Annotated in this window: 48 protein-coding genes and 2 tRNA genes (1 of these 50 cut by a window edge); 21 read left to right on the plus strand and 29 right to left on the minus strand. The window is 70.4% G+C overall.

Translation table 11 applies throughout. The features are described from left to right. Nucleotides 1-409 precede the first annotated feature (409 nt). The gene (locus AS029_RS10355; protein ID WP_217630073.1) at nt 410-577 is read left to right on the plus strand and encodes a hypothetical protein; all 168 of its coding nucleotides are present in this window, start codon (nt 410-412) and stop codon (nt 575-577) included. 153 nt (nt 578-730) lie between these two features. Here the strand turns inward: AS029_RS10355 and AS029_RS10360 are convergent, their stop codons facing one another. Together AS029_RS10360 and AS029_RS10365 are read right to left on the minus strand one after the other, a co-directional pair. Continuing rightward, nucleotides 731-2,026, minus strand: coding sequence for a M1 family metallopeptidase (locus AS029_RS10360; RefSeq protein WP_058232532.1), 1,296 nt, complete (start codon nt 2,024-2,026; stop codon nt 731-733). Continuing rightward, entirely contained in the window at nt 2,023-5,961 is a 3,939-nt protein-coding gene (locus AS029_RS10365) for a Pls/PosA family non-ribosomal peptide synthetase (protein ID WP_082642262.1), read from the minus strand. Before AS029_RS10365 ends, AS029_RS10360 begins: the two co-directional genes overlap by 4 nt. Before the next feature lie 159 nt (nt 5,962-6,120). On the opposite strand from AS029_RS10365, the gene AS029_RS10370 reads away from it, so the two are divergent. The 4 genes from AS029_RS10370 (at nt 6,121) to pstB (ending at nt 10,304) form a co-directional block, all read left to right on the plus strand. Further along, entirely contained in the window at nt 6,121-7,248 is a 1,128-nt protein-coding gene (locus tag AS029_RS10370) for a PstS family phosphate ABC transporter substrate-binding protein (protein ID WP_058232534.1), read from the plus strand. A 159-nt stretch (nt 7,249-7,407) separates the two neighbouring features. Beyond that, nucleotides 7,408-8,427 (plus strand): phosphate ABC transporter permease subunit PstC, encoded by a 1,020-nt coding sequence (gene pstC, locus AS029_RS10375; RefSeq protein WP_058232535.1) that lies wholly within the window; start codon nt 7,408-7,410, stop codon nt 8,425-8,427. Continuing rightward, on the plus strand, nt 8,424-9,506 hold the full coding sequence (pstA, locus tag AS029_RS10380) for a phosphate ABC transporter permease PstA (protein WP_058232536.1): 1,083 nt from the start codon (nt 8,424-8,426) through the stop codon (nt 9,504-9,506). The genes pstC and pstA overlap by 4 nt, the downstream gene beginning before the upstream one ends. 18 nt (nt 9,507-9,524) lie before the next feature. Next, entirely contained in the window at nt 9,525-10,304 is a 780-nt protein-coding gene (gene pstB / locus AS029_RS10385) for a phosphate ABC transporter ATP-binding protein PstB (protein WP_058232537.1), read from the plus strand. A 255-nt stretch (nt 10,305-10,559) separates the two neighbouring features. Here pstB and AS029_RS10390 read toward each other — a convergent pair whose 3' ends face one another. The 4 genes from AS029_RS10390 to sigK all read right to left on the minus strand — a co-directional run bounded on the left by AS029_RS10390 (nt 10,560) and on the right by sigK (nt 13,875). Then, nucleotides 10,560-11,444, minus strand: coding sequence for an aminodeoxychorismate lyase (locus AS029_RS10390; protein ID WP_058232538.1), 885 nt, complete (start codon nt 11,442-11,444; stop codon nt 10,560-10,562). A gap of 319 nt (nt 11,445-11,763) precedes the next feature. Continuing rightward, entirely contained in the window at nt 11,764-12,402 is a 639-nt protein-coding gene (locus AS029_RS10395; RefSeq protein ID WP_058232539.1) for a hypothetical protein, read from the minus strand. A gap of 52 nt (nt 12,403-12,454) precedes the next feature. After that, a complete protein-coding gene (locus AS029_RS10400) occupies nt 12,455-13,276 on the minus strand; it encodes an anti-sigma factor (RefSeq protein ID WP_058232540.1) in 822 nt (273 codons plus the stop codon). Further along, nucleotides 13,273-13,875, minus strand: coding sequence for an ECF RNA polymerase sigma factor SigK (gene sigK / locus AS029_RS10405; protein ID WP_175456654.1), 603 nt, complete (start codon nt 13,873-13,875; stop codon nt 13,273-13,275). The genes AS029_RS10400 and sigK overlap by 4 nt, the downstream gene beginning before the upstream one ends. Before the next feature lie 317 nt (nt 13,876-14,192). Between sigK and AS029_RS10410 the strand changes: the two genes are divergently transcribed. After that, nucleotides 14,193-14,867, plus strand: a complete 675-nt coding sequence (locus tag AS029_RS10410; RefSeq protein WP_058232541.1) for a fasciclin domain-containing protein — start codon at nt 14,193-14,195, stop codon at nt 14,865-14,867. A gap of 109 nt (nt 14,868-14,976) precedes the next feature. Here the strand turns inward: AS029_RS10410 and AS029_RS10415 are convergent, their stop codons facing one another. Beyond that, on the minus strand, nt 14,977-16,032 hold the full coding sequence (locus AS029_RS10415) for an iron-siderophore ABC transporter substrate-binding protein (RefSeq protein ID WP_228375928.1): 1,056 nt from the start codon (nt 16,030-16,032) through the stop codon (nt 14,977-14,979). A gap of 23 nt (nt 16,033-16,055) precedes the next feature. Here AS029_RS10415 and AS029_RS10420 point away from each other — a divergent pair, with 23 nt between their 5' ends. From AS029_RS10420 to AS029_RS10430, 3 genes are all read left to right on the plus strand, one after another. After that, complete coding sequence (locus AS029_RS10420) at nt 16,056-17,102, plus strand: FecCD family ABC transporter permease (protein ID WP_074615919.1); 1,047 nt, start codon at nt 16,056-16,058, stop codon at nt 17,100-17,102. Next, nucleotides 17,099-18,109: a FecCD family ABC transporter permease gene (locus AS029_RS10425; RefSeq protein WP_058232542.1), complete on the plus strand. Its 1,011-nt coding sequence runs from the start codon at nt 17,099-17,101 to the stop codon at nt 18,107-18,109. Before AS029_RS10420 ends, AS029_RS10425 begins: the two co-directional genes overlap by 4 nt. 39 nt (nt 18,110-18,148) lie before the next feature. Then, nucleotides 18,149-18,221: transfer RNA gene (locus AS029_RS10430), tRNA-Lys, on the plus strand. A 37-nt stretch (nt 18,222-18,258) separates the two neighbouring features. On the opposite strand, the gene AS029_RS10435 is transcribed toward AS029_RS10430, so the two are convergent. Continuing rightward, nucleotides 18,259-19,788, minus strand: coding sequence for a family 16 glycosylhydrolase (locus AS029_RS10435; protein ID WP_058232543.1), 1,530 nt, complete (start codon nt 19,786-19,788; stop codon nt 18,259-18,261). A 241-nt stretch (nt 19,789-20,029) separates the two neighbouring features. Between AS029_RS10435 and AS029_RS10440 the strand changes: the two genes are divergently transcribed. From AS029_RS10440 to AS029_RS10445, 3 genes are all read left to right on the plus strand, one after another. Then, the gene (locus AS029_RS10440; protein ID WP_228375929.1) at nt 20,030-21,325 is read left to right on the plus strand and encodes a glycosyltransferase family 2 protein; all 1,296 of its coding nucleotides are present in this window, start codon (nt 20,030-20,032) and stop codon (nt 21,323-21,325) included. A gap of 11 nt (nt 21,326-21,336) precedes the next feature. Beyond that, nucleotides 21,337-21,498 (plus strand): hypothetical protein, encoded by a 162-nt coding sequence (locus tag AS029_RS17620; protein ID WP_167345258.1) that lies wholly within the window; start codon nt 21,337-21,339, stop codon nt 21,496-21,498. A gap of 267 nt (nt 21,499-21,765) precedes the next feature. Next, the gene (locus AS029_RS10445) at nt 21,766-23,112 is read left to right on the plus strand and encodes a tyrosine-protein kinase domain-containing protein (RefSeq protein WP_074615920.1); all 1,347 of its coding nucleotides are present in this window, start codon (nt 21,766-21,768) and stop codon (nt 23,110-23,112) included. Here the strand turns inward: AS029_RS10445 and AS029_RS10450 are convergent. The 5 genes from AS029_RS10450 to AS029_RS17315 all read right to left on the minus strand — a co-directional run bounded on the left by AS029_RS10450 (nt 23,041) and on the right by AS029_RS17315 (nt 29,327). Next, nucleotides 23,041-24,528, minus strand: coding sequence for an O-antigen ligase family protein (locus tag AS029_RS10450; RefSeq protein ID WP_058232545.1), 1,488 nt, complete (start codon nt 24,526-24,528; stop codon nt 23,041-23,043). The genes AS029_RS10445 and AS029_RS10450 overlap by 72 nt on opposite strands. Beyond that, nucleotides 24,525-25,799 carry a lipopolysaccharide biosynthesis protein gene (locus tag AS029_RS10455; RefSeq protein ID WP_058232546.1) on the minus strand — a complete coding sequence of 425 codons (1,275 nt, stop codon included), beginning with the start codon at nt 25,797-25,799 and terminating at the stop codon, nt 24,525-24,527. The genes AS029_RS10450 and AS029_RS10455 overlap by 4 nt, the downstream gene beginning before the upstream one ends. After that, on the minus strand, nt 25,796-27,079 hold the full coding sequence (locus tag AS029_RS10460) for a hypothetical protein (protein WP_058232547.1): 1,284 nt from the start codon (nt 27,077-27,079) through the stop codon (nt 25,796-25,798). The genes AS029_RS10455 and AS029_RS10460 overlap by 4 nt, the downstream gene beginning before the upstream one ends. Beyond that, nucleotides 27,076-28,212, minus strand: a complete 1,137-nt coding sequence (locus AS029_RS10465) for a glycosyltransferase (RefSeq protein WP_058232548.1) — start codon at nt 28,210-28,212, stop codon at nt 27,076-27,078. Before AS029_RS10465 ends, AS029_RS10460 begins: the two co-directional genes overlap by 4 nt. A 419-nt stretch (nt 28,213-28,631) precedes the next feature. Continuing rightward, a complete protein-coding gene (locus AS029_RS17315) occupies nt 28,632-29,327 on the minus strand; it encodes a Pr6Pr family membrane protein (protein ID WP_058232549.1) in 696 nt (231 codons plus the stop codon). A 101-nt stretch (nt 29,328-29,428) separates the two neighbouring features. Here AS029_RS17315 and AS029_RS10475 point away from each other — a divergent pair, with 101 nt between their 5' ends. Both AS029_RS10475 and AS029_RS10480 read left to right on the plus strand, forming a co-directional pair. After that, nucleotides 29,429-30,526, plus strand: a complete 1,098-nt coding sequence (locus AS029_RS10475) for a glycosyltransferase family 4 protein (RefSeq protein ID WP_167345259.1) — start codon at nt 29,429-29,431, stop codon at nt 30,524-30,526. Beyond that, a complete protein-coding gene (locus tag AS029_RS10480; protein ID WP_074615930.1) occupies nt 30,523-31,512 on the plus strand; it encodes a glycosyltransferase family 2 protein in 990 nt (329 codons plus the stop codon). The genes AS029_RS10475 and AS029_RS10480 overlap by 4 nt, the downstream gene beginning before the upstream one ends. 21 nt (nt 31,513-31,533) lie before the next feature. On the opposite strand, the gene AS029_RS10485 is transcribed toward AS029_RS10480, so the two are convergent. After that, nucleotides 31,534-36,111, minus strand: coding sequence for a FlgD immunoglobulin-like domain containing protein (locus tag AS029_RS10485; protein ID WP_058232552.1), 4,578 nt, complete (start codon nt 36,109-36,111; stop codon nt 31,534-31,536). Nucleotides 36,112-36,578: 467 nt separating this feature from the next. Between AS029_RS10485 and AS029_RS10490 the strand changes: the two genes are divergently transcribed. Next, nucleotides 36,579-38,312 carry a DUF4012 domain-containing protein gene (locus tag AS029_RS10490; protein ID WP_058232553.1) on the plus strand — a complete coding sequence of 578 codons (1,734 nt, stop codon included), beginning with the start codon at nt 36,579-36,581 and terminating at the stop codon, nt 38,310-38,312. A gap of 9 nt (nt 38,313-38,321) precedes the next feature. Here AS029_RS10490 and AS029_RS10495 read toward each other — a convergent pair whose 3' ends face one another. Beyond that, entirely contained in the window at nt 38,322-39,263 is a 942-nt protein-coding gene (locus AS029_RS10495; protein WP_058232554.1) for a LysR family transcriptional regulator, read from the minus strand. Nucleotides 39,264-39,385: 122 nt separating this feature from the next. Between AS029_RS10495 and AS029_RS10500 the strand changes: the two genes are divergently transcribed. The 4 genes from AS029_RS10500 (at nt 39,386) to AS029_RS10515 (ending at nt 42,860) form a co-directional block, all read left to right on the plus strand. Further along, nucleotides 39,386-40,378, plus strand: a complete 993-nt coding sequence (locus tag AS029_RS10500; RefSeq protein WP_058232555.1) for a putative oxygenase MesX — start codon at nt 39,386-39,388, stop codon at nt 40,376-40,378. A 20-nt stretch (nt 40,379-40,398) separates the two neighbouring features. Then, entirely contained in the window at nt 40,399-41,427 is a 1,029-nt protein-coding gene (locus AS029_RS10505; protein WP_058232768.1) for a methionine synthase, read from the plus strand. Nucleotides 41,428-41,518: 91 nt separating this feature from the next. Next, nucleotides 41,519-42,559: an aldo/keto reductase gene (locus AS029_RS10510; RefSeq protein WP_058232556.1), complete on the plus strand. Its 1,041-nt coding sequence runs from the start codon at nt 41,519-41,521 to the stop codon at nt 42,557-42,559. A 103-nt stretch (nt 42,560-42,662) separates the two neighbouring features. Next, nucleotides 42,663-42,860: a hypothetical protein gene (locus tag AS029_RS10515; protein ID WP_058232557.1), complete on the plus strand. Its 198-nt coding sequence runs from the start codon at nt 42,663-42,665 to the stop codon at nt 42,858-42,860. Nucleotides 42,861-43,021: 161 nt separating this feature from the next. Here the strand turns inward: AS029_RS10515 and AS029_RS10520 are convergent, their stop codons facing one another. Further along, the gene (locus tag AS029_RS10520) at nt 43,022-43,498 is read right to left on the minus strand and encodes an Lrp/AsnC family transcriptional regulator (protein WP_058232558.1); all 477 of its coding nucleotides are present in this window, start codon (nt 43,496-43,498) and stop codon (nt 43,022-43,024) included. Nucleotides 43,499-43,578: 80 nt separating this feature from the next. On the opposite strand from AS029_RS10520, the gene AS029_RS10525 reads away from it, so the two are divergent. Together AS029_RS10525 and AS029_RS10530 are read left to right on the plus strand one after the other, a co-directional pair. Next, a complete protein-coding gene (locus tag AS029_RS10525) occupies nt 43,579-44,529 on the plus strand; it encodes a DMT family transporter (protein WP_058232559.1) in 951 nt (316 codons plus the stop codon). Between the two features lie 45 nt (nt 44,530-44,574). Then, complete coding sequence (locus AS029_RS10530) at nt 44,575-46,164, plus strand: molybdopterin-dependent oxidoreductase (protein WP_058232560.1); 1,590 nt, start codon at nt 44,575-44,577, stop codon at nt 46,162-46,164. Between the two features lie 237 nt (nt 46,165-46,401). Here AS029_RS10530 and AS029_RS10535 read toward each other — a convergent pair whose 3' ends face one another. From AS029_RS10535 to AS029_RS10595, 13 genes are all read right to left on the minus strand, one after another. Next, the gene (locus AS029_RS10535) at nt 46,402-46,980 is read right to left on the minus strand and encodes an isochorismatase family protein (RefSeq protein WP_058232561.1); all 579 of its coding nucleotides are present in this window, start codon (nt 46,978-46,980) and stop codon (nt 46,402-46,404) included. Nucleotides 46,981-47,141: 161 nt separating this feature from the next. Further along, nucleotides 47,142-47,537: a hypothetical protein gene (locus AS029_RS10540; protein WP_058232769.1), complete on the minus strand. Its 396-nt coding sequence runs from the start codon at nt 47,535-47,537 to the stop codon at nt 47,142-47,144. Nucleotides 47,538-47,691: 154 nt separating this feature from the next. Next, nucleotides 47,692-47,764, minus strand: a tRNA-Thr gene (locus AS029_RS10545). Nucleotides 47,765-47,841: 77 nt separating this feature from the next. After that, nucleotides 47,842-48,513, minus strand: a complete 672-nt coding sequence (gene deoC, locus AS029_RS10550; protein ID WP_058232562.1) for a deoxyribose-phosphate aldolase — start codon at nt 48,511-48,513, stop codon at nt 47,842-47,844. A 45-nt stretch (nt 48,514-48,558) separates the two neighbouring features. Next, entirely contained in the window at nt 48,559-50,100 is a 1,542-nt protein-coding gene (locus tag AS029_RS10555) for an alpha/beta hydrolase (RefSeq protein ID WP_228375930.1), read from the minus strand. Next, nucleotides 50,097-51,275, minus strand: coding sequence for a DNA polymerase III subunit delta' (locus AS029_RS10560; RefSeq protein ID WP_058232563.1), 1,179 nt, complete (start codon nt 51,273-51,275; stop codon nt 50,097-50,099). Before AS029_RS10560 ends, AS029_RS10555 begins: the two co-directional genes overlap by 4 nt. Nucleotides 51,276-51,398: 123 nt before the next feature. After that, nucleotides 51,399-52,073, minus strand: a complete 675-nt coding sequence (tmk, locus tag AS029_RS10565) for a dTMP kinase (protein ID WP_082642268.1) — start codon at nt 52,071-52,073, stop codon at nt 51,399-51,401. Beyond that, nucleotides 52,070-54,961 carry a type I DNA topoisomerase gene (gene topA, locus AS029_RS10570; RefSeq protein ID WP_058232564.1) on the minus strand — a complete coding sequence of 964 codons (2,892 nt, stop codon included), beginning with the start codon at nt 54,959-54,961 and terminating at the stop codon, nt 52,070-52,072. The genes tmk and topA overlap by 4 nt, the downstream gene beginning before the upstream one ends. Nucleotides 54,962-55,020: 59 nt before the next feature. Then, nucleotides 55,021-55,350: an Rv3654c family TadE-like protein gene (locus AS029_RS10575; protein WP_058232565.1), complete on the minus strand. Its 330-nt coding sequence runs from the start codon at nt 55,348-55,350 to the stop codon at nt 55,021-55,023. After that, nucleotides 55,350-55,679: a hypothetical protein gene (locus AS029_RS10580; protein WP_058232566.1), complete on the minus strand. Its 330-nt coding sequence runs from the start codon at nt 55,677-55,679 to the stop codon at nt 55,350-55,352. Before AS029_RS10580 ends, AS029_RS10575 begins: the two co-directional genes overlap by 1 nt. Next, entirely contained in the window at nt 55,676-55,912 is a 237-nt protein-coding gene (locus AS029_RS10585) for a DUF4244 domain-containing protein (protein WP_058232567.1), read from the minus strand. Before AS029_RS10585 ends, AS029_RS10580 begins: the two co-directional genes overlap by 4 nt. A gap of 437 nt (nt 55,913-56,349) precedes the next feature. After that, complete coding sequence (locus AS029_RS10590; protein WP_228375931.1) at nt 56,350-57,249, minus strand: type II secretion system F family protein; 900 nt, start codon at nt 57,247-57,249, stop codon at nt 56,350-56,352. Further along, nucleotides 57,246-57,671 carry the 3' portion of a TadA family conjugal transfer-associated ATPase gene (locus tag AS029_RS10595; RefSeq protein WP_058232568.1) on the minus strand. It continues 558 nt past the right edge of the window, so 426 of the gene's 984 nt are visible here — the last part of the coding sequence; its start codon lies off the right edge, out of view; its stop codon occupies nt 57,246-57,248. Before AS029_RS10595 ends, AS029_RS10590 begins: the two co-directional genes overlap by 4 nt.

Genomic DNA, 57,671 nt, shown 5'->3' on the forward strand with positions numbered 1-57,671 from the left:
GAACAAGGCACACCACCCTTCTGACGCCGCAATGCGGCAATCCCACCGTCGAAGCACGTCCGCACGACGGAAGACGGCGTCGACGATGAAACGAGCGCGATGCATGGCTCGGATCGCGACGTATGGCGCGCTTGCACACCAACCCCGACACCTATGGCGGACGGGATCAGGCGCGCACTCGCGATCATCAGTCCAACGCACCCGCGCTCGCACGCGACCGCCCAATCCGACGCACTCGCGCACGCACACGACCCCTCATCCGACGCACTCTCGTACGCAGGGAACCGGGATCGCCCGCGCGCGATCACGCTGTGGGCACTCGAAGCGCCAGAAGCCGCTCCGGCGTCGTCACCCCACTCAAACGACCGCGAATGATCGACTCAACAGAATGGTTCTTGAACGATGCGGAGTGGCCGACGTCGAGGCGCTGACGGCGTTCTTGCACGACGTCGATCTCACCGTGAGCGGTCTGGATGCGCCGAGCGTTCGACTGTGGATCGAGCGCGACGAGAGCGGTGTGATCGCGGGAAGCACCGGGTACGAGATCAGCCCTGATGGTCGGCACGGCCCGCGGTGAGAGCGCGCGGCCGCGACGCGTCATCCCGGGCCCGGCACCGCTCAGACGAGACGGAATGAACCCCCGCAGCCAGACGCCGGCGGTGGACCGAACACGGAAACGCTGCTGCCGATCGGGGCCCCGGGCTGATCTGAACCTCCTGGACTCCTCGTGTCAGGGCCGCGGAGGCAGCGCCTCGACGTCGATCCACCGCGAGAGCACCGCCGCGGCATCCGGACCCCCGGCGCGCTCGACCGCGGCGCGGAAGTCGTCGGTCGTGACCAGGCCGTGCCGGTTCTGCGACGTCCAGGCGCGAATGAGATCGAAGAACGCCGGGTCGCCGAGGGCGCGGCGCAGCGCGTGCACGGCGAGCGCGCCGCGCTTGTACACGCGGTCGTCGAACATGTCGTCGGGCCCGGGGTCGGCGAGCAGGAGATCCTGAGGCTTGGCGGCGAGACGCGCGTAGTGATCGGCGACGCAGCTCTCGACCGGAACACCGCCCGAGGCGTCGGACCACAGCCATTCGGCGTAGCAGGCGAAACCCTCGTTCAGCCAGATGTCCCGCCACCGGGCGATGCCCACGCTGTTCCCGAACCACTGGTGCGCCAGCTCGTGCGCGACGAGCCGCTGCGCGGCGGGCACGAGATGGTTCATGCCGAACACGGCGAGCCCCTGAGCCTCCAGCGGGATCTCGAGTTCGTCGGCGGTCACGACGAGCGTGCACGTGTCCTGCGGGTACGGCCCGAACAGCTCCTGGAACACCCGCAACATGTCGGGCACCGCCGCGAACGCACGGTCGACGGCGGCACCGAGCGCCGGAGGCGCGGTGACGACGATGGGAGGCATGCCGCCGCTTCCGCCGCTCAGGCCGCGCGTGCGGTAGCGCCCCACGTGGACGGCCGCGAGATAGGTCGCCGTGGGCACATCCGACGTGAAGGTGGTGGTGACACGACCGGCCCGCCGCGTCGTGGCGCCCGCGACACCGGTCGCCGCGACTGTGTACCCGTCGTCGACCGTGATCTCCATACGCATCCGGGCGCGATCGTCGGGCCTGTCGTTGCAGGGGAACCAGGTGGGCGCGCCGATCGGCTGACCGGCCACGAGGGCGCCGTCGGTCAGCTCCTCCCATCCCACCGCGCCCCACCGCGAACGCCGCGGGGCCGGGGCGCCCGCGTAGACCACCTCGACCTCGAAGACGGTGCCCGCGGCCAACGGCCGCGGCGACGTCACGCGCAGCACGCGCGGACCTGCCGAGAAACGCGCCGATGCGCCATCGACGCGCACTCGAGAAGCGCGCAGCCCCACGAGATCCAACGCGAACGACGTCAGCGGTTCGCGCGCCACCGCCACGATGGTCGCCGTCCCCTCGAGACGGTTCGTGCGCACGCGATACCCGAGCGCGAGGTCGTACGACTGCACGCCGTACGAGGCGTCGCCGCTCTGCGGGGCGTAGGGATCGGTCACGCTCACGTCGTCGACTGGTAGGCGCGAACCTTCACCGCACGCCAGGGACCGATGGGGTTGCCGCTCCACCGGGAGCCGACCGGCACAGTCTCACCGCGCATGACCAGCGACGCCGGGCCCACGGTGGCGTGCGCCCCGAGCGTCGACGCGGGCAGCACCACGCTGTGCGGGCCGAGGGTGGCCCCGGGCTCGAGCTCGACGGTATCCATGCTCATGATTCGATCATGGAACAGGTGCGTCTGGACGACGCACCCGCGGTTCACGGTCGACGCGTCGCCGAGGGTCACCAGGTCGGGCTCGGGCAGCCAGTAGCTGTCGCACCACACACCCCGCCCGATCTTCGCGCCGAGTGTCCGCAGCCACACGGCGAGCGCGGGCGTGCCGGCTGCGGCGCGGGCGAACCAGGGCGCGGCGACCATCTCGGTGAAGGTGTCCGACACCTCGGTGCGCCACACGAAACTCGACCACAGCGGCTGCTCCCCCGCGCGGATCACACCGACGATTCCCCACTTCGCCGCGGTCGACACCCCGGCGGCGACCGCCCCGGCGGCGAGCAGGACGACACCCGACAGCAGCAGCGTCCAGATCGGCCCGGTGGCCTCCCAGAGCGCCGCAAGTGTGAACAGCACCCCCAGGCCGATACCGCAGGTGACGACGACGGGCACGAAACGGCACAGTTCCCACAGCGTCCGAGCGAGACGGAGCGCCGGCCCGGGGTTGTACGTGCGCGACTCGTCGCCCTCGGCCGACAGACGCCGGAGCCGCACGGCCGGCGATCCCAGCCACGAGGAGCCGGCCTTGGCCTTCGGCGGCGCCGCCGACAGCACGGCGACGAGACCGTCGCGCGGAACACGGTGCCCGGGAGCGGCCATGCCGGAGTTGCCGAGGAACGCCCGCTTGCCGATGCGCACCGGCCCGAGTCGCAGCCACCCGGCGCGCAGTTCGTACGAGGCCACCATCGTGTCGTCCGCGAGGAACGCGCCGTCCTCGATCCGCGTCATCGACGGGATGAGCAGGACCGTGGATGCCTCGACATCACGGCCGACGCGCGCGCCCAGCATCCGCAGCCAGACGGGGGTGAACAGCGACGAGTACAGCGGGAAGAGGATCGTGCGAGCGGCATCCAGCAGCCTCTCGATCGTCCAGGCCTGCCAGGCGACGCGACTGCGCACGGGGTGGGTCCCCTCGGCGAGGCCCAGCGACAGCAGGCGCACGAGCAGGACGACGGATGCCGCGAACACGACCCCTGTGACGGCGACGGCGGGAACGAGCCACGCGAACGCCGCCAGGGCGGCCTGCCCGAGCGCGTCGGCGCCGCGCATCCCCTGCGCGATCACGAGGCCGCCGACCGTGAATGCGGCGAGCGGCAGCACCGCGAGCACCACCGCGGACGCGGCGTACGCCCACAGCCAGCGCGTCGGCGCCGGGGGCCGCTCACTCGGCCAGCCCTTGGCCGTCCCTCCCACGCGCACGGCGGGCGAACCCGCCCACGACTGGTCCGCCTTCACCCGTCCGAACACCGCCGAGCCGGGCGCGATCTCGGCACGCCGACCGATGCGGGTGCCCGGAGCGAGCGTGGAGCGGGCGCCCACCGTGGCATCCGCTCCGATGCGCACCTCGCCGATGCGCACGAGGTCGCCGTCGATCCAGTACCCGGTCAGGTCGACCTCCGGCTCGATCGATGCGCCGTCTCCGACCACGAGCATGCCGGTGACCGGCGGAAGCGCGTGCAGATCCACGTTGCGACCGATCCGGGCGCCGAGCGCACGGGCGTAGTACGACACCCACGGCGCTCCGGCAAGGCCCACGGCATCCACCTGATCGGCGATCTGCTCGGCCAGCCACAGCCGGATGTGCACCCAACCCCCGCGCGCATAGTCCCCCGGCCGCACCCCCGCGAGCAGCAGCCGAGCGGATGCCACGGCGATCGCCATGCGCCCGAACGGCGTGGCGAAGACGAGCAGGCCCACCGCGAGCACGGGCCACGGCACGCTCGGCAGCACCTCGAAGCCCGGCACGAGCTGCAGGATCGCCGAGGCCGTCAGCAGGTACAGCAACCAGCGCACGCCCGCCAGGATGAACAGCGGGGCGCCGAGCAGGGTCTGCGCCCACTGGGTCGTGCGGGGTGTCGGCGCCGCGCGATGGAACTCGAGAGGCGTCTCATCGGCCAGCTGCGGGCCGAGGGCCTTAGCCATCGCACCCAGGCGGGGGACGTCGTAGATGTCGGCGACCGAGAACTCGGGCACGCGCGCGCGGATGCGCGAGACGAGCTGCGCGGCGGCGAGCGACCCGCCCCCGAGGTCGAAGAAGTCGGCCCGGCGCTCGGTGACGGGCAGACCCAGCACCGCCTGCCACTGTTCGGCGAGCCAGCTCTCATCGGCCGAGAAATCGGTCGCGGCGGGAGCGTCGACGCCCGGAAGCGGCCAGGGGAGGGCCGCGCGGTCGACCTTGCCCGAGGTGCGCACCGGAAGGGAGTCGACGACGCCGAGAAGGGGGATGGTCGCGGCGGGCAGACGCTCCGCCAGAGCCGAACGAGCCGCACCCCGGTCGAGGTCGATCCCCTCCTCCATCACGAGATAGCCCACGAGCACCGGAACACCGGCCTCGGTCGTGCGTACGGCCACCGTCGCGGCGCTGACTCCGGCGAGATCCTGCAGCGCCGACTCGACCTCGCCGAGCTCGATACGGCGTCCCCCGACCTTGACCTGGTCGTCGGCCCGCCCCTGGAACACCAGCCCCTCGGGTTCGAAGCGCACGAGATCGCCGGACCGGTACGCGCGCTCCCACCCGAGGGTGGGCATGGGCGCGTACTTCTCGGCATCCTTCGCCGGGTCGAGATAGCGGGCGAGCCCGACGCCGCCGATGATCAGCTCGCCGACCTGCCCCTCCGCCACGGGGAGGCCCTCGGCATCCACGACCGCCAACGCCCACCCGTCGAGGGGGAGGCCGATGCGCACGGGCAGCGAGCCGTCGAGCGGGGCGGCGCAGGCCACCACCGTCGCCTCGGTGGGGCCGTAGGTGTTCCACACCTCGCGGCCCTCGGCGACGAGCCGGGCGGCGAGCTCGGGCGGGCACGCCTCGCCGCCGAAGATGAGCAGGCGCACGTTCTCGATCGAGTCGGCGGGCCACATCGCCGCGAGCGTCGGCACGGTCGAGACCACCGTGATGCCCTGGCGCAGCAGCCACGGCGCGAGATCCTCGCCTGAGCGCACGAGGGACCGCGGTGCCGGCACGAGGCAGGCGCCGTGACCCCACGCGAGCCACATCTCCTCGCATGATGCGTCGAAGGCCACCGACAGCCCCGCGAGAACCCGGTCGCCGGGGCCGAGCGGTTCCTGCTGCAGGAAGATCCGCGCTTCCGCCTCGACGAACGCGGCGGCCGAGCGGTGCGACACGGCGACGCCCTTCGGTACGCCGGTGGAGCCGGACGTGAAGATGATCCACGCGTCGTCGTCGACGGTCGGCGGAGCGACGATCGGCACGGCATTCGTGCTCGGGTGCGGGGCGGCGCCGTCGTAGAGGCGCACGAGGTCGGCATCCTGTGCGACGAACTCGCCGTCTCCCGCGACGATGCCGCGGACGCCCGCCTCGCCGAACACCAGACGAGCGCGGTCGTCGGGGTCGTCGGCATCCACCGGGACGTAGGCCGCGCCCGCCGCCATCACCGCGAGGATCGAGACGTACAGCTCCTTCGAGCCCGAGGGCATGCGCACCCCGACTCGGTCGCCACGGCGGACGCCCGCCTCGTGCAGGGTCCCAGCGGTCTTCCACACCCGCGCCAGCAGCTCGCGGTAGCTGAGCGCGCCCGACCCGTCATCGATCGCGGAGGCCTCGGGATGCCGTGCGGCGACGTCGGTGAGGATGTCGATGAGCGTGCGCGCGGGCGGAGCCGCGGTCGTTCGATCGAGCGGAGCCTGAGGGGCGGTGGCAGGGGTCGTCACGGGGGTGAACAGTACATCGCCCGGGGAAACGCCCCGGAAAGGCCGCCCCGGTTCACCTGCCGTTCACCGGCGGGGCGCAGTCTCTTAAGAGTCACTGTTTACCGTTCACGGCGAACCCTGCACCGGGTTCCTGTTCCCGACATGCGAAGGATTCACACCGTGAAGATCTCCCGGATCGCCCAGCTGGGCACCGTGGCCGCCGTGGCCTCCCTGACTCTCGCCGGCTGCGCCGGTCCCTCCAGCTCCGCTCCCGCCGGCGGAACGTCGGAGTCCCCCTCCTCCGCCGACGTGGCGTTCACGATCGACCCCAACCTCTCCGGCACGATCACCGCCGGTGGCTCCAGCGCCCAGTCCAACGCGCAGGCCGCGTGGACCAGCGCCTACAACGCCCAGGCCAAGGGCGTCACGGTCAACTACGACAAGTCGCAGGGCTCCGGCGGTGGCGTCACCAACTTCCTGAGCGGCGCCTACGACTTCGCCGGCTCCGACGCCCCCCTCAACGCCGACCAGACCGCGCAGTCCGCGGCCCTGTGCACCGAGGGCGGCGTCAACATCCCCGTCTACCTCGACGGCGTCGCCATCATCTTCAACATCCCCGGCATCACCGACCTGAAGCTCTCGGGCGAGACCATCGCGAAGATCTTCGCGCTGCAGATCACCGACTGGTCCGACCCGGCCATCACCGCCGACAACGGCACCGCGCTGCCCGCCGGCACCATCACCACCGTCGCGCGTTCCGACGGCTCGGGCACCACGCAGAACCTCACCAACTACCTCGCGGCGACCCAGTCGTCGGTGTGGACCGCCCCCGCGGGCAAGGACTGGCCGATCGAGGGCAACGTCTCGAAGCAGAAGGGCGGCTCGGGCGTCGTCGAGGCTGTCAAGGCCGGCTCCGGCACCATCGGCTACGCCGACCACTCCGCCATCGGCGACCTCAACGCCGCCGCCATCGTCACCGACGGCACCGCGGTCCCCTACAGCGCCGAGGCCGTCACCGCGACGTTCGAGGCCGCCGCGGTCGACGCCAGCAACGGCGTCGAGGGCGACCTGTCGAAGAAGTTCGACTACTCGAAGCTGACCGCCGAGTCGTACCCGATCCCGCTCGTGTCGTACGCGGTCACCTGCTCGACGTTCAAGGACGCGACGCAGGCCGAGCTCGTCAAGTCGTACCTCGGCTTCGTCACCAGCACCCTCGGCCAGCAGGTCGCCGCCAAGAACGCCGGCTCCGCCCCGCTGCCCGACTCGGTGCTCGAGGCGGCCGCCGAGACCCTCTCGGCCATCAAGTAAACATCTCGTCGGACTCGGCCCGGCTCGCACGTCACGTGCGGGTCGGGCCGGGCTGATCGGAACGGTCGATCGCGCATCGAACGCTCCGCTGAGCCGAATCCTCACCAGAACACCCGATCGAGGAGCACCCCATGACCCGTGCCGAGCGTGAGGTCCCCCGTGACTGACACCGTCGCCGAGCAAGAGACCTCCCCGGTCTCACCGACCCCGCCCCGCGCCAGCATCGTGGGCAAGCGCCGCGTCGGCGACACCGTCTTCCTGGGCCTGTCGACCACCGCCGCCGTCTCGATCATGATCATCCTCGCGGGCGTCGCGATCTTCCTGATCCTGCGCGGACTGCCGGCCATCACGGCCAACTGGAGCGAGGGCGACCTCGCCGGGTACCAGAACCGCAACTGGTCCAGCTTCTGGGAGTACGTGGGACCGCTGCTGTTCGGCAGCATCTGGGCCGCGTTCATCGCCATGATCATCGGCACGCCGGTGGCCATCGGCATCGCCCTGTTCATCTCGCATTACGCACCCCGCCGCATCGCGGGCGCGCTCGGCTACATCGTCGACCTGCTGGCCGCGGTCCCCTCGATCGTGTTCGGCCTCTGGGGCATCATCGTGATGCGCCCGCTGCTGCTGCCGGTGAGCCAGTTCCTCAACGAATACCTCGGCTGGATCCCGCTGTTCAACGGTCCCGTCTCGACCACCGGTTCGACGATGTTCACCGCCGGCGTCGTGCTCGCGGTGATGATCCTCCCGATCGTGACTTCCATCACGCGCGAGATCTTCCTGCAGACCCCTCGTCTACACGAAGAGGCGGCGCTGGCCCTCGGTGCCACGCGCTGGGAGATGATCCGCCTCGCGGTGTTCCCCTACGCCCGCAGCGGCATGGTCTCGGCGACGCTGCTCGGCCTGGGCCGCGCCCTCGGTGAGACGATGGCCATCGCGCTCATCCTCTCCCCCAGCCTCATCTACTCGGTGCTGCTGCTGACCGACGGCTTCAACTCGCAGACCATCGCGGCCAACATCGCGCTGAACTTCCCCATCGCGACCGACCTGCAGCGCTCGGCGCTGATCGGAACCGGCCTGATGCTGTTCGTCGTGTCGCTCGCGGTCAACATGTTCGCCCGCTACATCATCGGCGCGACGGGCCCCGGCGCCAAGGGTCGCAAGAAGGGCAAGCGCTCATGACCGCCACCGCACCCTCCGCACCCCTCGCCCTCACCAGCGGCCAGCTCCCCCGCTTCATCGAGCCCGCCCTGCTCGCGGGTGTGGCGGTCGTCGTGGCCGGCGTGCAGGTGCTCATGGGCGGCTTCAACCTCGCCACGTGGCTGATCCTCTCGGCGGTGCTGTACCTGATCGCCATCGGCGTCGGCTCCGCGATCGTCGAGAACCGCCGCAAGGCCGTCGACCGCGTCGTGCGCGGGCTCGTCACGGCCGCCTTCCTGCTCGCCGTCGCCCCGCTCATCTCGACGCTCTACACCGTCGTGTCCAAGGGCCTCGCGGTGGTCAACTGGCAGTTCGTCACCCAGGTCGGCGGAACCGCGTTCGACCCGAACACGCTCGAGGTCGTCGCCACGGCGGGCGCCTGGCAGGCGATCGCCGGAACGCTGATCATCACGGGCATCGCGGCACTCATCTCGGTGCCCATCGGCATCCTCGCCGCGGTCTACCTCGTCGAGTACGCGCTGCCGACCAACCCGCTGCGCCGCGCGATCACCTTCCTGGTCGATGTGATGACGGGTATCCCCTCGATCGTCGCCGGTCTGTTCGCGTTCTCGCTGTTCAGCCTGATCGTCGGTCCGAAGGCGTTCAGCGGGTTCTCGGCATCCATCGCCCTGTGCGTGCTGATGATCCCCATCGTCATCCGCTCCACCGAGGAGATGCTGCGCCTGGTCCCCGCCGACCTGCGCGAGGCGTCGCTCGCCCTGGGCGTGCCGCGCTCCGCGACGATCATCAAGGTCGTGCTGCGCACCGCCGCGTCGGGCATCATCACCGGTGTCGTGCTGGCCGTTGCCCGCGTCGTGGGTGAGACCGCGCCGATCTTCATCGCGGCGAGCTTCACCGACAACTTCAACGCCAACCCGTTCGAGGGCCCCATGCAGACCCTCCCCGTCATGGCCTACACCGCGTACAGCTTCCCCGGACAGGACATCGACGCGTCGCAGGCGAACGCCTGGGGTGCGGCGTTCCTGCTGGTCGTCCTCGTCGTCATCTTCAACCTGATCGCCCGTATCGTGGCGGCGGTGTTCGCGCCCAAGGCGCGCTGAGCCCAGAAAGGCACCTTCGTGTCCAAGAGCATCGAGGTCCAGGACCTCAACGTCTACTACAGCGATTTCCTCGCGGTCGAGGGCGTCTCGATCGACATCGAGCCCCGCTCCGTCACCGCCTTCATCGGCCCCTCGGGCTGCGGCAAGTCCACGTTCCTGCGCACGCTCAACCGCATGCACGAGGTCATCCCCGGCGGTCACGTGAAGGGTCGCGTGCTCATCGACGGCGACGACCTCTACGGCCCGGGCGTCGACCCGGTGCTCGTGCGCCGCCACGTGGGTATGGTCTTCCAGCGCCCCAACCCGTTCCCGACGATGTCGATCCGCGAGAATGTGCTGGCCGGCGCGAAGCTGAACGACAAGCGCATGTCGAAGAGCGACGCCGACGGTCTGGTCGAGAAGTCCCTCAAGGGCGCGAACCTCTGGAACGAGGTCAAGGACCGCCTCGACAAGCCGGGCGGCGGCCTCTCGGGCGGTCAGCAGCAGCGCCTGTGCATCGCGCGCGCCATCGCGGTGTCGCCCGATGTGCTGCTGATGGACGAGCCCTGCTCGGCCCTCGACCCCATCTCGACCTTCGCGATCGAGGAGCTCATCTCCGAGCTCAAGAACGACTACACGATCGTCATCGTCACGCACAACATGCAGCAGGCATCGCGCGTGAGCGACAAGACCGCGTTCTTCAACATCGCCGGCACGGGCAAGCCCGGCAGGCTCATCGAGTACAACGACACCTCGACGATCTTCACCGCGCCGACCGTGCAGGCCACCGAGGACTACGTGTCGGGCCGCTTCGGATAAGCCACGAACACGCGAGAGCCCCGCTTCGGCGGGGCTTTCGTCGTTTCCGGAATGCCACGATCCCGGTGCCGGCGCAACGCGCGGCGCCGGGACGCGTCTTCCGGATGCCGCGATCCCCGGCCCTGGCGCACCGCTCGGCGCGGAGTTGTCGGTTCCGGGTGCGGCGGCCCGGCGCCCGCGCACCGCTGAGCCCGAAGAGACATCGGTTCCGGATGCCGCGCCCCGGCGCCGACGCACCGCTCGGCGCCGCCGACGTCAGTCGCGAGGGCTCAGCAGGTAGGCGTTCAGCTCATCGGTGAGCGCCCGGTCCACCGGGATCGCGTGTCCATCGACGGCGGAGACGGGCGCCGCGAGCCGCACGCTCGACAGCAGCCACACGGCATCCGCTCCGGCGAGGTCGTCGACCGCCACGGTGTCGTACGCGGTGGCGAACCCCCGCTGCTCGAGGTGGGCGAACAGACTCAGCTGCGTCGTTCCATGCAGGATGCCGGCGCTCGGCGCGGGCGTGACGAAGCGGTCGCCCACGCGCAGGACGACGGATGCCGTGGGCGCCTCGAGCACGAAGCCGTCGCTGGTGACGAAGACGGCGTCATCGGCGCCGCGACGCTTCGCCTCTCGGATGGCAGCCATGTTCGTCGCGTACGACAGGGTCTTCGCACCGAGGAGCAGCCACGGCGCCCGCCCCGGCACGTCGAGGGCGTAGCCGCGGTCGAGCGTCACGATGCGCACGCCCTCGGTGCGGGCTCGGGCGTTGTCAGGAGCGTCGGCGAGGGTGATCCACGCGGTCGGCGACCCCTCGCCCTCGACACCGCGGCTGAGGAGGAGCTTCATGACGTTCTCGCCCTCCCCCGCCTCGGCGGCGACCCGCTCGACGGCCGCGCGCCACTGCGCGAGGTGAGGTGCCGGCAGTTCGCACAGCTCGGCGGAATGAGCGAGACGGCGCAGGTGCGGACCGACCTCTTGCGGGTGGCCGTCGACGACGCCGAGCGACTCGAAGATGCCGTCGCCGCGCTGCGCGCTCAGCTCGCCGAAGGGGAGCGCGGGGGCGAGCGGATCAATGATGCGCAGGGTGTCGTCGAACGACTCCCTCGGATCATCGGATGCCACGGGGTCGATGCGGAGAGCGAAGCGCCAGGCCATGCAGCGAGCCTACGCGCCGGCACCGACACGCCCGGGGCTTGTCAACGGGGCCGCGGAAGGGAATGTCTCGACCCCGCGCTTGTTACACTCTTCTAGCCGGGCCGCAGTAACCCCGGGCTCCATCTTCTGCCGCTATGAGCGGCCATGCGCCGAGAGGCGTTCTGCGGTCCGGCACTTCGCTTTTCTGCTCCCGCAATGCGGCCGTCGCGTCTTCGACGAACCTGCCGCGGACGCGCGGGCCTTGCGCGTGCCGACCGCGCGCCGCCGCGGACGCCAGGTTCCTGAGCCTGTCGAAGGGACCGGCATACCCGCACCGGCCTCAGCTCAACGCATCGCGACGCCACAGCGCGGCGCACGCCGCCAGATCGTCGGCATAGGTCGCCAGGCGCAGGGCCCGCGTCGTCAACGCCGTCGCACGCTCCGACTCGGTGTTCTCGTAGTCGTCGGCCAGATGCGTCGATCCGGCGGCCTGCACCCGGCAGAACGCGGCAGCGCGGTCCAGCGCGACGGCGAAATCGCCCTCGAACAGCCCGCGCAGGATGGTGTCGATGAGTTGCACGAGCTCCCCCGGCCCCGCCGGTGCCGGCGCGCCCGCCACCACGGCATCCACCGTCGTCATCTCCACGCGTCCACGCTCGTACAGCAGCGCCGCCGTGGCGGAGTCGTCATGGATCATCAACTGGAGCAGGTAGAGCCGCCAGAGGGCACCGGGGAGCGACCGCGCCGGCGAACGCGACCAGAGCTCGGCGATGTCGTCGATGCCGTGGTCGTCGGTGAACGCGACCAGCCGCTCGACGACGTCGACCGAGGGGTCGGCCCGAACGCGCGACAGCAGCGCGTGGGCGGTGCTGTGGGCGACGCGCGACACCTCCGCCGGGTCGTCGGCCGCGAAGAGGCGGTCGAAGAGTTCGGCGGGGCGGCGCACCGGCTTGTGGAACTCGCGGGGGGAATCGCTCATCGTTCCAGGCTAGGGCGTGACCGGTCGGCCGCGGGCCGAGCCGCGTCGCCGCTCAGGCCGTGGCGACGGCGACGACGGGCTCGCTGCTGGGCGTGCCGTCGGGCGACCCTCCGGCGGGCTCGATGGTGACGGCGATGATGTCGCCGACGTGCATCTCGCCCTGCAGGACCGCGGTGGCGTTGCCGTCGGCATCGGGCTCGAACGTACCCGCGGCGATGGGAGTCTCACCCCGCACAAACCACAGCTCGTAGGTGGTGCCGTCGGCCAGTGCCGGCATGCCGTCGGTGACGAGCACGCTCTGCCCCGTCGAGGGCGACCAGTGCGCCGTCGCCACCGTTCCATCGGCCATCGTCGCCGTCGCGGACTGCGCGTCCGGCGCCTTCTCGATCTGCTCCAGCGCGACGACGGCCGCGGGAGGGGTGAACAGCTGACTCACGGTCACGGCGCCGAAGCCGAGCACGAGCACGGCCGCGAAGGACGCGGCGAGCGCGAACCATCGACGCGCCCCCCACCCGGATGCCGGTGACGGACGGGCCGGCTCAGCGGCGCGCGTCGGCGCGACGGGCGCGGTTCCCGCGGCGGCGTAGTCCTCGTCGTCACGGCCCTGATCGGCAGCGGCGGACGAGGCGTTGGATGCCGCCGGTTCCTGCGGCAGGTCGGAGATCCGAGCGAAGAGCGCGGCGCGTACCGATGGCGGCGGCTCGACCGGTTCGATGGCGGAGCTGATGGCGGTGGCGGTGTCGGCCGCTTCGCGCACGTGGTGGTCCCAGTGCGGGTTGCCCGCGAGAGCCTCCTGGTACGCGCGTTCATCTGCCTCGGTGAGCGCATGCAGCGCGTGCCCGACGGCGAGGTCGGCGAAATCCCTCTCGTTCACTTGTCCACCCCCATCTCCATTCGCAAGCGCGACAGGCCGTCGCGCATCCTGGTCTTGACCGTACCGAGCGGTGCCCCGACGAGGGTAGCGATCTCACTCTGGCTGTATCCACCGAAGTAGGCCAGCGTGAGCGCTTCCTTCTGAGCGTCGGGAAGCGCCGCCAGTGCATCGACGACGCGCCGCCCCTCCATCTTCAGTTCGACTTTCTCAGCGACGTGGTCGTACGCGACGTCCATATCGCGGAAGCCCGCGCGCACGTCGCGATCGACGCTCGACTGCGACGACCGCACGCGGTCCACCGCTCGCCGGTGCGCGATCGTGAGAACCCACGACCTCCCCTGACCTCTGTTCGGAGTGAAACGCGCAGCGGATTGCCAGATCTCCAAGAAAACCTCTTGCAGCACCTCCTCGCTCTGCGAGCGATCAACGAGGACGCGCAGGATGAGCCCGAATGCCCGAGCGGACAGCGCGTCGTACACCTCGGCGAAGGCTGCGCGGTCGCCGTCGGCCACCCGCTGGAGCAGGATGCCGATGTGATCGACTTTCTCGAGCCCTTCTTCGGGCAGGTCGAAGCCGTCGATCACCATGACACCCATCATTGCTCACCTCTCGCGCGCCCCCGCGCGTGTACGCGCGCGAGAGGAATCGTTTCGTGATGAACCGTTACGTTGCGGGGCGTCCTCACCCCGGGCCCTCCACCCTCGCAAGAAATATTCCGAAGAATATTTATCTGCCTCTGACCTGGGTTTCATCGATCTGCGAGGATCGAAAGCGAGGGGAATCGGCAACATTTCGCAATCCGTTCCCCGCGGGGTCCCGAAGACCCTGTGTAAGCCGCTCCACGGCGAACCGCCCCTCGCACCGGGGTGTCCCTGACGGGTCGCAGCCGCGATCCGAACGATTTCGGAGGAATGTCATGCTCACCAACAAGAAGCCTGTCGTCGCCGGTCTCGCCCTCGTTCTGGGCTCGGCCTTCGCACTCACCGCATGTTCGGGTGGCACGACCTCCGGTGGCTCGACCACCGAAGAGAGCACCGCCCCCTCGATGGAGGCATCGCCGTCGATGTCGGCCTCGTCGTCCGCTATGGACCCGGCCGCCAACCTCGTCGGCCCCGGCTGCGCCGACTACGCCGCCGCGGTTCCCTCGGGCGCCGGCTCGGTCGAAGGCATGGCCGCCGACCCGGTCGCGGTCGCCGCCTCGAACAACCCGCTGCTCACCACGCTCACCTCCGCGGTCAGCGGTCAGCTGAACCCCAACGTGAACCTGGTCGACACGCTGAACGGCGGCGAGTTCACCGTCTTCGCTCCGGTCGACGACGCGTTCGCCAAGATCGACTCGGCCACCATCGAGACGCTGAAGACCGACACCGACCTGCTGACCAAGATCCTCACCTACCACGTGGTTCCCGGCCAGATCGCGCCCGACGAGATCGACGGCACGCACGCCACGGTCGAGGGTCAGGACGTCACGGTCGCCGGCTCGGGCGACTCGATCACCGTCAACGGCACCTCGAACGTCATCTGCGGTGGCGTCCAGACCGCCAACGCCACGGTGTACCTCATCGACACGGTGCTGATGCCCCCGATGTAAGTCCTCGGGCGCGCGAGTGATCGCGCGACCGATCGGTCGATGATCGACCGACCTGACGGCGAGCGCCGGACCCCAGGCGAGGGGGTTCGGCGCTCGCTCTTTTCGTCTGTCAGTCCGCCTCGACGACGCGAACGATCTCGTTCTGCACCAGGCGCGCGGCGGTGGGCCCCGCGTTCATGAACCACGGGTCGTAATCGACCGCGACGGCGTTCCCGTCGGCGACCGCAGCGAGCGTGGACCACAGCGGAGCGCTCTCGATGAAGGAGACACCCTCTCCGGTACCGGCGTAGAACACGTGATCGGCGTCGGCGAGGTCGATCCGCTCGGCGCTGATCTCCTGCGACGTCTCGTCGAATTGCTGCGACGCGGGGCGCCCCAGCCCGAGATCCTGCGCCAGGCCCCCCGCGAACGAGGGGACACCCATGATGCGCGTACGATCGCCCGTCGACTGCAGGAACGACACGGTGGGCTCCCCGACCGGGTGGGTCGCTGCGAATGCGGAACTCTCGGAATGGAGCGCGTCGAGGATGCCGCGCGCCGCGCCCTCCTCCCCCAGCGCATCAGCGATGAGGAGGAAGTCGCTCTTCCAGTTCACCCCGTTGCCCTTCGTCACGACCGTGGGGGCGATGGCGGACAGCGCGCCGTAGAGCTCCGCGCCGCGCGTCGAGTTAACGAGGATGAGATCGGGTGCGGACTGCGCGATCGCCTCGAGATCGGGCTCCGTGCGCTGGCCGATGTCGTCCATGGCGTCGAGCGCTGCGACATCCGCCGGGAAGGTGTCACGCAGGTATTGCGGAACCAGCCCGCTGTTCTCGGCGCGCGTGGCCGCGGTGGGCACGCGGCCGAGCGTCAGGACGGCGTCGAGCCGACCGGTCGAGACCACCGCGATGCGCGACGGCGCTGTGGAGATCTCGGTCACGCCGTTCAGGTGCGTCACCTCACGGGGGAAGACGCCGTCGGCCTCGGCGGAGCCCATCCCGGGCTCGAGGTCGCGCGCCACGACCCACTCACCGGTGGCACCGGCTTCGGCGTCGATGCTCGCGACGGGCGCGGCGACTCCCGCGCATCCAGCGAGGGCGACGACGGCCGCCGCGCCGATGACGGCGACGGTGAGACGACGGGGGCGAAGAGGAGGAGGAAAGGACGGGAAACGAAATCGAGTCACACGGTTAGGGTAACCTTACCTGCGTGACCGCTGTGCCCACCGCCCTCTCGGCGAGCGCGGCGCATATCGCCCGTCGCCGCTTGAGAGCCCGCCGCCGTGTCGCCGCATACACGCTCGCGCTGATCGTCACGCTCTCGGGGCTCGTCGTCGCGAGCCTGGCCATCGGCTCCCGCCCTCTCGCGCCGACCGACGTGTTGACGGCGCTGCTGTCGACCACGCGCGACACCGCGGGCGTCATCGTGCACGAGCTTCGGCTGCCTCGCACCCTGACGGCCCTGCTCGCCGGATCGTGCCTCGGGGTCGCGGGGCTGCTGATACAGGCGGTCACCCGCAACCCGCTCGCCGACCCCGGTCTTCTCGGCGTCAACGCCGGCGCCGCTCTGGGTGTGGTCGTGGCGATCGCCTTCTTCGGCGTGGGCACGGCCGGCGGGTACGTGTGGTTCGCCTTCGCGGGAGCGGCGGGCGCTGCGTCCCTCGTCACCGCCGCCGCGCGGCCCGGGCGCCGCGGCGGCACCGTCGGGCTGATCCTCGCCGGCGTGGCGCTCAGCGCGTGCCTGGGCGCGGTCGTGCGCATCATCACGCTCGCCGACGACGATACGTTCGAATCGTTCCGGTTCTGGGCGGTGGGCTCCTTCGAGCGTCGCGACCCCGACGTGGCCGCGCAGTTGCTCCCCTTCGCCGTCGTCGGCGTCGTGATCGCCGTGCTCGTCTCTCGCGGAGTGGACCACCTGCAGCTGGGCAGCGATCTCGCCCGGGCGATGGGCGTCTCGCCCGCCGTCGTCATCGTCGCGGCGGGCACGGCGATCACCCTGTTGTGCGCCACGGCCACCTCGGCCGCGGGACCGCTCGCCTTCATCGGGCTGCTCGTCGCCCACGCCGTCCGCGGGGTCGTCGGCACCGACCTGCGCGCGAGCCTGCCGATCGCCGCCCTGGCCGGGGCCGCGCTCACGCTCGCGAGCGACGTCGTCGGTCGAGCGATCGCCCTGCCGGGCGAGGTCGAGGCGGGTATCGTCGCCGCGTTCCTCGGCGCCCCCCTTCTGCTCTGGCTCGTCGTGCGGAGATCCTCGTGACCGGTCGTCGCCTCGCCGGTCGCCGCCTCGTCGGCCGCGGTCGCGCGGTGACCGCCGTGGTCGCGACGCTGGCCGTCGCTGCGATCGCGGTCGTCGCCGGCCTCGGCACCGGTTCGTTCCAGGCGTCGCCCGCCGAGGTGGCATCCGCTCTCCTCGGCGGAGGTGACGCGCGCACCTCCGTCGTGGTGGTGGGCCTGCGCGTCCCCCGCGTGATCGCCGCGCTCGCCATCGGCGCCGCTCTCGGGCTGGCCGGGGCGGTCTTCCAGACCCTGGCCCGCAACCCGCTCGCGAGTCCTGACATCGTCGGCTTCAGCGCCGGGTCGGCGACCGGAGCACTGATCAGTCTGACCCTGATCGCCCCGACGGCGTCGCCGGCCGCAGGCGCCTGGATGGGCGGGCTGCTCACGGTGGTCGTGGTGATGCTGATCGCGCGCAGCGTGGGCGTCTCCAGAGAACGAACGATCCTCGCCGGCATCGCGCTGTCGATCCTGTTCGCCGCGGTCAACGACTACCTCCTCACCCGCGCCCCGCTCGAGATCGCCCGCAACGCCGACCAGTGGCTGCACGGGAGCCTCGCCGCCACCGCCATGAGCGACCTGGGCCCGCTGCTTACGTCACTCGGCATCCTGAGCGTCGTCCTGCTGCTCGCCCACCGCGACCTCCGCGCGTTCGAGCTCGGCGACGACGTGGCGCGCTCCCTCGGCGTGCGGACGGGGCGCTCGCGACTTCTGCTCGTCGTCGTCGCGGCCCTTCTCACGGGCACCGCGACCGCGATCGCGGGCCCCATCGGTTTCATCGCCCTCGCAGCTCCGCAGCTGGCGCGTCGCGCGATGGGCAGCAGCGGCATCCCGCTCGTGGGCTCCGCCCTGACGGGAGCGACGGTGCTCCTCGTCGCCGATGTGATCGCGCAGCGCGCCCTGGCGCCTCTGCAGATCCCCGTCGGCCTGCTCACCGGCGTCGTAGGAGGGGCCTACCTGTTCTGGATCGTCGCGCGCACCCGCCGATGAGCACGAACGCCCCGTCACGGCCGGTAGGGTGGATGCCGAGGGCCTCTAGCTCAGTCGGTAGAGCATCGGACTTTTAATCCGCGGGTCGTGGGTTCGAGCCCCACGGGGCCCACCGCATCTTCTCCATCAGCACTGCGCCGAACCGGCGGTCAGCGCACGACGACCGCCGTCTGTGCCGACGTGCGCTGCGCGGTGGTGAAACCGGTCTTGGAACCGGTCACGGTGACGGTGATGCGCTTGCCGATCTGCGTGGTGGCGACCTTGAGGGTCTTGCCCGTCGCGCCCGCGATGTCGACACCGTCGGCCTTCCACCGGTAGGTGAGCGTCACCGGACTCGGCGTCCACGTTCCCGGCACGGCGGTCAACGTGTTGCCGAGCTTCGCGGTGCCACTGATCGTGGGGGTCACCGCCCCGAGCGTGCCGGCGCTGACGGGGGCGGTGGGGAGCGACGTCACGGCATCCGATCCGTCCAGAGCCGAGACGGTGACGGTGATGCGCTTGCCGACGCTGGTGCCCGGCAAGACGAAAGAGCTGCCGGTGGCGCCGGAGATCGCGACGCCGTCGGCGCGCCACTGGTAGGTCACGGGAGTCGACCGCCCGGCATCCGCCACGAGAGTTGCGCCCGCCGCGGCCGTGCCCGAGATGGTCGGGACCGCCACCACCGGTGCGCCCGACTGGTAGACGGCGACGTGATCCACCGACATCGTGCCGCCCGAGGTCTTCGGCGCGGCGGCACTGTCGCATCCGCAGACGCCGTTGGGCAGCCCACCCCCGATGGCGAGGTTCAGCACCAGGAAGTACGCGTTCGGGATGGCGGCATCCCACGCGGCCTCACCGATCTGGGACTCCTCGATCGCGTGCGTGGTCACGTCATCGACGAAGAACTCCAGCCGCTCCGCGCCCGCGACGGTGCGGTCGACCAGCACGGAGTAGGTGTGGAAGTCGGTGAGGCAGGCGGCGCAGTCCTGCAGCCCGCTGGTGATGCCGTACGGCTCGTCGCAGGCGCCACCGTCGGGGAGGTCGCAGTGCAGCGTCTGGATGACCTGCGGCGTCCCGTTCACGGCCTCGAGCATGTCGAACTCGCCGGTGCGCGGCCAGTCGATCTGCGCGTCGGCATCACGACCGAGCGCCCAGAACGCCGCCCAGTAGCCGGTCGGGTCGGCGACGGCGGGCAGACGCACGGATGCCGTCATCAGCAGACGTCCGCCCGCGGGAGCCGCGAAAGACTTGTCCGCGGTGATGATGCGCCCCGACGTCCACGCCCCCGACGCGTCGCGCAGCGCGCGGATCGAGAGAGCGCCCGAGCCGTCGAGGAAGACGTTGTCGGTCGAGGCGGTGGTGCGATCGACCGCGCCCGTGCCCCACGTGCCGACCTCGTGCTCCCACTTCGCGCCGACGGCGGAACCGGCGGGACCGCTGAAGTCGTCACGGAAGAGGGTCGTCCACCCCGGCGCGTCCGCCGGCGCTGCGGCGAGGACCGCCGAGGGGGCGGCATCCGCCGAGTCGTCCGCGGCGACGGCCGACGCCGACGGGGCCGTCAGCCCGATCAGAATGACGAAGGCGACAGCGGTCGCGATCTTGCGCGAAATGAGGGGGAAAGTACGCAGCACGGCGAGTCCTGTCTTCCGAGAAATGACGTCGACGGTGCGACTGTCGCGCAGCTCCGTCGATTGAATCAACCCGAGGCAATTCTGAACGGATCCTGATAAAAGACGCAAGAATCCCTCAAGACCGACCTTGCGCTTACCTTGAGGTCGTCTTGCGCACGAATCCATCTCGCCTTGCATTCGCCCGCATAGTTTCGACGCTGTGGGAGCCCCGAGGCCCCGCACCTCTCGTGAGTGAGTGGGCCGCGAGCTCCACCGCCGGCGAGCCCACACCACACGTTTCGACGTGCTGCTGACGGAAGGACGACCGGCGATGGCGACCGCCCTGCGCGCACGCACCCACGCCCCGACGCGCGCGCGTCGCGCGTCGTGGGAGGCGCTGCCCGAAACCCTGCCGACGCGCCGATCCCGCAGCACCCGCCGCCGCGCCTCTCTTCCTTCGACCGGCTCGTCGACGGCACTCCTGGGACGCACCGACGCCCTCACCTCGTCGAGCATGCAGACGGTCACCGAGGAGGCCCCCGCCGCCGTTCCCACGCGACGCGGCCGCAAGGCGCCCCGCACCGGCGGGCTCGTGGCGGCCCTTCCGGCCCACAACGAAGAGGCGGGCATCGCCGCCGCGATCCAGGGGCTGCAGAACCAGACCTCGCCGCCGGATCACATCGTCGTCATCGCCGACAACTGCACGGACCGCACGGTCGAGATCGCCCGCGCGCACGGCGCCGAGGTGTTCATCACCACCGGTAACACGCACAAGAAGGCCGGTGCCCTCAACCAGTTCCTCGCCGAGGCCCTCCCGCACCTGCGCGAAGACGACCTGGTGCTCGTGCAGGACGCCGATTCCGCCCTCGACCCGGACTTCCTCGAGATCGCCCGCAAGAACCTGCGCGGCAAGATCGGCGCGGTGGGAGGAGTCTTCCGCGGCAGCGAGGGCGGCGGCTTCGTCGGTCACCTGCAGCGCAACGAGTACGCCCGCTACGCCCGCGACGTGCAGCGTCTGGGCGGCAAGTGCCTCGTCGTGACCGGAACCGCAGCGGTCATGAAGGCCGGCATGCTCCGCCAGATCGGCGCGGCCCGCCTCGCCGGCGAGCTCCCCGCCGGCGACGGTCGCGGCGGCGTGTACGACACCTCCGTGCTCACCGAAGACAACGAGCTGACCTTCGCCATCCGCCACCTCGGCTACAACGTGCTCAGCCCCGCCGGCTGCACACTCGTGACCGAGATCATGCCCACCTGGACGGACCTCTGGAAGCAGCGCCTGCGCTGGAAGCGCGGCGCGGTGGAGAACTGCGTGCAGTACGGGCTGACCCGTATCACGTGGCCCTACTGGGGCCGGCAGCTGCTCACGATGACCGGCTGCGTCATCACCTACGTCTACCTCGCCACCATCGTCTACGCGGTCTTCTTCAACAGCTTCACGGTGCAGCCGTTCTGGCTCGGCGTGACCGCGATCTTCGTCATCGAGCGCATCGTGACGGTCCGCCACCGCGGGTGGCGCTACATGCTCGCCGCCGGGCTCATGTACGAGCTCGTCATCGATCTGTTCCTGCAGATCGTCCACACCAAGGCATACCTGGACGCGCTGACTCGTCGTCGGCGCGACTGGTGATCGGAGAACACATGTACAACAACATCGCATCGTCCACCGGAGCGGGCGTCGGCGCCGGCGCACTGGCCATGACCGGGTTCGACTCGGTCTGGCTGGGTCTGGCAGCCTTCGCCCTCATCGCCGCCGGCACCGCCGTCATGCGCATCGTCCCCCGCCGCACCCGCGAATCCTGAGAACATCGCACCACTCAAGACGGTCGTCGGCGCGCCGAGCGCCAGCGGCCGTCTCGCTGTGGTCACCGACCACCCCGCGCAGAAGCGACAACGCACGCACGTCGCCGGCGATCGATGAACGAATGCGAATGACGACGCGGGGCCGTCATCGCCGGAGCGGGAAACGCGGGTGGGTCATAATTAGCCCGAGTCCCAGCCCGGCCGCCAGATTCGCAGGTGCTTTTCCACCGGCACGCGCGAATCGCTGAATCGACAGGAGTCGCACACGTGGGTCTACGCGAATACGGACGACTGCTGCGAAAAGGGTGGTTGACGATATCGATTTTCGTCGCCGTCGGACTCGCGGCGGCGGCGGCGGTCACCGTCACCGCCGTGCCCGAGTACCGCGCCCAGACCACCGTGCTGGTGTCGCTGACGACCGCCTCGAGCCAATCCACCGCCGAAGTGGGTGCATCCTTCCAGAGCGCCGAGGCACGCGTGCCCTCCTATGTCGCGCTGGCCACATCCGCCTCGGTGCTGGAGCCGGTCATCTCGCGGCTCGGCCTCGACATGAGCGTCAGCGAACTCGCCTCGGAGATCACCGCGGCACCCATGCCCAACACCGCCATCATGACCATCGACGTGGTCGACTCCGACGGTGAGCGCGCCGCGCAGATCGCCGACACGGTGGCCGCCAGCCTCACGCAATACGTCCGCGACCTGGAAGGGACCTCCGACGGGGGTCCCAGCCGCGTCAACCTGCGTCTGCTGGAGTCCACGCCGGTACCCGCCGATCCCCTCACCCCCGACCTCCCGGTGTACCTGCTCATCGGCGGGGCCACGGGTCTCATCATCGGTATCGGAATCGTCGCCCTGCGCCACCTTCGCGACGGCCGCATCCGCTCGGCCGCCGACGTCGCAGCGGGTACCGACATGACGGTCGTGGAATCGCTGCCCTACGACCCCGCCCTGCGGAAGGGCCCGGAGCTCGTCGACGAAGACGGTGCCGTCGCCGAATCCCTCCGGATGCTGCGCACGACACTGCTGTACGGGACGCCGTCCGTCCCCCGCGTCGTGCTCGTGACCTCCGCCCGCGACGGCGACGGCAAGAGCGTCGTCGTCGCAGGCCTCGCATCCTCGATCGCTCAGCTCGGCCGTTCCGTGCTCGTCGTCGACGCCAACCTCCGCTCTCCCGCGATGGGCGACGTCTTCCGCACCCCCCGCGGTGCGCCCACGCTCGTGCAGCTGCTCGGAAGCCCCGCGCTGCCCGCCGTGAACCTGCTGGCGCGCACCGCCGAGGGCGTGACCGTCATCCCGGCGGGGCGCACCACCAACAACCCGAGCAACCTCGTCGGCACCCCCGCCATGGAGCAGTTGCTGTCTCAGCTGGCCAAGCGCTTCGACCACGTGCTGGTCGACTCCCCCGCGGTGCTGACCGCCACCGACAGCGTGCTGCTCAGCAAGCTCGCCGATGCCACGCTGCTCGTAGCCGGCGTCGGTGTATCGGCGACCGCCGACCTGACGACGGCCGCCGAGCGCCTGCGCGCCGTGCGAAGCGGTGTCCTAGGCGTCGTCGTGACGCGAGCTCCGAAGGGCTCGCCGGCTCCCACGGCTCCCGGCGTCCCGTTCGCCTGACGCGTCCGCAGCCGTCCCGCGCGCGCCACGCCGAGCGCGCGCGACGCGCGAGGGGACCGCGTCGGACTCCGCCGCGACCACGCGCGACTCGACCGGCGCGCCGAGGGAGGACGTCTGTGCCGCGCCGGCCACGCCTCCGGCCCGCGCCGCGACCACCCCCATCCCGCAGAGGATCCACAGGGTGTAGGCGACCGGCCCCTCCTGCAGGGTGGGCAGCACCGTGAAACTCACGACCGATCCGGCGATCAGGGCGGCCGGCAGGAACCCGTCGAGGGTGCGGGCACGCACGCCCCCCTGGAACAGATACACCAGCAGAGCCGCGAACAGCAGCATCACGAGGATGCCGGATTCGATCGCCAGCAGAAGGAAGAAGCTCTCCACGAGGATGGCGTCGCTCGAGTAGTTCAGCGCCCGAGGGCCGACCATTCCCAATCCGTACCCGAAGGGGTGCGTGACGAGGAAGGGGATGTTCTCGAGAAGGCTGTCGCTGTGGCCGATGAGCGAGGGATCGGCGACGTGAGAGACGACTTTGTCGATGAACAGATAGAGCGTGACACCCGCCACGCCGGCGCCGGCCATGATCGTCAGGAAGGCCCACATCATCTCGGGGCGGGCGCGGAAGATGGCCCACGACACCAGCGCCGCGGCGAGCAGGGCCAGACCGATGTAACCGCTGCGCGATTGCGTCAGATAGATCGCCACGAGCGGCAGCAGCGTCAGCGCGCCCTTCAGCCAGAGGGGCCATCGCGGGCGCGTCCACAGCACCGCGAGCATCATGGTGGCCACCGCGGCGCTCTCGTTCGGCGCCGCGTAGGGGCTGAACCCGCGCGGCACGATGCTGCCGGCCACGAACAGCGACGACGGGAACGGCGCACCGACCGGCACGGGGAACACCCCGAGGGTGAACAGCCACTTCAGACCCTGGCTCCATGTGACGATCGTGGTGATGGCCGCAGCCTGCGACACGACCACGAAGACCGTCGCCAGGATCGGGACGTGACGGCGGTCCAGGATCGCGGGGGCGACGATGAGGGCCAGGAAAGGGAGGAAGTCGTTGCGCCAGCCGTAGGCCGCCTGCGTCAGGCTCGACGTCCAGGCACCCGAGACCAGCCCCAGCGACACGATCATCAGCACGAGCACGACGATGGGCACGGGCACACGGCGGAGACGGCCCGTGACGACCACGAGCACGAACAGGCCGAGGACGAGAGCGTCTTTCACCGCGCCGAAGGCGGTGGCCGCCGCACCGTGCAGGAACGCCGAGATCACCCCGTTGGCCGGCAGCACGAAGGCCAGGGCCAGGATGCCGAGCCACATCACCCCGAGTCCCGACCACCCGTGCGGGGCGATCGCCGACATGATCCGGGCGGGGAGCGTGGCTCGGCCTGCGCGCGTGGCGGTCGGGGATGCGGTCACACCGCTCCGCCCCGACCGGTGAGACGACGCACGACCAGCAGCGCGTCGGAGGGACGCGGGACGATGGTGTGCAGTGGCGGGCGGATGGACATCATCATGACAGTCAGGGCCACGATGATGCCACTGGCGTTGGCGATGGCCGCGGCGATCGCACCGAACGGTGGGCCGAAGATCAGCAGCAGCACGAGACAGGTGACCAGGCCCGAGCCCTGAGCGACCGTCATCCGCAGGCCCAGGTTGCGTGCCGAGAGCACCTCGCCCGCACTCGCGATCACGACGACGAACAGGGAGCCCAGGATGGCGAACATCACCGCCGGCAGCGCCTCGGCGAACGCGTCGCCGAACAGCAGCGGGACGCCCCACGGGGAGACGACCGCGAGGAAGACCGCGGAGGCGAGGCCGACCATGAACGCCGACCGGAGGGCGTCGCCGGTGGCGAGCACGCGCGCACGACCTTCCGTCCGCGAGATGTCCGAGAACACCGGCGCCGCCACCGCGTGCGCGAGGAAGACCGGCAGCGTCCCGATGGTGACCGCGACCGAATACAGCCCCGCCTGATGCGAGCCGATCAGCGGCAGCATGAGCACCTGATCGAGTCGTTGGTACGCCGCGTCCGAGGCCTGGGCTCCGTAGAACGTCGTGCTCCCGCGCAGAAGGCCCCGCCACGGCACCGGCGTCGCGCGGTGGGTCCGGTTCAGCAGCGTCCCGACGATGGCGGTGGCGACCGACCCGAGCACGTTGGCCCAGATGACGCCGGCCACGCTCATGGCATCCATCAGCGCGAGGATCAGGATGCCACCGACGTACACCACCGGCTGGGTCGCCTGCAGCAGCGCGACCGCGCCGAAGCGGCGCTGGGCACCCACCACGCCGATGTCGATCATCCAGCACACCATGATCGGCGTGCTCATCAGGGCCACGACCACCGCGACGGTGGAGGCGGCGTCGAAGCCCGAGAACAGGGTCGACACGGCCAGCCAGGCCACGAGCCCCGCCGGGATGGCCGTCACGAACGCCAGACGACGGGCCGTGCGGACCGCCCCCATGCCGCCGTCCGCCAGCACGCGTCGACGCACCTCGAACGGCATCCCGAGCGCCAGCAGGATGGGGACCAGGTACATGGTCGCCAATGCCGATGCGGTCTCGCCCCGGCCGCTGGGGCCGAGGGCCTGCGCGATGAGAGGTGCGCTGATCAAGCCCAGCGCCGCGACCGACAGCCGGGAGCCGAGCATCGTCATCGGCGAGTTGAAGAACCGTACGGCGACGCTCACGAACCCCTCCTCACCTCCGCGGCCACGGTGACCGTCTCGTGCAGACGCTGCTCGAACCCCTCGAGGTCGAACAGGCCCGTCTCGTCGCGGACGATGACGTGCAGGCCCTCCCGCAGCGGGGCGACCTCCACCCACACTCCCAGAGGAAGGCCCGTGTGCGCCGGCATCCCGCCGACGAACGTGTCGTCGTCGACCCGCGGCATCAGCGCCTCGGAGACGGCGACCTCGGTCGACGGCAGCGAGACGTGGATCTCGAACGGGACACGCGGCGTCGCATCGTGCGAGCGGCGGGCGGCGACGGGATGACGGACCGCGTTCTTCAACGCGCTGAGCGTGGTGGCGAGCAACCATGCGACGGGCGCTCCCGACTTGCTCGCGGCCGAGATGCGCTCGGCCAGGGCCGTGGCGCTCCAATCGTCGTCGCGCAGCCGACCCATGGGCAGGGACGGCGAGAAGTTCCCCTCGGCGTCGAAGCCCCGGGCCACCCAGCGACGGCCGTCGATGGGAACCACCACGCGGAAGTCCACCTGCTCGCGAAGCGCGTCGCGCAGGCACCGCAGAACCAGGCTCGCGGTCTTCACCGAGAGCGGCGGTCGGGCCGGGCGCCGACCTTCGAGCGCCCTCTCCGGCGTGGCCGCGATCGTTCGCACCGCCGCCGGGGGCAGCACGAACGAGACCATCCGCGTCCGCTCGATCGACTCGGCCTTCGTGAGCGTGCGGGGCAGCTGGTAGCCGGTCTCGGTGCGAGCGGTCAGCGTGCGGAAGGTCTCTCGCGCCGAGCGGATGCCGGCCACGCCGTTCAGACCCACCTTCTGCATCGCCGCGCGCAAGGGGGCCTCGGCCCACGGGACGGTGGGGAGGGTGTCGACCCCCGGGGCGCCGAGCTTCTCGACCACGAGACTCACCATCGCCGTGGCTCCGGTGCCGTCGAACAGGCTGTGCGGGAGTCGGAACGCGAGGACCCCACCGCTGAGGAAGATCCGGATCGGCAGCTGGCCGGGCTCGAACGGGCTCCCCAGAACGAGGGCCGCCAGATCCGAGCGGTCACGGACCGCTTCCACCGTCTCGACGGCCGCTCGTCCGGCCGCGACGGCCGTCTGGCGATCCACTCGTCGCCACCGCCGGCTGCGCGTGCGCACGCGATGCAGCGTTTCGCCGCGCGGAGAACGCAATGCATCCGCGAGCGCGCCGTGCACCCGCTCGGGGGTGAGATCGACCAGCGGTCCCACCAGGTAGCAGATGAGCAGGTCGTCGTAGCCCAGGTTCCTCAGCCCGCTCACGCGCGCCCCGCCCCGACCAGCGCGGGACGCCGACCTGCCATGGCGGTCAGCAGCGAGTTCTTGTACGCGAGCTGCACGGACTCCCATGAATAGGCCGAGACGGCGCGCCTCTGGGCCCGCTCGGAGAGCCACCGCTGGCGGCCCGGGTCGTCGAGCAGCGACAGGACGGCGGCGGCGATGTCTTTCGGGTCGGGGCGGACGAAGCGTCCCGCATCGGTCAGCACCTCGCGGTTGAAGACGGTGTCGCGCGCTACCACCGGGGCGCCGCACGCCATGGCCTGCACGAGAGCGGGGTTGGTGCCGCCCACGCTGTGGCCGTGGAAGTAGGCACCCGCGTGCTGCCAGAGCGCGTGCAGTCGCCGATCGTCGCTGACGTGACCGAGCCACCGCACGCGGGGGTTCGAGCGCGACAGCTCGGCCGCAGCCTCGTCCAGCGGCCCGCCGTAGCCGGACGAGCCGACGATCACGACGTCTCTGGTCTGCGCGATGAGACGAGCCGCCTCGAAGAACTCCGACACCGTGTTCTCGGGGACGAAGCGCGCCACCATCAGCGCGTAGCCGCGGTGCGTGAGACCCGGCTCGACCGGGTAGTCGGGCGGCACGTCGCCGCCGTAGGGGATGACGTCTCCGTCGCGGTCGAACTCGTTGCGCCAGCGGGTCTCGATCGCCGCGGCGTCGTAGACGAGCCGGGTCGCGTGGCGGGCCGTCCACGCGGCCCCCTCGTGGAAGACCTTCTTCGCGACGGGTCCCCATTTGGCGCGGTCCCACTCGATTCCATCGACATTGACGACGGCGGGGATGCCGCGCCGCTTCAGCAGCGGCAGCCAGAACCCGTTGGCGCAGTTGAAGACGAGAGCGACGTCGGGCTTGCGCTGCGCGGCATCCAGGGTCGACGTCAGACCGAACGACAGGGTGCTCAGCGACTTGTTCTCGATCCCTCTCGTCACGCGGCGCGTGACGCGCGGGTCGAGGTCCGGGTCGTCGGGGACGGTCATGCCCGGGCGTCCGTAGACCGTGACGTCCCACCCCTCGTCGGCGAGATACGGCGCCAGACGGCGCACGGCCGTCTCGAAGCCGCCGTAGTAGCTCGGATACCCCCGCGTGCCGATGATGGCAACAGACGTGCTGGTCACAGGAACTCCTTCCGCTCACCGCCGCGCCCGAAGTCGCGCCCCATGAGCTCGCTGAGGTGCCCGCGGCATCCATCGCCGCGCGCAAGATTCGTTATCGGGGCCCGATGAAGGCCCCGTCGACGGTCGAATCTATGCATCGCGATGCGAGGCCAGCAGAACCCGCGGCTAATGCGGAGAAAGGATCGGCACAAGATCGACCTCGGCGAATCTGTGTTTTTCTTGCGCCGATGTTGAGGTCATCTTGAGGTGTGCCTCATAGGGATTTCGCGCCTCGAGTGCGCCGGCCGGGATGGATATCGACGCCTCACGAAACCGTCGTGCGGCATGAATGCGTTCTCTCCGGCCGTCGAGGACCGAATTCATCTCGAATGACCGCGGGGCCGAGGCGAAACGGAATGGACGTCAAGCCCGCCGCGGTCTCAGCGACGAATTCCCCGCGACCGCTGAGTGAGGAAGACCGCTGCTCCGACCAGGAAGAAGCAGGTGATGATGAGCACCGTCATCGCGACGACACCCTGCACTCCCGAGGGTCCGGACGGGTCGAGGAATTCGTAGACGTAGCGTCCCGTGAGAGCACCGCGGATGAAGCTGTAGACGAACCACAGGCACGGGAAGACCAGCACGAGGAAGACACCGCGGAGGGGGGCGCGGCTCTCGGCGGGGAACACGAACCACTCGACCACCGTCAGAACCGGGACCACGACATGCAGCACCACCGAGGTGAGGTTGAGCTGGGCCGGGTCGGTGACGACGACCGGCCCGTAGATGCACAGGAAGAGCACCGACATGCTGACCAGCGTGGCGACGTTCAGCGCCCGCATCATCGCGACGCGCGTGGCGCGCCGCACGCGCGCGTCGGCGACGCGACCGCGGTGCGGGCCGCGGCGGAGGCCGGGGTCGCCGGCGCGCGAGTCACCCCTGCGCGCGTCGGCGCCCGCGACCGCGAAGGCGATGACCGAGAAGATGTTGGTGAGAGCCGTGACGGAACTGAGGAAGTCCGCCGTGGCCGCGGAGCCGGACGACGTCTGGGCGACGACGATCGCGTCGGCGAGCGCGACGGCGCCCGTGACGGCGATACCCCACCGGAGGCCGGCGACGGCCAGACGTGATGCCACTGTTCCTCCTGACGCCGCGTCGGACTCGTTCACGGGGCGGTCGCGTTCACTCGCCTTCGGTAGTCTCGGATTCCTGTAATGGCCTCAGAGACGGGGATTCAATGCCCGATAAGGATGCGGCGGGGCGCGGCCTCAGGGTGCTCTTCGATGGTAGTTGGTGGATCGACGGGCCTTTGTCGAATCGCGAAGTCCAGCGCGAATTCATCCTCGCGTGGCTGAAGGAATTCCCCGGTGACGCCGTCATCATCTGCGTGCCGCACCGCGACGTCGCCTCGGTGCAGCGAGAAGTCGGCTCGTCGGCGCGGGTGGTGGGAACTCGTTTCCGACCGCACGGAGTGGGTGTCATCGCCGGGCTGACGATCTGGGCTGCGCGACTCAAGCCCGACATCACGATCACGCACAATTTCACCCCATTGAATGGACGATCGGCGGTTTTCGTCCATGACTTTCTTTTCCTCAGCGATCCGCAATGGTTCACCCGTCGGGAGCGCGCGTACTTCTCCCTCATGCCCGCGACCATCCGCCATGCCGACGTGGTCTTCACCAGCACCGAGTCGGAGGCGGCTCGGGTCACGCGCACCTCGGCGGCGCGTTCGGCCATCGTCGTCGGCCTCGGACTCAACCGTTCGTTCGCCGACACGGCCTCTCGCGCGCCCGACGGCGTGCACGACCTCACCGGTTTCGTGTTGACCGTCGGCCGCCTGAACGCGCGCAAGAACCTGGCCCTCTCCATCGAGGCGGCGCTGCGGTCGGGCACGGTGACCCCGACCTTTCCCCTCCTGGTCGTGGGCGAGAGGTCGGGACTCGGCGCCGCGCTGCCGTCGTCGGTGGAGGATGCGCTCTCCGACGGCTCCGTGCGTTTGCTCGGGCGCATCGACGTCGACGAATTGCGCTGGCTGTACGAGAACACCGCGCTCTTCCTCTTCCTCACGCTCGACGAAGGATTCGGGATGCCGACCCTCGAGGCGCTCGCGACCGGTGCACCCATGCTGCTCAGTGACATCCCCGTCTTCCACGAGATCGTGGGCGAGCGGGCGAGATTCGTCGACCCGCGCGACGTCGAGGCGGTGTCGGAGGCCATCTCGGCACTGGTGCGCGACCCCGCCTCTCCCGCGGATGCCGCGCCGGTTCTGGCGCACTACACGTGGGAGAACGCCGTGCACCGCATGCGCGCGGCGATCGTGGCGGGCGCCCGATGAGCGCGCGGCCGGACGTCTCGATCGTCATCGTGACGTACAACAGTCTCGGGGTGATCGGATCGTGCCTCGACGCGCTGACGCGCGACGGGGCGCCACCGGTCGGGGCGGAGGTCATCGTCATCGACAACCTGTCGGCCGACGACACCGTCGAAATGCTCCGCGCGCGTTACCCGTGGGTCCGCGTGGTCGAGAACGATTCGAACGCCGGATTCTCGCGTGCCGTCAATCTGGCCGCGACCCACGCCCGGGGACGCCACCTGCTCCTGCTCAATCCCGACGCCCGCATCTCCGCGGAGGGCGTCGCACGCCTGTCCGCGCTGCTGGACGCCGATCCGTCGATCGGAGCCGCGGCACCCGTGCTCGAGAACGAGGGAGAAGAGGTCGTGATCCTCGCCGCGGGCCACGCCCCGACGATGACGAAGATGTTCCTGCACCAGTCCGGTCTTTCCCGTCTCGGTCGCCGGTGGAGCATCCTCGAGGGGCATTACCTCTTCGCCGCCGATGTGCGCGACGGCGTCCGCGACGTGGACTGGGTCAGTGGCGGGTGTCTCATGGTGCCCGTCGACACGTGGCGACGGGCGGGCGGGCTCACCGATCGGTGGTTCATGTACGCCGAGGACGTCGAGTTCTGCCTGCGTCTGCGCGCCGCCGGCCTGCGCGTGGTCATCGATGCCGGAGAACGCGCACATCACGCGCTGGGCGGGTCGTCCAGCGGCGTCGAGGGAGCGGTCAACACCGCCTGGATCGTGAATCTCTTCGACCTGTACGGGTGGAGGATGGCACGGTCCGATCGTCAGCAGCGCCTGTGGCGGGCGATCGTGCTGGCGGGCATGCACGGGCGGTTGTGGTGGTTCCGCGCGTCGACGCTGCGCGGCCGCGACCGGCAGGCCGCGGCCGCGCAGATCCGCCGGTTCGGCATCTACGCGTCAGCGCTCCGGCGCGCACCCCTCACGAGCGACCGGGAACCGTTCTCGCGGTCGCTCTGAGCCGCGGCCGACGACCCCCGCTCAGGTCAGCGCGAGAGCGAGAGGGACGGTCCTGGTCCGACCGTCCGACGTGACGAAGGTCATGCGGACCGTGTACGCGCCGGCTGCGGCGACGGTCCCGTCGGAGCGCTTGCCGTTCCATTGCACCGTCTGCGCACCACCCGCGAACCGCTTGCGGTTCGCGAGCGTGTTGATCACGGTGCCGGAGGAGTTCACGACCTGGATCGTGACCACGCTCGCCTCCCCCGCGATCCAGGTCACCGTCACCGTGCTGCCGCGGGCGGTGCGCGAGGGCGACACCGACGGCGAGGAGGTCAGATACGTCGGAGCCGTCGAGAGCGAGACCGATGCACGGCCGTTCGCCACCGGCACCGGCGTCATGCCGCTCTGCGTCCACACCGAGGCCGCACCGCCGGAGACCGGCACCGCGACCGCCGCCTTCGCGTCGGTGTACAGCGCCTGCACCGTCCCGGCCGCGGTCTGCAGGACCGTCCCGTGCACGTTCGTGCCGAAGTCGGCGGTGAGATCGTCCAGCGAGACGGTCCCCGACGAGATGCCCGAGGTGCTCTTGTAGACGAAGATGTCGGTGACCTTGATCGGATAGTCCCAGACACCGTCGCCATCGCCGCCCCCGTGGGTGTAGTTGGCGTTCATCCCGTCGGAGAACAGGGTCATCTTCGTCCAGGCCGTGCCCACCGCGTTCCCCACGAGCCCCTGGAAGGTCTCGCCGGTGGCATCCTTGATCTTCAGATAGACGGGACTGGCGCTGGAGTCGCCGCTGACCCACACCGAGACGGCGCTCGGCTTACCCGACAGCGTCTTGTCGGTCTGGATCTGCGCACCGCGCGACGATCCCGAGAAGGCGTAGGTCAGCTGAAGGGCGCCGCTGCCCGCATAGGCGGACGTCGTCGTCTTGAGGGTGGCCGTCCCCCCGTCGAGGGCGGACACCGCGTATCCGCTGAGCGAGGCCATGTCGTCGACCCGCACCGGCGTCGCGGTGGCACTCACCGTGGCGCGACCGATCGCCGCCCCGTCGGCCAGGACCGCACCGACCTCCTTCAACGCGGTGTACGCCGGCTTCGCCCGACCCGACTTCTCGGTGACCGCGTAGGTGTGGAGGAAGGACTCGGGGTCGTCTCCGCCGACCAGGTTGTACCAGGCGATCGCCGAGACGCCGCGGGCTGCGGCATCCAGGTACATCCGCGACAGGAAGGCGGCCTGATCCGCTTCGCTCGTGGCCCCCGCGCAGCTCGTGCACGTCGACCAGCTCACCTCCGTGATCCACAGGCCGCGACCGGGCGCGCTGCGGTTGAGGAAGGCCTGCGCGGCGTCGAGGTAGGTCGGGATCGCCCCCGTCTCGGGCGCACCGTCGACGGTGTAGAGGTGGATCGCGAGACCGTCGTAGGAGTTGCCGGCTCCGGCGGCGAGAACGCCCCGCATGAACGGGTCGCTGAACTGGTCGAGTCCGCCCACGAGCACCGTCGCGGTCGGATCCACCGCCTTGATCGCCGTATACGTGGCCTTCAGCAGCGCCCCGTACTGCTCAGCGGTGGCCCCGCCGCGCCAGTAGTACTCCGTGTTGGGCTCGTTCCAGACCTCCCACACGCGCACACGATCCTTGTAGCGCGCCACGGTCGCCGCGGCGTACGCGGCGAAGTCGGCGTTGTCCGCGGGCGGGTAGTACTGCGCGATCTCCGGCGACGTTCCCGCGGGCGCCGACGACGCCCAGGGGGCGCTGTAGACGAGCTTGCCGATCATGTCGACGTTGCGCGCCCGGCTGATGGCCACCGCCTGATCGAACTTGGCCCAGTCGAAGAAGCCCTTGCGCGGTTCCACGCGCTTCCACTCGAACTCCTCGCGCGCCCAGCGCACCGAGGCGTCCTCGAGCAGGGCGGCCTGGCGGTCGGCCTCGGCCGGGGAGTCCTGCTCCGTGAGGAAGCTGTTGATCCCGCTGATGGAGGTCGGCGAGGCGATCGACGGCTTGGCCGAGATACCCGTGAGGTAGGGCTGAGCCGCCGATCCGACGGCGGTGAGCGTGCCGTCGGGGGTGGTGTCCCACACGAGACGGCCCGACACGCTGCCCGCCATGCCGACGCCGGCGTCGTCGGTACCGTCCCACGCCACCTTCACCGTCCCCCGCGCCGACGCGGTGCCCGCGAAGGTGCGCGTGCGCCCGCCGTTGTCGCGCAGCGAGAGGGAGTAGTCCCCCGGGGTGCCGGCGGTGAAAGACAAGGTGGTGGTGCCCGCGTTCGCCCACGAGAACCGCGCTGCGCTCGAGGTGGGCAGGGTCCAGTCCTGGTCGATGACGCGGAGGTTGTCGAGCACCGCCTTCCCCGTGGCCGGAGCGGCCGGACCGTTGCGCACGACGTTGATCCGCACCAGCGAGACCGGGTAGTCGAGGATGCCGTCCCCGTTGCCGAGGTGACTCGCCGCCGCCGGCGCCCGCAGATCGAGGGTGGCCGTCGTCCACCGTGTGAGCCCCATCGCCCCGACGCGATAGAAGAACATCTCGCCGGTGGCATCCCGCAGCTTCAGGAACACTGTGTTCCAGGTGCCGTCGCCCAATAGATCGATCTTCAACGCCGACGCGGGCGACGTCAGCAGAGCCTTCGGCGTGCTCGTCGTCTCGATCTCCGCATCCGCCGACGAGACGTCGTAGGCGATCTGCAGCGCGCCCGCGCCCTCGGTGGTCGACTGCGAGGCGGCCGGCGTCACCGAACCCGCGGCGGCGACCCAGTCCGTGCCGGCTGCCTCGAATCCGTCCGCCAGGTGGGCGTCCGCGTCGACGTGGGCCAGGGTGAGCAGGAACGGGATGCCACTGCGCGCGCCCGTGGATGCCACCTCGGCGCCGGGTGCCGCACTGTCGTGCGCGAACACGGCGCGGACGTCGCCGCGCAACGCCGTCCCCGCATCGTCGGTTCCGTCCCACGGCACCGAGACCGTGCCGGCGGCTTCAGCCGCCCCCTTCAGGGTCTTCGTGCGCCCCTCCTGGTCGGCCAACAGGATGCTCCAGTTGCCACGGCCCGCCGCCGAGAAGGTCAGCGGTGCGGCAGAGGGCGAGGGTGTGGAGAACGAGCTCGCCGCCTCCGGCAGGGTCCAGCCCGTCGAGATCGTCCGCAGATTGTCGAGGACGACCGAGCCGGTCGCCGGCTGCGTGCCGTTGCGCACCACGATGAAGCCCGACAGGCGCACGGGCAGATCGAGGATCTTGTCGCCGTTGCCGCCCTCCACGAGGGCGGCCGGAGCTGTCAGGTCGACGTCGATCGTCGTCCACACCGTCGACCGCATGGCGTCGAGTCGGTACGTGAACACCTCGTCGGTGGCGTCGTGCACCCGCGCGTACACGGTGTTGAAGGTGCCGTCTCCGCGCATGTCGACCCGCAACCCGGTCGCCGGCTGGGTGAGAACGACCACCGGTGCGTTCCTGACGTTCTCCGCCATGCCCGATGACAGGTCGTAGTCGATCCGCTGCGCGGACGACCCCTGGGTCTTCGGCGAGGCGACGCGCGAGATCGTCGCCGTTCCCATCGCCACACGCCAGTCGGCGGCGGGTGCCTCGAAGTCCTCCACGACCTCCACCGTCGACGTCGCTGCCGCGGCCACCGTCAGCAGATCGGGAAGACCCACGGTGAGCGAGGCTCCCGCCACGCCGTTCGTCGAGGGCGTGTGACGGAACGCCCCGCGCACCGGGCCCGACATCGTCTCGCCCGTGTCGTCGCGGCCGTCCCACGGGGTACGGATCGCTCCCGCACCCACCGCGGTACCGGACAGGGTGCGCGTCCGGCCGCTGGCGTCGATCAGGCGCAGCTCCCATTCGCCGGGGCCCGCGGCGTCGAACGACACCTCCGCCGCGGCATCCACCCCCGGCGTGAAAGACGACGGGGTCGCGACGGGGAGCCCCCACCCGGTGGTGACGGCGCGCACATCGTCGAGGAGGAAGGTGCCCGTCGGCGGCTGTTCGCCGTTGCGCACGACGAGCACACCCGCCAGCGTCGCGGGCACATCGAGGACGCCGTCGCCATTGCCCCCTTCGCGCGCCGTGGGGGCGCCCGTGAGATCGACGGTCAGGGTCTGGTAGACCGACGCGCGCATCGCGTCCACACGGTGCACGAAGGTCTCGCCGCTCGCGTCACGCACACGCAGGTACACGGTGTTGTAGGTGCCGTCGCCCTTCAGGTTGAGCGTGATCGCGGTCGTCGAGGTCGGCAGGGCCGGTGCGGACGACACCGGGTAGGCCACTTCCCCCATCCCCGCGGAGACGTCGTAGGCCACCGCAAGAGCTCCCTCGCCCTCGCTCGAGTCGGCGGAGCGAGAGGGTGTCGCCGTGCCCGTCACCGTCGACACGGGTGGCGAGGCCGCCTCGAACGTCTCGATGGGCACCCCGGCGGGCGCGGCGACGGCCGCGCTCGGCGCGCTGATCGTCGAGGCGCCGACGACGGCCGCGATCACCGTCGCCGCGAGCGCCGTCGCCGCGCCTCGCGACCAGGATGCCGTGACCCCGCCTCGGCGTCCGTTCCCGCTCGGCTCGCCGGTCGCCGACCTGCGCTCGGCGTTCTTCTGCGCGACCGCTCGTGCGTGCTCGCTCTTCGACTGCCCCATCGTTGCGCCTCTCCTCGCTACACCCCGACGAAACCCCCCGTGTACGGCACAAACTAAGGGCTGGAAAGGCGCAGCATCAAGTGCATTCTTCGGCGCATGAATAGACCCCGATGCGAGCTACCATGTCTTTTCCCATCGACACGCACCGGCACCGGTCGGCGCCCGGCATCGCACCATCTCGCGGGCTTCCGGCAATGGGAGGCGATGATGCGCGGAAGGCCTCACCGTGCTTCGGCGCCCGACGGCCTCTGCGCAGAAAAGCCGCCGATGATCGCGCGCCTAGAATCATCGACATGGCCCGGTCCGCCCGCAGGAGTCGTCGACGGCTCCCCCCATCCGCGGGCGACCATCCGCTGGGCACCCGAAGAAGCAGGGCCGAGGCGGCACGCCGGAAAGACGCGCCTCGCCCGTGGTACCGGCGCCCGGACCGCATCGCCCTTCTCATCGTCGGATCCGCCATCGCGACCGTGGGCGTCTTCGCCGTCGCCCTCGCCGTGCAGGCCGCGAGCGTGCGAGACGATCTCGACTCGGCGCACACGCTCATGTCGAGCATGCAGTCGTCGCTGGTGACCGGCGACGCCGGCCAGCTGCAGGCGGCGGCGGCCGAGGTCACCCAGCGCGTGAACAGAGCCAGTCAGACGGTGCGGAGCCCCCTGTGGGAAGCCGGCTCCGTCATTCCGGCCGTCGGCGCCAATCTCGACGCGATCACCGGACTCACGGCGGCGGTGCAGACCCTCGCCGACGAGGCCCTCCCGCCCGGGGAAGTCATCCTGTCCAAGCTCAGCGTCGACAAGATCGCGCTCGCCGACGGGGGCGTCGATCTGCAGCCGTTCCGGGAGTCGCAGGCGTCGTTCCCTCTCGTGACAGCGGCGTTCGAGAAGGCGAGGAGCCAGATCGCCGCCATCGACACCGCCGATGTCCTGCCGCCGGTGGCCGACTCCGTCTCCGAGGTGGGGGCTTTCATGGACGACGCGACGGCGCTTCTCGATGTCGCCGAGCACTACCTCCCGACCCTCCTCGACATCGCCGGCGCCCAGGCGCCGAAGCAGTACCTGGTGCTCTTTCAGAACAACGCCGAGGTCCGCGCCACGGGCGGGAACCCGGCCGCGAGCATCGTGGTGCGCGCCGACCAGGGGCGCGTGCAGATCCTCGATCAGGCGAACTCGATCAGGTTCGACGCGGCCGGTGACGCCGGGCAGCGCTTCACCGACCTCCCGCCCGAGACGCTGGGGCTGTACCCGCCCACCTTCGCGCTGTTCTCGCAGGACTTCACGATGACGCCGGACTTCCCGACCACCGCGCGCCTGTCCCAGGACCTGTGGCAGCAGACGGCGGGCGAGCAGTTCGACGGCATCATCTCGGTCGACCCGGTCGTGCTGTCGCACATGCTGTCGGTCACCGGGCCGGTCAACTACGACGACCTGCAGCTCACCGCCGACAACGCGGTACAGGTCCTGCTCAGCGACGCCTACGAGAGGTTTCCGACGGGCGAGGACTCGGACGCCTTCTTCTCCGCGATCACGCAGGGGTTCTTCCGGTACCTGACGACCTCGCGGTGGGACCCCACCCAGATGCTCGAGGCGCTGAAGGCGTCGGCGCTCGAACGACGGTTGCTGCTCAGCTTCCGCGACGACTCCGCGCAGGACCTCGTGGAGGAGCTTGGCCTCACCGGAGCGCTGCGCGCCGATACGGCCGAGTCGACGCAGGTCGGCACCTATCTGAACGACTACTCCGTGGGCAAGCTGGAGTACCACCTCCGTCAGTCGGTGACGGCGACGTGCGACGCCACCGCGCGAACCCTCACGACCACGACCTCGCTGACGAACGAGATCCCGGCGACCATCACGAGCACCTACACCCTCGGAGCCCGCAACGCGCGATTCGGCTATCCCCCCGACGCGATGATGATCGACGTGCTCTTCTTCGCGCCCCCCGGCGCCGAGATCCTCGACACCGAGCCGGCCGTGGGCGATGTGGCGCAGTTCGACCGCTCCGGGAGCGAGAAGGGCAACAGCGCCCGGAGCCGCCTCGTCGTGATCCCGCGCGGCGAGACGCGCTCGGTCTCGTCGACGATCCGTCTTCCGGAGGGCGATCTGGGACCGCTGGATCTGCGGCACACACCCCTGACCTCGGCGACCGCGATCAGCGTCGACGCGTCGTGCGGCGCTCTTCTGCCGGTGGATGCCGCCCCCGCGGGCTGAGCCGTCTGCTCAGCCCAGCAGCGACACCCCGAATCCGGCCACCACGTCGCGCACCTCGGCGAGATAGCGCTGCGCCTGCTCGGTGAGGGGGATGGCGGCGCGACCGATCCATCCGATCTCGATGCGCTCCTGCACGTCCAGAGGAACGGCGACGATCTCGGGATCGAGGTCGTCGCTGATGATCCCCGTCGAGATCGTGTACCCGTCGAGGCCGATCATGAGATTGAAGATCGTCGCGCGATCGGATACGCGGATCTCCTGCCTGCTCGACAACGTCGAGAGGATCTCCTCCGCGAAGTAGAAGGAGTTGTTCGCCCCCTGGTCGAAGGTCAGTCGGGGCAGGTCCGCGAGGTCGTCGAGCGTCGCCCGCGATCGGGATGCCAGCGGGTTGCGGCGCGAGACGAAGATGTGGGGTTCGGCGAGGAAGAGCGGATGGAAGGCCAGTCCGGAGTCCCGCAGCAGCTTGTCGATCACGTTCCGGTTGAAGTCGTTGCGGAAGAGGATGCCGAGCTCGCTGCGGAGCGTGCGGACGTCTTCGATGATGTCGAAGGTGCGGGTCTCACGGAGCGAGAACTCGTACTCCGCGGCATCCGTCGCCTTGACCATCCGCACGAACGCGTCGACGACGAACGAGTAGTGCTGCGCCGACACGCCGAGCAACCGGCGCGACGGGGGACGCCCGAGGTAGCGCTGTTCGAGCAGCTCGGCCTGTTCGACGACCTGGCGGGCATACCCGAGGAACTCGACGCCGTCGACGGTGAGCGTGACGCCGCGTGCGGAGCGGGTGAGCAGCTCCCGCCCGACGCGATTCTCCAGATCGCGCATCGCCGCGGACATCGTCGGCTGGGCGACGTACAGGAGGTCGGCGGCCGCACTGATGGATCCCCCGGCGGCGACCTCGATGAAGTACTGCAGCTGTTGCAGCGTGATCCCGCTCGGCTTCCTGGGCATAGGCCGAGGCTATATCAGGACATAGCGCGGTGGAATTACCCGATGCCCGCGTGCGCGCTGCACGATGAGTTCACCGACTTTCGCGAGGCCGCAGCGCCTCTCTGCTCCCGGATTGGCATCCCATGGCGAACGACATCACGTTCAGCATCTCCACGACCCGCTTCGATGAGGACTACGCCCCCGCCGAGGGTTCGCGCGTCACGACGAATTTCGCCAACCTCGCCCGTGGCGAGGGCCGTCAGCAGAACCTGCGCACCGCGCTGACGATGATCGATCGCCGCTTCAACGAGCTCGCGTCGGCCGACGACGAGGGCGGCGACCGCTACCGGGTCGAACTCGACATCGTCTCGGTGCAGCTGCGCTTCGCCGACGGCGCCGACGAAGATCTGCCCGTCATCGAGGTCCTCGACGTCCACATCGTCGACACGGTCACCGGCGAGCGCCATCAGGGCATCGTCGGCAACAACTTCTCGTCGTACCTGCGCGACTACGACTTCAGTGTCGTCCTGCCCGCGGCGCAGGCCGCCGCCGGCGGCTTCACCGTGCCCGACGACTTCGGCGACCTCCACGGCAAGCTCTTCCAGCACTTCCTCGCCTCCGAGGCGTACCGCGAGCGATACGCTCTGCCGCCCGTCATCTGCATCAGCGTCTCCACCAGCCGCACCTACCGTCGCACGGGCGTCGTCCACCCGGTACTGGGTGTGGAGTACGCGCAAGACACCACCTCGTCGCTGACCGACGAGTACTTCGGCAAGATGGGGCTGCAGGCGCGCTACTTCATGCCGCGCGGCAGCGTCGCTCCCCTGGCGTTCTACTTCCGCGGTGACCTGCTGGCCGACTACACCGACCTGCAACTGATCGGCACGATCAGCACCATGGAGACGTTCCAGAAGATCTACCGCCCCGAGATCTACAACGCCCGCACCGCGGCCGGCGAGACGTACCGGCCCAGCCTCGAAGCGGCGGACTTCGAGCCGACCGAGGTCACCTACGACCGCGTCGAGCGCAGCCAGCTCGCCGTCGTGCAGGGGCGGTACGCCGAGGAGCACTTCGTCACGCCGCATCGGGCGATCCTCGACCAGTGGGCCGCCGACTACTCGCTCGCCGCCCGATGACCCGCGAAGGATCGACCGCCGTGTCCACGCTTCTGCCCACCTCCACCGTCGGAAGCCTGCCCAAGCCCGCCTGGCTCGCCAAGCCCGAGGTGCTGTGGTCGCCGTGGGAGCTCGAGGGCGACATCCTCGTCGAGGGCAAGCATGACGCGCTGCGGGCGGCTGTTCAGGAGCAGGAGCGCCGCGGTCTCGACATCATCAGCGACGGCGAGCAGACCCGCCAGCACTTCGTCACGACCTTCATCGAGCACCTCGACGGGGTGGACTTCGAGCACCGTGAGACCGTCCGCATCCGCGATCGCTACGACGCGAGCGTGCCGACGGTCGTGAGAGACGTCAGCCGCCGGGCACCGGTGTTCGTCGACGACGCGGCCTTCTTGCGTGCACAGACCGACCGGCCGATCAAGTGGGCCCTGCCAGGGCCCATGACGATGATCGACACGCTCGCCAATCGCCACTACCGCAGCCGCGAGAAGCTGGCGTGGGAGTTCGCCACGATCCTCAACCAGGAGGCGCGCGAGCTCGAGGCCGTCGGTGTCGACATCATCCAGTTCGACGAGCCGGCCTTCAACGTCTTCTTCGACGAGCTGAAGGACTGGGGCGTCGCCGCCCTCGAGCGCGCCGTCGAGGGTCTGAGCGCCGAGACGGCCGTGCACATCTGCTACGGCTACGGCATCAAGGCCAACACCGACTGGAAGGCGACGCTGGGGTCGGAGTGGCGGCAGTACGAGGAGTCGTTCCCGCTGCTGCAGCAGTCGAGCATCGACATCGTCTCGCTCGAGAGCCACCACTCCAACGTGCCGATCGACCTGATCGAGCTCATCCGCGGCAAGAAGGTCATGCTCGGCGCCCTCGACGTCGCCAGCGAACGGATCGAGACACCCGACGAGGTCGCCGACACCTTGCGCCGGGCGTTGCGGTTCGTCGACGCCGACAAGCTCATCCCCAGCTCCAACTGCGGCATGGCGCCGTTGCCGCGCCACGTCGCCCTCGACAAGATCAGCGCCCTGTCGGCGGGCGCGCGTCTGCTCCGCGTGGAACTCGCGGGCTGAGTCCCTCGACGCGGGTCGGGATGCCACGGCGCCCCGACCCGCGTCGGCGTCGGTGCGCCCGGCGTCGGGTCCGCCGTGGCAGAGTCGGACCATGCCCATCGCCGCCGATGACCCCCGCCTGACGTCCCCCTTCGACGCTGCCGCCACCCGCTACGACGACGTGCCCTTCCAGCGCGCCGGTGCCAGCGGCATCCCCCTCCCCCGTGTCTCGCTCGGACTCTGGCAGAACTTCGGAACCGCCCGCCCCCTCGACACGCAGCGCCAGATCCTCCGCCACGCCTTCGATCGCGGGGTCGTGCACATCGACCTCGCGAACAACTACGGCCCCCCGTACGGGGCGGCGGAATCCACGTTCGGAACGGTGCTCGAGACCGACCTGCGGCGGTACCGCGACGAGCTGTTCCTGTCGACGAAGGCCGGCTACGACATGTGGCCGGGCCCCTACGGCGACGGCGGATCGCGCAAGTACCTCCTGCGCTCGCTCGAGCAGAGTCTCACGCGCATGCGCACCGAGTACGTCGACGTCTTCTACTCGCACCGCGTCGACCCCGACACACCGATCGAAGAGACCGTGCACGCCCTCGCCGACATCGTGCGCAGCGGCAAGGCGCTGTACGTCGGCATCTCGAACTATCCCGCCGACCTCACCCGCCGCGCTCACGCCCTGCTCGCGGCCGAGGGCGTGCGCCTGTTCGTGCACCAGCCGCGGTACTCGCTGTTCGACCGCACCCCCGAAGCCGAGCTGTTCCCCGCTCTGCGCGAGCTCGCCGTCGGCAGCGCCGTCTTCTCGCCGCTGGCGCAGGGCCTGCTGACCGCGAAGTACCTCGACGGCACGGTGCCCGCCGACTCCCGCGCCGCCGACAGCCGCTTCCTCGACGCCTCGGCCCTCACCGACGACTACCTCGAGCGCATCCGCGGTATCGACGGCGTCGCCCGTGAGGCGGGGCTGTCGATCCCGCAGCTCGCGGTGGCGTGGGTGCTGCGCGATCCCGTGGTCACCACGGCGATCATCGGCGCCTCTCGCACGAGCCAGATCGACGATGCCGTCGCGGCGAGCACGACCGTCTTGACGGATGACGTGATCGCGGCGCTCGACGCCTTCGCCGCGCCCGTCGGCGAGCGCATCGCCTGAGAGGGCCCGGGGGTCAGCACATCCGGGTCGCTGACGCAAGCCGCGCGGCATCCTCCCGCGCATCGCGTTGAGTGGAGGCTCTCACCAGAATCGAGGAGGCGCCATGGGTGTCGGACGTTGGATCGGAACCGGAGCGGTCGGCCTTGCGGGCGCCGTGCTCGCACGCACCGCGATCGGTCGCGCAGTCGCCGCGGGCACCGTCGCCTACCGGGTGTGGAAGGACCCGAAGGTGCAGAAGGTCCGCCGCAAGGTGGTCGCCAAGCTCGCGAAGCAACGCACCGCCCGCACGTCCGCGCGCTGAGTCGGTTCGTTCCGTCGATACCTCCGGCGTGAACGGGTCTCCCGCGGCGGAGGTGGCACGCTCGTCGATGGTGTCGAGGGTGCCGCTCCCGACCATCGGGGAAGACGACGGTCCTCCGATCGCGGATACGCTGACGAGGGTCCTCTGTCGAGATCGCCATATCAGCGCGCGCCGGCGCCGATCGGAAGCGGCGACAGGGGCTTGGTCTCGGCGAACGCGAACGTCGTATCGATCGATGCGAGAGCCGGAATCGTGCGCAGGTGCTCGCGGAGGAGTCGCTCGTACTCCTCGAAACCGGGCGTGACGATGCGCACGAGGTAATCCCAGTCGCCCGCGAGCAGGTGCGCTTCGACGATGTGCGGGATCGCACGCAGGCGCTGCTCCACGGCATCCACCGTCGCTCCCTCATGGGAGGCCAGACGCAGGCGGACGAACGCGGTGATGCTCAGCTCCACCGCCTTCGGCGACACCACCGCGCGATATCCCTCGATGATCCCCGCCTCCTCGAGGTGGCGCACGCGACGCAGACACGGAGAAGGCGACAGTCCGATGCGGTCTGCGAGTTCCTGGTTCGTCAACCGGCCGTCCTGCTGCAATTCCCGCAGGATGCGGATGTCGATGCTGTCCAGAGAGGCCATGCAGCAGATTCTGCCAATGTGGACGCAGAGTCGGCAATATTCGCAATCCCCTGCGGCGGCCGCCTTTCTACGCTCGAAATGTGACGACCCACGCCCTCGCGCGCCGCCAAGCGATCGCTCCGCACACCCTCGTCGGAATGGCGGCGCTGGCTGCGGTGGTGGCGCTCTGGTCGTCGTTCGCCCTGTCGGCGCGGGCGACCGACGGTACGGGACTCACGATGGCGGATGCCGCGATCGTGCGCTTCGCCGTGCCCGCGATCGTGCTGGCGCCGTGGATCCCCCGCACCATTCGCAGGCTGCGCGAGGAACGGCAGATCGTCGTGGCGCTGGTGCTGCTGGCCGGTCTTCCCCACTACCTCCTGTTCGCGTGGGGGGCGCATCTCACCTCGGCCGCGCTGACCGGTCTGCTCGTGCCGGGCACGGTGCCGCTGTTCGTCGCGGTCCTGCTGTTCGTCCGTCGCCCGAGCCGGATGCCTCGTCGGCGTCTCGTCGCCCTCGCCGCCATCGCCGCGGGAGTCGCCGTCAGCGCCGTGATGACGACGGGGTCCGCGGGGCCGGGCGGCATCGTGGTCCTGCTCGCCGCGGGGTTCGTGTGGGCGGCCTACACCGTGGGTCTCTCGCGCTCGCGACTCGATCCGGTCGGCGTGATCGTGCTCATCTCCCTCGCCTCGGTCGTGGGCGCGATCGTCCTCGCCGTGATCGGCGCGCTGCCCTCTCACCTGCTCTCCGGGTCGATCGAGCCGGGCGCCGTCGTCGGGTACGCGCTCCTGCAGGGCGTCGGCACGGGCCTGCTCTCCACCGCCTGCTACGTCGTCGCGGTGAAGCACCTCGGCAGCAGCATCCCGGCCGCGGCCGGCGCGCTCAGCCCGGTGCTGACCGCGATCGTCGCCGTTCCCCTGTTCGGCGAGCCCGTCACCGCCGGCCTCGCCCTCGCGCTCGCGCTGATCGTCTCGGGCGTCGCGATGTCGGCGCTCACCCCCGCGGTGCCGCCTCGCCCCGGCATCCGTTTCCCCCGCCGCTCCGAAAGATGAGTGAGGCCTCGTCACCGCGCGAGACGGCCGGGAACGAGGGATGCCATGACCACCGACACCGTGACGTCGAGCGATCGAACGAAGACGGTACGGCGCCCGCACGCCTGGATCTGGGCCGCTCTCGCCGGCATCGTGTCGGCCGCGGTCCTGCTCGCCGTCGCCGAAGCTCTGGCGGCGTTGGTCGCCCGCTCGGCGAGCCCCATCCTGGCGGTGGGATCGTTCATCGTCGACATCGTGCCGCGACCGCTCAAGGAGCTCGCGATCACCCTCTTCGGCGAGGCCGACAAGATCGCGCTGCTCGCGGGAGTCGGACTCGGTGCCGCGGTCGCCGCCGCCGTGGCCGGCGCGCTCGAGTACCGGTTCCGCTTCGTCGGCGTCGCCCTGCTCGGCATCGGCGGTGCCCTGGCCACCGCGGCGATCGTGACGCGCACCGGGGCAGGTGGCCTCTCGTGGCTCCCTCCGGTCGTCGGCACTCTCGCGGGTGTGGTGATGCTCCTGCTGGCCATCGTGCGGCTTCGTCGCTGGGTCGCCGCCGCGACGGCGGAGAACGCCCCCGCAGCGGGCGCGGATCGCCGACAATTCCTGCTCCTCACCGGTCTCACCGCGGTGGGAGCCGTGGTCGTCGGCATCGGCGCACGCGTGCTCAACGCCGCCACCTCGTCGGTCGCCGCGGCCCGCGACGCGCTGCGTCTGCCCGCTGCCCGCACGACGGTCACCGTTCCCGAGGGTGCGAACTGGGACATCGAGGGTCTCAGCCCCATCATCACGCCCAATGGCGACTTCTACCGGGTCGACACCGCCCTGACCGTTCCGAACGTCGACCCCACGACGTGGCGCCTGTCGATCGAGGGCATGGTCGACACCCCCGTCGAGCTGAGCTTCGACGACCTCGTGGGCATGGGGCTCGACGAGTACGGCGTCACCCTCACCTGCGTCTCGAACGAGGTCGGCGGCGGTCTGGTCGGAAACGCCATCTGGACCGGTGTCCCCATCCGCGACGTGTTGCGCATGGCCGGCGTGCAGGGCGACGCCGACATGGTGCTCTCCGAGAGCGTCGACGGGTACACGGCATCCACTCCCCTGTCGTCGTTGACCGACGAGAACCTGGATGCCATCTTCGCCGTCGCCATGAACGGCGAACCGCTGCCGTTCGAGCACGGTTTCCCGGTACGCATGGTCGTACCCGGCCTGTACGGCTACGTCTCGGCGACGAAGTGGGTCACCAAGCTCACCGTCACCCGCTTCGACCAGGCCGAGGCGTACTGGACGCCGCGCGGATACTCCGCCGAGGCTCCGATCAAGATGTCGTCGCGCGTGGACACGCCGAAGATCGGCTCGCCCGTCGCCGCCGGCACGGTCGTCATCGCCGGCATGGCCTGGGCGCAGCCCGTGGGCGTGCAGAAGGTCGAGGTCAGCATCGACGACGGCGACTGGCAGCAGACGCAGCTGTCCACCCCCATCAACGACCAGTCGTGGGTGCAGTGGAAGCTCGACTGGAACGCGGAGCCCGGCTCGCACTACATCGCCGTGCGCGCGACCGACAAGCAGGGCAACCTGCAGATCCAGGACCAGGCCCCCATCGCTCCCGACGGCTCGAGCGGGTGGCAACGGACCCTGGTCACCGTTTCGTCCTGACGCGACGGTGCTTCTGTCGATCGCCCCGCGCGCGGCGACGGGGACGGCACGATCGTCGGATGTCTTGCACGCGTGTTCCCGCAATGCCGGCGACTCTGCGGTGAATCGTCGTCCCTGGCGGCCCTCCCACGCAACCGGACGCGCCGGGCGAGGCCGCGCCGCATGCCGTGACGATCATCGGCCGACGGTCACGATCACGATCCCCGGACCGACTTCGCGCCGACGTGCTGAGGCGGTTCAGCCTTCGGATACCGTCAGCTCAGCTCCGGCTTCGGCGATCTCGGTGAGTGCCGCATCGCTGGAGGCGGGGTGCACGCCCGCGATGAGATCGGTCAGTATGCGCACGCGACGACCGGCCGCCACCGCATCGAGCGCCGACGCACGCACGCAGTAATCAGTGGCGATACCGACGATGTCGATGTCGCGGATGCCGTGCGCGTCGAGGATGCCCGCGGCGGTCTCACCGTCGTCGGACACCCCCTCGAACAGCGAATAGGCGGGCTTGCCCTGCCCCTTCTTGAGGTGGTGCGTGACGCGGGAGGTGTCGAACACCTCGTCGTAGTCAGCGCCGTACGTTCCGCCCACGCAGTGCACCGGCCACGTGTCGACGAAGTCGGGGGCCGCGGAGAAGTGCCCGCCGTTGTCGTCGTCGCCGTGGTGCCAGTCGCGCGACGCGACGATCACCGCATAGTCGTCGGCGTGCGCCTCGAGGTAGCGCGAGATGCGTTCGGCCACCGCGTCGCCGCCCTCGACCCCGAGCGCTCCGCGTTCGGTGAAGTCGTTCTGCACGTCGACGACGAAGAGGGCGCGAGTCATGCGTCGAGCCTACGCGCGTCGTGTCGGTCACCCCACCGCCGTCGCCCGCGCCGGCCGACTCGCGGTCGTGCGACGCGCCTACGCGTCGTGTCGGTCACCCCACCGCCGTCGCCCGCGCCGGCCGACTCGCGAGCGCGCGCGACGTGCCGCGAACGTCGACCCTAGCCGCGAGCGAACAACAGCACGATCGACACAATGAAGGCCGCCAGACCCAGCGTCGACACTCCGGCGGCCAGAAGCGAGACGAACCTCACGAGGGGAGACGACCGCGTGAGACGCATGCGGTTCGCGCTGCCCCGTCGGAAGAAGATGTCGGCCATGTCGGCCGAGCCGATCTTCGCCTCGTCATGCGCGGACAGGGGCGCCTCGTTCACACCGCCCTCGTCGTCGAACCAGCGCACGACCCGACCGTCGGCCACGTGCTCGACCACCGCCCGCGCGGGCAGCCACGTTCCGTCGGCGAGCAGGAGGATCACCGCGGCGACCGCGAGCAGAAGACCGCCCCCCAACCCGACCCACGTGAAGATCTCGATGAGGGCATCGAGCGCGTTCGACACGGCAGACTCCAGCGGGTAGCGGACGGGCACCGCCCCCTCGGGGGCGCAGGGCCTCTCAGCCTATCGGGCGCACCACGCGGCGCCCGGCGCGCGACGTACCGCCGCCGAATGCCAAAAAGGCCCCCACCCGGTGGAAGCGGGTGAGGGCCTTCGGAGCCGCCTAAGGGAATCGAACCCTTGACCTATTCATTACGAGTGAATCGCTCTGCCGTCTGAGCTAAGGCGGCATGTGCGCGCTGTGGCGTGCACGATCATCGATATTACATGCTCCGGGAGGCCCGAGCGCACACGCGCGGGTTCGACGTCAGTAGTCGCCCGTCGCGGAACGGTCGGCGAGGATGTCGCGGCTCGACGACAGACCCAGGCGAGTCGCCCCCGCGGCGATCATCTGCTCGGCGGCGGCGCGGGTGCGCACACCCCCGGAGGCCTTCACCTCGGCGCGGTCTCCGACGGTGCGCTTCATCAGCTCGACCGCGTGGACGCTCGCCCCACCGGCCGGGTGGAAACCCGTCGACGTCTTGACGAAGTCGGCGCCGGCGGCGACGGCCCTCTCGCACACGGCGACGATCGCCTCGTCGGAGAGCGCTGCCGATTCGATGATGACCTTCAGCACGGTCGGCGACGGGGCAGCTTCGCGCACAGCGCGGATCTCGGCCTCGACCAGGTCGTAGCGTCCCTCGACGGCCGCGCCCACGTCGATGACCATGTCGATCTCGTCGGCGCCCTGGTCGACCGACAGCGCCGCCTCGGCCGCCTTGATGTCGGCGTGGTGCTTGCCGCTGGGGAACCCGCAGACGACGGCGAGCTTGAGACCGGCGGGCACCTCGACCGGGAGGAACGACGGCGAGATGCACACGCTGTACGTGCCGAGCTCGGCACCCTCGGCGATGAGCCGCTCGACGTCGGCGCGGGTGGCCTCGGGCTTGAGCAGGGTGTGGTCGATGTACGTCGCCAGGTCGGCGATGGGCGCGGTCATAGGGATCTCCTCGGGGGTGTGACGAAGCAAGCCTAGGCGCGGTCGCTATTCGCAGCGCAGCCCGGCGTCGGGGACGGTGCCGTCGAGGAGGTAGTCGTCGACCGCCCCGTTCACGCACGCATTGCCTTTGTTGTAGGCCAGGTGCCCCTCGCCGACGTAGGTGACGAGCACGCCTTGCGACAACTGCTCGGCGAGCGCCTGGGCTTCGGTGTAGGGGGTGGCCGGGTCGCCGGTGGTGCCGAGCACGATGATCGGCGGGGCGCCGGGCGCGGTGATGGGCGCACGCGTGCCCGTCGGCGGCGCGGGCCACGCGGCGCACGGGTCGGGTCCGACCCAGTACGGTGCGATGACCGGAGCCTTCTGCTCGAGCTCGGCTTCGAGCGCCTCGTCGTCGGTCTCGCCCTCGTCGGGATAGTCGACGCAGTTGTAGGCGCGTAGGGCCTCGAGGGTGTTGCTCGAGTACTGCCCGTTCTCTCGGCCGTTGTAGAAATCCGCGAGCTGGAAGGCGACGGACGCGTCGCCGTTCTGCGCGTCCGTCAGCGCGATGCGCAAGTAGGGCCAGCTCTGGTCGCTGTAGAGCGCCGCGAGGACCGCCGTCACGAGCGTGTCCGCGCCGAGACGGCGTCCATCGCCGTTGTCGAGGGGCCGTGCGTCGACCCGCTGCAGCAACGAGGTCAGGTCGCTCATCGCGTCGTCGACGGAACCGCCGAAGGGGCAGTCCGAACGCGTCAGGCAATCCGCCATGAACGCCCGCAACGCATTCTCGAAGCCCACCGCCTGCGCGATTCCGCTCGCGCTGCCGGGGAGGCTCGGGTCGATCCCGCCGTCGAGGACCATGCGCCCGACCCGTTCGGGGAAGAGGCCGGCATAGGTGGCGCCGAGCAGCGAACCGTAGGAGAACCCGAGGTAGTTCAGGCTCGCGTCGCCCAGCACCGCCCGCAGCAGATCCATGTCGCGCGCCGAGTTCTCGGTCGAGACGTACGGGAGGATGCCGTCGCTTCCCGCCTCGCACGCCTGCGCGAAGCCGGCCTGTCGCTGCTCGAGCGCCGCGTTGCGTTCGTCGCTCCCTCGCTTCCCCGGTGGGATGTCGTAGAGGAAGGCATCCATGCCGGCAGCGTCGTAACACCGGACGGCGGTGGACTGCCCCACCCCCCGCGGATCGAAACCGATCACGTCGTACGAGGACGTCAGTTGCTCGTCGGCGACGAGCGAGAGCGAATCGCGCACCGTGTCGACTCCGCTCACACCTGGTCCGCCGGGATTGGTGAGCAGCGAGCCGAGGGGCTCGCCCGATGTCGCGCGGTGCCGGATGACGGCCAGCGACAGGTCACCGGCGGAGGGATCGGCGTAGTCACGCGGAGCGGTGACCGTGGTGCAGTCGAAGCCGGCACTGCCGCAATCGGTCCACGTCAGGGTCTGCCCATAGTACGGCAGCAGGGCCGCGTCGACGCCCTCGGTCTGCGGGGCGAGTGAGCGCCCCGTGTCGGGTGCCATCGGCGGGATCTGCGCGTAGAGGCACCCGGACAGCGTCACAGCCAGCCCCGCCAGCACCGTGATCGCCGCGGTCGCGCGACGGCGCAGGCTCACGGCGCCGATCCGTTCGCCACGGTGATCATGAGACTCTCCAGGGCCAGCAGCGGGGCCGCGTTCTGCTCCAGATTGCGGCGCGTGAGCGAGATGCGATCCAGCACCCCGAGCGTGCGAGCGGGGGTCCACTCACCGGCGAGGGCGCGCAACGCGTCGAGCCGCTCGCGATTGACGAGCTCGGCTTCACGGCCGTACTGGATCATCACGACGTCGCGGAACAGCGACTGAAGGTCGGTGAGCACGCGGTCGATGCCGTCGCGGAGGCTGCGAGTGGCCCGCCGCTTCTGATCGTCTTCGAGGGCGTTGACCTGTCCCCGGACCGAGGGCGGGACGGCCGCCCCTTCGGCGACGCCGAGCATGCGCAGCAGTGCCCGACGCTCCTCTTCGTCACGAGTGGCGGTCAGGGCCTTGGCGTCGTCGGTGGCCACGCGCACGATGCGCCCCGCGACGTCGACGGCGTCTGCGATCCCCCTCACCGCGAGCACGGCCGCGAGGGTCTCGGCCCGTCGCGCACGCGCGTCGTCGTCGGTCGCGAGGCGCTGGGCCATGCCGATGTGTCGCTGCGCGTGACGTGCCGATTCCTCGGCGATCTCGGCCGAGACGCCGGTGCGCTCCACGATCAGCGCCGCGACGTCGGCGACCGAGGGCTCGCGCAGGCGCAGCACCCGCACGCGCGAGCGGATGGTGGGCAGCAGATCGGCGTCGCTCGGGGCGCACAGCACCCACACGGTCTTCTCGGGCGGTTCTTCGAGGGCCTTCAGCAGCACGTTCGACGTGCGCTCCGCCATGCGGTCGGCGTCTTCGACGACGATCACGCGATGTCTTCCGAGCGACGGTGCGAACGACGCACGCTCGACGAGACGGCGTGCCTCTTCGATGCGGATCACGACCTGCTCGGTGCGCAGAGCGGTCAGGTCGGGATGGGTGCGGGCGAGCACCTGTTGTTGAGCGCGCTCGTCACCCGCATCGGCGATGAGCGCGGCGGCGAAAGCGTACGCCAGAGTGGAGCGCCCCGATCCGGGCGGCCCCGTGATGAGCCAGGCATGGGCGAGAGCGGAGGGATCGGATGCCGCCGTGCGCAGCGTCTCGACCGCGTCGTCTTGGCCCCAGACCGCGTCCCACGGGAAGGCGGCCGCGCCGGCGGATGACGGCGACGGCTCGAGGGCGACAGACATGGGCTCCAGCCTAACGGCGAGGTACGACACCGCCGCTGGCCGTCGACTGTGGATCGCGTGGCGGCCGGGACCCTCGAACGCACCGGCGCGCGGTGGACGGGAAACGTGCGCCGCAGCCGGTGCTCAGCGCAGACGCGCGGTCACGGCGTCCTGCACCTGTGCAGCGAGCTCGTCGGGAGCGGCTCGCGCATCGAGCACGAGGAAACGCTCCGGTTCGGCGCTCGCGAGCGCGAGGAATCCGTCGCGCACGCGCGCGTGGAACTCCTCCTTCTCGGCTTCGAGCCGGTCGAAGGGCTTGTCGTCGGCATCCAGACGACGGCGCGCGTCCGCGGGGTCGAGGTCGAGCAGCACCGTCAGGTCGGGCAGGAGCCCGTCGGTCGCCCAGAGCGAGAGCGCCCGCACGTCGTCGGCGTCGAGCACGCGTCCGGCCCCTTGGTAGGCGACGGAGGAGTCGAGGTAGCGATCCTGGATGACGACATCTCCGCGGGCGACGGCCGGCCGCACATGGGTCGCGATGTGGTGCGCGCGGTCCGCGGCGTACAGCAGTGCCTCGGCGCGGGGATCGATGTGGCCGCGATGGTGGAGCACGATGTCGCGAATGCGCAGACCGACCTCGGTGCCGCCGGGTTCACGGGTGCGCACGACGTTCCGGCCGCGAGTTCTGACCCACTGCTCGAGAAGCGCGGCCTGCGTGGTCTTGCCGGCGCCGTCTCCACCCTCGAAGGTGATGAACAGCCCCGGTCCCCCGGCCGCCGCCGCCCGTGGGGCGTGCAGCGACCGGGTGGTATCGCCCGTCACGACTCCGTCGCGGGCGCCTTGCGCCTGACCGCGGCCTTGGGCGCTGCGGCCTTGGCTGCCGTCGTCCTGGTGGCGGTCGTCTTCGCCGCGGCCGTCTTGGCGGCGGTCGACTTGGCGGCTGTCGTCTTCGCCGCGGTCGACTTGGCCGCGGTCGCCTTCGCCGTGGTCGTCTTCGCCGCCGTCGTCTTCGCCGCGGTCGACTTCGCCGCCGTCGACGTCTTGCGCGCGGTGGTCTTCTTGGGCGCCGGCCCCTTGGCCCGCTTGTCGGCGATCAACTCGACGGCGCGCTCGAACGAGATCTCCAGCGCGTTCTCGCCGCGCGGGACGGTCGCGTTGGTCTCACCGTCGGTGACGTAGGGACCGAATCGACCGTCCTTGAGCTTGATGGGCTTGCCGCTGACCGGGTCGGCGTCGAACTCCTTCAGGGCGCTCGATGCGCGGCGAGCGCCGTACTTGGGCTCGGCGTACTTGGCGATCGCCTCTTCGAGCGTGATGTCGAAGATCTGCTGCTCGTTGTCGAGCGAACGCGAATCCGTCCCCTTCTTCAGGTACGGGCCGAAGCGACCGTTCTGGGCCGTGATCTCGGCCCCCGTCTCGGGGTCGGCGCCCACGACGCGCGGCAGCGACAGCAACTGCAGGGCGGCGTCGAGGCCGATCGTGTCGACCGACATCGAGCGGAACAGCGACGCGGTCCGGGGCTTGGGCGCCGCCTCCTTCTTCACTCCGCGCTTCTTCGGCTGCTCGACCACCTCACCCGTAGCCTGATCGACCTCGTCGGGCTCCTCGGCATCCACTTCCTGCACGTACGGACCGAAGCGGCCGTCTTTCACGACGACGAGCTTGCCGTTGTCGGGGTTCTCGCCCAGCACGCGGTCTCCCGCCACCGGCGCCTCGATGAGCTCGCGGGCCTTCTCGGGCGTGAGCTCGTCAGGCGCGAGGTCTTCGGGGATGTTGACGATGCGGGGCTTGTCTTCGGCGTCGGCCGACGGGTCGACGACTTCGAGGTACGGACCGTACTTGCCGAAGCGCAGCGTCGCGGTGTCGGTGATGCGCGTGGAGTTCAACTCGCGCGCATCGATCTCGCCGAGGTTGTCGACGATGTGCCGCAGACCCACCTGCTTCTCGGAACCGAAGTAGAACGACTTCAACCATTCGGTGCGGCGCTGCTCACCGCGCGCGATCGCGTCGAGGTCGTCCTCGAGGGCGGCGGTGAAGTCGTAGTCGACGAGGTCGGCGAAGTGCTCCTCGAGCAGACGCACCACGCTGAAGGCGAGCCAGCTGGGCACGAGCGCCTGGCCGCGCTTGGTGACGTACCCGCGGTCGAGGATCACGCCGATGATGCTGGCGAAGGTCGACGGGCGACCGATGCCCTTCTCCTCCAACGCCTTGACGAGGCTCGCCTCGGTGTAGCGCGGCTTGGGCGAAGTGCTGTGCCCCTTGGGCTCGACGTCGCTGACGGCGAGCTCGTCGCCGACGGAGACAGCCGGCAGCGACTGGTCGGCGTCGTCGTCGTTGCGCTTCTCATCGGCGCCCTCTTCGTAGGCCTCGAGGAAGCCCTTGAAGGTGTAGACGGTGCCGGACGCCGTGAACTCGGCGACCTGTGCCTCCGCGTTCACGGTGAGGGTGACCGTCGTCGTCTCGTACTTGGCATCCGCCATCTGGCTGGCGACGGTGCGCTTCCAGATCAGGTCGTAGAGCTTCTGCTCGTCGCGGTCGAGCGCCGACGCCAGCGACGCCGGGGTCCGGAACTCCTCACCCGACGGGCGGATGGCCTCGTGGGCTTCCTGCGCGTTCTTCGACTTGCTCTTGTACACGCGCGGGTTGGCGGGGACCGCCTTGTCGCCGTAGAGCTTCACCGCCTGCGCGCGGGCGGCCGCGATGGCCTGGCCCGAGAGCGCGACGGAGTCGGTTCGCATATAGGTGATGAAACCCTTCTCGTAAAGACGCTGTGCGACGCCCATGGCGTGCTTGGCGCTCATCGAGAGCTTGCGGCCGGCCTCCTGCTGCATCGTGGAGGTCGTGAAGGGTGCGCGGGGACTGCGGGTTCCGGGCTTGGCCTCGACCTTGGCGACGGTGGCGCGACCCGCGGCGGTGATGGCCTCGGCGAGCGTGCGGGCGCGGGCTTCGTCGAGCACCACGACGGCCTTCTTGAGCTGGCCGTTGTCGTCGTAGTCGCCGCCTCGGGCGATGGGGGCGCCGTCGAGGCGGTTCAGGCGGGTGGTGAACGACGAGCCCGCCCGCGTGGCGAGCGCCTCGACGTCCCAGTACGACGCGGAGACGAACGCCATACGCTCGCGCTCGCGCTCGACGACCATGCGGGTGGCCGCGGACTGCACACGACCGGCGCTGAGGGCGGTGCCCTCGCGTCCGGAGCCGACCTTGCGCCACAGCACCGGCGACACGTCCCAGCCGTAGAGGCGGTCGAGGACGCGACGCGTCTCTTGCGCGTCGACGAGCGAGACGTCGAGATCGCGGGTGTGCTCGGCGGCGTCGCGGATGGCGTCCTTGGTGATCTCGTGGAAGATCATGCGGCGAACGGGGACCTTGGGCTTGAGCACCTCGAGGAGGTGCCACGCGATGGCTTCGCCTTCGCGGTCGCCATCAGTGGCGAGGAGGACTTCGTCGGCACCCTTGAGCGCCCGCTTGAGCTCGGCGACCGTCTTGGTCTTGCGGTCGTTCACGACGTAGAAGGGATCGAAGTCGTTCTCGACATCGATGGAGTACTTGCCGTACGCCGCCTTCTTGTCGGCCGGGATCTCCTTCTTCGAGGCGAGGTCGCGGATGTGCCCGACCGAGCTGAGCACTTCGTAGTCGTCGCCGAGGTATCCCTGAATCGACTTCATCTTCGTCGGGGACTCGACGATGACGAGCTTCTTGCCGTTTGCCACTGGGGTCCTTTCTTCGATGCACACCATACACACGCCTCCCTGTTCGGGTTCCGGGAGGATCACGGGCTCGGAGTGTCGGGGGGTCCGGCCCGGGAGCGCGCATCGAATGAGATTCCACCGTACGCCCCAGCGACCGTGATGGTCGCGACCAGACCCGCCACGTCGCACCCGCTGAGGCGCACGTCACCCGCCGCGGCGATCCGTCCGGCCCGCTCGCACGGCGCGCCGGACACCGCGCCGCTCGCCGCATCCGCGGCCGCGAGGGCTGCGGCGTCGGCGATGCCGGCCACCCGTCGGGCTTCGACGACGGCCCCGCCGACCACGCCGAGCGAGACGGTGACGGCGACCAGCGCCGCGACGACGCCGACCACGGAGACGCTTCCCGCCATCACCGTCCTCCGTCGAGCGCACAGGCGCGCGCCGTGACGGCGGGAAGCGGAAGCACCGCTCGCACGGGGGCGACAGCCGAAACGCACACGAGCCCGTCCTGACGCTGAACGGATGCCGTCGCCTCGCCGTCGCCCAACGCGGCGAACGCTTCGGCGTCGCCACGGCCGAGCAAGCGGGCCGCCTCGGTGACGGCGTGCTGCAGACGCACGGTCGCGGTCGCCGTGCCGAGCAGGCCGACACCGAGAGCCAGGACGACGATGACGGCGGGAAGAGCCACCGCGAACTCGGCCGCGACGGCGCCCCGATCGTCGAGCAGACGCCGGGTCATTGCACGGTGAGCGCGCGGCGCACGAGGTCGGTCAGGATGCCGCGCACCTCGTCACTGCGCATGATCACGACCAGGAGACCGGCGAAGGCGACGGCGGCCATCGTCGCGATGGCGTACTCGGCCGTGGCGGCACCGCGGTCGTCGAGGAAGAGCGCGCCGGCACGAGCCGTCGTCAAGGGCGGCAGAGCGAGACCGGCATCGGTGGAACGGGGTGCGACTGAGAACACGGACATGGGAACTCCTAGGGGGCGAGGGTGGGTGGTTGAGCAGGGGCGGGTCGAGGAAGCGCATGTACGCGCTGAAGAACGGGGGTGGTCGGGGAAAGGGACGGCGCGGGACGGGCCGGCGGTCCTCGTCGTCGGCGTGCGTGAGCAGCTCGCGGAGGGGGCCACCGACAGCGGCTCGGAGCGCGAGCCCGCGGCCAGGGCCCACCGCAGCGGCTCACGACGTGGGCCCTGGCTCGGAGCGCGAGCCCGCGGCCAGGGCCCACCGCAGCGGCTCACGACGTGGGCCCTGGCTCGGAGCGCGAGCCCGCGGCCAGGGCCCACCGCAGCGGCTCACGACGTGGGCCCACGGCCAGGGCACCCGAGCGGCTCACGGCGGGCGCCACGACGAGGGCCGCGACAACGGCCCCGCGGCAACGGCCACGGCACCGGCTGACGGTAGCGACTCACGGCAACGCCCCGGACCGGAGCACTCCGAGCATCATCGGCACGACCCCGAGAAGCAGGAACGCGGGAAGCGTGCACACGCCCAATGGCAGCAGCAGACGTGTGGACAGCCGGGCCGCCGCGGTGCGTCCTTCCGTCCGCGCGCGATGGCGGGCGAGCCAGGCGTGCGCGCGGAGGAGTTCCGCCGCGGGAACGCCCGCACGATGGGCGAACTCGACCGTCCGGGTCGCCTCATCGGCCGGCTCCCCGGAGACCGACTCGGGCATCGCCGCATCCACCAGACCGCGTGCGCGGTCGGCGGATACCCCGGCCGAGAGCGCGACGGCCCACAGCTGCGCCCGCAGGCCCGGAACCGACGTGGGCGGCCGGGCGCGCCGCCAGAGGTGTCGCGACCATACCCGAGCGATCACGACGAGCGTGGCGCCCGCCGCGAGGCAGAACGTCCCCCGTGGATCGGAGAGAAGGATGCCGACGGAGTCGAACCCGAGCGTGGCGCTCAACGGGATACCGAGAACCGGCAACCAGCCGAGGAGCCGGGCCGTCGCCGCGGGCTCGGCCAGGGCGACGCCGATGTCGCCCCTGACCTCCGCCGCGTCGCGAAGAGCTCCGACGACATCGCGCAGCGTGCCGGCGAGCGGCGCGCCCGTCTCGACGGCGACGGTCCACACCGCCGCGACCTCGGCCCACGCTCCGCCCGCCGACGCCAGGACGGCCCCCACGTCGCCACCCGCCTCCGCGGCGCGCGCGGCGGCAGCCAGGAGGGGGTCATCATCGGCGGCGAGGTGCGACCACGCTCTCGTCGGCGGCAACCCGGCGGACAGCAGCACGGCGAGCCGCATGATCGTCTCGATCGCATCGGGCGGCACGGCCGCGGCGCCCGAACGCCCGGCCGCTGTCACGCCCACCGTCCGGGCTCGATCGTGATGCGCCCCCGACGCACGACAGGACACCCCCAGCCCGTCACCTGTCGGCGTCCGGCGACCCTCTCGACGTGTACGACCGCGTCGATGGCGCTGGCGGTCAGGCGCGCGGTCGACGCGGCATCCATTCCCGCCAGCGCCCCCAGTGCCTCCAGGCGCGCCGCGACATCGGTGAGCCCGCTCGCGTGCAGGGTGCCGGCCCCGCCGTCGTGGCCGGTGTTCAACGCCATGAGCAGTTCGCGCAGTTCCTCGCCGCGGCACTCGCCGACGACGAGCCGGTCGGGCCGCATGCGCAGCGCTTCGCGCACCAGGCGGGCGAGGGGGATCCCGCCGGCGCCCTCGATGTTGGGTTGCCGCGCTTCGAGAGCCACATGATGGGCGTGCGCCGGGCGCAGCTCGGC

The organism is Microbacterium enclense, assembly GCF_001456955.1.
Classification (GTDB): domain Bacteria; phylum Actinomycetota; class Actinomycetes; order Actinomycetales; family Microbacteriaceae; genus Microbacterium; species Microbacterium enclense.

Excerpts from the sequence above, each read along its gene's own strand:
- AS029_RS10530 (WP_058232560.1), top strand. The coding sequence starts at position 44,575 with ATGACCACCGACACCGTGACGTCGAGCGATCGAACGAAGACGGTACGG.
- AS029_RS10535 (WP_058232561.1), bottom strand. The coding sequence starts at position 46,980 with ATGACTCGCGCCCTCTTCGTCGTCGACGTGCAGAACGACTTCACCGAA.
- AS029_RS10520 (WP_058232558.1), bottom strand. The coding sequence starts at position 43,498 with ATGGCCTCTCTGGACAGCATCGACATCCGCATCCTGCGGGAATTGCAG.
- sigK (WP_175456654.1), bottom strand. The coding sequence starts at position 13,875 with ATGATGGGTGTCATGGTGATCGACGGCTTCGACCTGCCCGAAGAAGGG.
- deoC (WP_058232562.1), bottom strand. The coding sequence starts at position 48,513 with ATGACCGCGCCCATCGCCGACCTGGCGACGTACATCGACCACACCCTG.
- AS029_RS10475 (WP_167345259.1), top strand. The coding sequence starts at position 29,429 with ATGCCCGATAAGGATGCGGCGGGGCGCGGCCTCAGGGTGCTCTTCGAT.
- AS029_RS17620 (WP_167345258.1), top strand. The coding sequence starts at position 21,337 with ATGTACAACAACATCGCATCGTCCACCGGAGCGGGCGTCGGCGCCGGC.
- AS029_RS10390 (WP_058232538.1), bottom strand. The coding sequence starts at position 11,444 with ATGGCCTGGCGCTTCGCTCTCCGCATCGACCCCGTGGCATCCGATGAT.
- AS029_RS10440 (WP_228375929.1), top strand. The coding sequence starts at position 20,030 with ATGGCGACCGCCCTGCGCGCACGCACCCACGCCCCGACGCGCGCGCGT.
- AS029_RS10510 (WP_058232556.1), top strand. The coding sequence starts at position 41,519 with ATGCCCATCGCCGCCGATGACCCCCGCCTGACGTCCCCCTTCGACGCT.
- AS029_RS10480 (WP_074615930.1), top strand. The coding sequence starts at position 30,523 with ATGAGCGCGCGGCCGGACGTCTCGATCGTCATCGTGACGTACAACAGT.
- AS029_RS10585 (WP_058232567.1), bottom strand. The coding sequence starts at position 55,912 with ATGTCCGTGTTCTCAGTCGCACCCCGTTCCACCGATGCCGGTCTCGCT.
- AS029_RS10485 (WP_058232552.1), bottom strand. The coding sequence starts at position 36,111 with ATGGGGCAGTCGAAGAGCGAGCACGCACGAGCGGTCGCGCAGAAGAAC.
- AS029_RS10515 (WP_058232557.1), top strand. The coding sequence starts at position 42,663 with ATGGGTGTCGGACGTTGGATCGGAACCGGAGCGGTCGGCCTTGCGGGC.
- AS029_RS10495 (WP_058232554.1), bottom strand. The coding sequence starts at position 39,263 with ATGCCCAGGAAGCCGAGCGGGATCACGCTGCAACAGCTGCAGTACTTC.
- AS029_RS10575 (WP_058232565.1), bottom strand. The coding sequence starts at position 55,350 with ATGGCGGGAAGCGTCTCCGTGGTCGGCGTCGTCGCGGCGCTGGTCGCC.
- pstA (WP_058232536.1), top strand. The coding sequence starts at position 8,424 with ATGACCGCCACCGCACCCTCCGCACCCCTCGCCCTCACCAGCGGCCAG.
- AS029_RS10410 (WP_058232541.1), top strand. The coding sequence starts at position 14,193 with ATGCTCACCAACAAGAAGCCTGTCGTCGCCGGTCTCGCCCTCGTTCTG.
- AS029_RS10500 (WP_058232555.1), top strand. The coding sequence starts at position 39,386 with ATGGCGAACGACATCACGTTCAGCATCTCCACGACCCGCTTCGATGAG.
- AS029_RS10580 (WP_058232566.1), bottom strand. The coding sequence starts at position 55,679 with ATGACCCGGCGTCTGCTCGACGATCGGGGCGCCGTCGCGGCCGAGTTC.
- AS029_RS10560 (WP_058232563.1), bottom strand. The coding sequence starts at position 51,275 with ATGTCTGTCGCCCTCGAGCCGTCGCCGTCATCCGCCGGCGCGGCCGCC.
- AS029_RS10395 (WP_058232539.1), bottom strand. The coding sequence starts at position 12,402 with ATGAGCGATTCCCCCCGCGAGTTCCACAAGCCGGTGCGCCGCCCCGCC.